Origin of the sequence: Nocardia cyriacigeorgica (assembly GCF_029868385.1) — a bacterium.
Classification (GTDB): domain Bacteria; phylum Actinomycetota; class Actinomycetes; order Mycobacteriales; family Mycobacteriaceae; genus Nocardia; species Nocardia cyriacigeorgica_F.
The window spans coordinates 1-57,671 of record NZ_JARWNX010000020.1; the positions used below are offsets into that span (position 1 = coordinate 1).

The 57,671-nt window shown below is 68.2% G+C and carries 52 protein-coding genes (1 of these 52 running past the window's edge); 24 read left to right on the forward strand and 28 right to left on the reverse strand.

Annotation, left to right across the window (positions count from 1 at the left end; translation table 11 throughout):
* Positions 1 to 302: 302 nt before the first annotated feature.
* Positions 303 to 1,049: a tyrosine-protein phosphatase gene (locus tag QH168_RS01940; protein WP_280232627.1), complete on the reverse strand. Its 747-nt coding sequence runs from the start codon at positions 1,047 to 1,049 to the stop codon at positions 303 to 305.
* Between the two features lie 414 nt (positions 1,050 to 1,463).
* Here QH168_RS01940 and QH168_RS01945 point away from each other — a divergent pair, with 414 nt between their 5' ends.
* Both QH168_RS01945 and QH168_RS01950 read left to right on the forward strand, forming a co-directional pair.
* The gene (locus QH168_RS01945; RefSeq protein ID WP_280232628.1) at positions 1,464 to 1,943 is read left to right on the forward strand and encodes a TetR family transcriptional regulator; all 480 of its coding nucleotides are present in this window, start codon (positions 1,464 to 1,466) and stop codon (positions 1,941 to 1,943) included.
* 45 nt (positions 1,944 to 1,988) lie between these two features.
* A complete protein-coding gene (locus QH168_RS01950) occupies positions 1,989 to 3,176 on the forward strand; it encodes an amino acid deaminase/aldolase (protein ID WP_280232629.1) in 1,188 nt (395 codons plus the stop codon).
* A gap of 222 nt (positions 3,177 to 3,398) precedes the next feature.
* Here QH168_RS01950 and QH168_RS01955 read toward each other — a convergent pair whose 3' ends face one another.
* Together QH168_RS01955 and QH168_RS01960 are read right to left on the reverse strand one after the other, a co-directional pair.
* The gene (locus tag QH168_RS01955) at positions 3,399 to 6,851 is read right to left on the reverse strand and encodes an AAA domain-containing protein (protein WP_280232732.1); all 3,453 of its coding nucleotides are present in this window, start codon (positions 6,849 to 6,851) and stop codon (positions 3,399 to 3,401) included.
* Between the two features lie 121 nt (positions 6,852 to 6,972).
* Positions 6,973 to 8,781, reverse strand: a complete 1,809-nt coding sequence (locus QH168_RS01960; protein ID WP_280232630.1) for a DEAD/DEAH box helicase — start codon at positions 8,779 to 8,781, stop codon at positions 6,973 to 6,975.
* Positions 8,782 to 8,843: 62 nt separating this feature from the next.
* Between QH168_RS01960 and QH168_RS01965 the strand changes: the two genes are divergently transcribed.
* On the forward strand, positions 8,844 to 9,698 hold the full coding sequence (locus tag QH168_RS01965) for a carbon-nitrogen hydrolase family protein (protein ID WP_280232631.1): 855 nt from the start codon (positions 8,844 to 8,846) through the stop codon (positions 9,696 to 9,698).
* A gap of 11 nt (positions 9,699 to 9,709) precedes the next feature.
* Complete coding sequence (locus QH168_RS01970) at positions 9,710 to 10,342, forward strand: phosphoribosyltransferase (protein ID WP_280232632.1); 633 nt, start codon at positions 9,710 to 9,712, stop codon at positions 10,340 to 10,342.
* 16 nt (positions 10,343 to 10,358) lie between these two features.
* Here QH168_RS01970 and QH168_RS01975 read toward each other — a convergent pair whose 3' ends face one another.
* The 5 genes from QH168_RS01975 to QH168_RS01995 form a co-directional block, all read right to left on the reverse strand.
* Entirely contained in the window at positions 10,359 to 11,105 is a 747-nt protein-coding gene (locus tag QH168_RS01975) for an ESX secretion-associated protein EspG (RefSeq protein ID WP_280232633.1), read from the reverse strand.
* 8 nt (positions 11,106 to 11,113) lie between these two features.
* Positions 11,114 to 12,430, reverse strand: coding sequence for a PPE domain-containing protein (locus QH168_RS01980; protein WP_280232634.1), 1,317 nt, complete (start codon positions 12,428 to 12,430; stop codon positions 11,114 to 11,116).
* Positions 12,423 to 12,794 (reverse strand): hypothetical protein, encoded by a 372-nt coding sequence (locus tag QH168_RS01985; protein ID WP_280232635.1) that lies wholly within the window; start codon positions 12,792 to 12,794, stop codon positions 12,423 to 12,425. Before QH168_RS01985 ends, QH168_RS01980 begins: the two co-directional genes overlap by 8 nt.
* 42 nt (positions 12,795 to 12,836) lie before the next feature.
* Positions 12,837 to 13,574 carry an alpha/beta hydrolase gene (locus QH168_RS01990; protein WP_280232636.1) on the reverse strand — a complete coding sequence of 246 codons (738 nt, stop codon included), beginning with the start codon at positions 13,572 to 13,574 and terminating at the stop codon, positions 12,837 to 12,839.
* 105 nt (positions 13,575 to 13,679) lie between these two features.
* Positions 13,680 to 14,639, reverse strand: a complete 960-nt coding sequence (locus QH168_RS01995) for a helix-turn-helix transcriptional regulator (RefSeq protein ID WP_280232637.1) — start codon at positions 14,637 to 14,639, stop codon at positions 13,680 to 13,682.
* Between the two features lie 92 nt (positions 14,640 to 14,731).
* Here QH168_RS01995 and QH168_RS02000 point away from each other — a divergent pair, with 92 nt between their 5' ends.
* Complete coding sequence (locus tag QH168_RS02000; RefSeq protein WP_280232638.1) at positions 14,732 to 15,886, forward strand: epoxide hydrolase family protein; 1,155 nt, start codon at positions 14,732 to 14,734, stop codon at positions 15,884 to 15,886.
* 16 nt (positions 15,887 to 15,902) lie between these two features.
* Here QH168_RS02000 and QH168_RS02005 read toward each other — a convergent pair whose 3' ends face one another.
* Complete coding sequence (locus tag QH168_RS02005) at positions 15,903 to 16,733, reverse strand: hypothetical protein (RefSeq protein ID WP_280232639.1); 831 nt, start codon at positions 16,731 to 16,733, stop codon at positions 15,903 to 15,905.
* A 216-nt stretch (positions 16,734 to 16,949) separates the two neighbouring features.
* On the opposite strand from QH168_RS02005, the gene QH168_RS02010 reads away from it, so the two are divergent.
* Positions 16,950 to 18,122 carry an acyl-CoA dehydrogenase family protein gene (locus QH168_RS02010; RefSeq protein WP_280232640.1) on the forward strand — a complete coding sequence of 391 codons (1,173 nt, stop codon included), beginning with the start codon at positions 16,950 to 16,952 and terminating at the stop codon, positions 18,120 to 18,122.
* 9 nt (positions 18,123 to 18,131) lie between these two features.
* Complete coding sequence (locus QH168_RS02015) at positions 18,132 to 19,259, forward strand: acyl-CoA dehydrogenase family protein (RefSeq protein ID WP_280232641.1); 1,128 nt, start codon at positions 18,132 to 18,134, stop codon at positions 19,257 to 19,259.
* Between the two features lie 123 nt (positions 19,260 to 19,382).
* Here QH168_RS02015 and QH168_RS02020 read toward each other — a convergent pair whose 3' ends face one another.
* Positions 19,383 to 19,997, reverse strand: coding sequence for a hypothetical protein (locus QH168_RS02020; RefSeq protein ID WP_280232642.1), 615 nt, complete (start codon positions 19,995 to 19,997; stop codon positions 19,383 to 19,385).
* A gap of 284 nt (positions 19,998 to 20,281) precedes the next feature.
* On the opposite strand from QH168_RS02020, the gene QH168_RS02025 reads away from it, so the two are divergent.
* From QH168_RS02025 to QH168_RS02045, 5 genes are all read left to right on the forward strand, one after another.
* A complete protein-coding gene (locus QH168_RS02025; RefSeq protein WP_280232643.1) occupies positions 20,282 to 20,557 on the forward strand; it encodes a hypothetical protein in 276 nt (91 codons plus the stop codon).
* Between the two features lie 59 nt (positions 20,558 to 20,616).
* Positions 20,617 to 21,456, forward strand: a complete 840-nt coding sequence (locus tag QH168_RS02030) for a GNAT family N-acetyltransferase (RefSeq protein ID WP_280232644.1) — start codon at positions 20,617 to 20,619, stop codon at positions 21,454 to 21,456.
* A 232-nt stretch (positions 21,457 to 21,688) separates the two neighbouring features.
* Positions 21,689 to 22,852 (forward strand): histidinol-phosphate transaminase, encoded by a 1,164-nt coding sequence (locus tag QH168_RS02035; protein ID WP_280232645.1) that lies wholly within the window; start codon positions 21,689 to 21,691, stop codon positions 22,850 to 22,852.
* 543 nt (positions 22,853 to 23,395) lie between these two features.
* Positions 23,396 to 24,481: an S-(hydroxymethyl)mycothiol dehydrogenase gene (locus tag QH168_RS02040; protein WP_280232646.1), complete on the forward strand. Its 1,086-nt coding sequence runs from the start codon at positions 23,396 to 23,398 to the stop codon at positions 24,479 to 24,481.
* The gene (locus QH168_RS02045) at positions 24,478 to 25,089 is read left to right on the forward strand and encodes an MBL fold metallo-hydrolase (protein WP_280232647.1); all 612 of its coding nucleotides are present in this window, start codon (positions 24,478 to 24,480) and stop codon (positions 25,087 to 25,089) included. Before QH168_RS02040 ends, QH168_RS02045 begins: the two co-directional genes overlap by 4 nt.
* A gap of 60 nt (positions 25,090 to 25,149) precedes the next feature.
* Here the strand turns inward: QH168_RS02045 and QH168_RS02050 are convergent, their stop codons facing one another.
* From QH168_RS02050 to QH168_RS02085, 8 genes are all read right to left on the reverse strand, one after another.
* Positions 25,150 to 27,360 (reverse strand): molybdopterin oxidoreductase family protein, encoded by a 2,211-nt coding sequence (locus QH168_RS02050; protein WP_280232648.1) that lies wholly within the window; start codon positions 27,358 to 27,360, stop codon positions 25,150 to 25,152.
* 97 nt (positions 27,361 to 27,457) lie between these two features.
* Positions 27,458 to 27,934, reverse strand: a complete 477-nt coding sequence (locus tag QH168_RS02055) for a nitroreductase family deazaflavin-dependent oxidoreductase (protein WP_432421016.1) — start codon at positions 27,932 to 27,934, stop codon at positions 27,458 to 27,460.
* 22 nt (positions 27,935 to 27,956) lie between these two features.
* Positions 27,957 to 28,535 (reverse strand): TetR/AcrR family transcriptional regulator, encoded by a 579-nt coding sequence (locus QH168_RS02060; RefSeq protein WP_280232649.1) that lies wholly within the window; start codon positions 28,533 to 28,535, stop codon positions 27,957 to 27,959.
* Positions 28,536 to 28,554: 19 nt separating this feature from the next.
* Entirely contained in the window at positions 28,555 to 30,027 is a 1,473-nt protein-coding gene (locus tag QH168_RS02065) for an FAD-dependent oxidoreductase (protein ID WP_280232650.1), read from the reverse strand.
* 201 nt (positions 30,028 to 30,228) lie between these two features.
* On the reverse strand, positions 30,229 to 30,657 hold the full coding sequence (locus QH168_RS02070) for a carboxymuconolactone decarboxylase family protein (RefSeq protein WP_280232651.1): 429 nt from the start codon (positions 30,655 to 30,657) through the stop codon (positions 30,229 to 30,231).
* A 43-nt stretch (positions 30,658 to 30,700) separates the two neighbouring features.
* Positions 30,701 to 31,603: an NAD(P)-dependent oxidoreductase gene (locus QH168_RS02075; RefSeq protein ID WP_280232652.1), complete on the reverse strand. Its 903-nt coding sequence runs from the start codon at positions 31,601 to 31,603 to the stop codon at positions 30,701 to 30,703.
* Positions 31,600 to 32,352, reverse strand: coding sequence for an SDR family oxidoreductase (locus QH168_RS02080; protein WP_280232653.1), 753 nt, complete (start codon positions 32,350 to 32,352; stop codon positions 31,600 to 31,602). Before QH168_RS02080 ends, QH168_RS02075 begins: the two co-directional genes overlap by 4 nt.
* Positions 32,353 to 32,381: 29 nt before the next feature.
* The gene (locus tag QH168_RS02085; protein WP_280232654.1) at positions 32,382 to 33,860 is read right to left on the reverse strand and encodes an aldehyde dehydrogenase; all 1,479 of its coding nucleotides are present in this window, start codon (positions 33,858 to 33,860) and stop codon (positions 32,382 to 32,384) included.
* A 300-nt stretch (positions 33,861 to 34,160) separates the two neighbouring features.
* On the opposite strand from QH168_RS02085, the gene QH168_RS02090 reads away from it, so the two are divergent.
* The 7 genes from QH168_RS02090 to QH168_RS02120 are packed head-to-tail and all read left to right on the forward strand — an operon-like array spanning position 34,161 to position 40,010.
* Entirely contained in the window at positions 34,161 to 35,366 is a 1,206-nt protein-coding gene (locus QH168_RS02090; protein ID WP_280232655.1) for a cytochrome P450, read from the forward strand.
* Positions 35,367 to 35,424: 58 nt separating this feature from the next.
* Complete coding sequence (locus QH168_RS02095) at positions 35,425 to 36,231, forward strand: SDR family oxidoreductase (protein WP_280232656.1); 807 nt, start codon at positions 35,425 to 35,427, stop codon at positions 36,229 to 36,231.
* Entirely contained in the window at positions 36,228 to 36,476 is a 249-nt protein-coding gene (locus QH168_RS02100; protein ID WP_280232657.1) for a ferredoxin, read from the forward strand. Before QH168_RS02095 ends, QH168_RS02100 begins: the two co-directional genes overlap by 4 nt.
* Complete coding sequence (locus QH168_RS02105; RefSeq protein WP_280232658.1) at positions 36,476 to 37,027, forward strand: YybH family protein; 552 nt, start codon at positions 36,476 to 36,478, stop codon at positions 37,025 to 37,027. Before QH168_RS02100 ends, QH168_RS02105 begins: the two co-directional genes overlap by 1 nt.
* 4 nt (positions 37,028 to 37,031) lie before the next feature.
* Complete coding sequence (locus QH168_RS02110; protein ID WP_280232659.1) at positions 37,032 to 38,282, forward strand: hypothetical protein; 1,251 nt, start codon at positions 37,032 to 37,034, stop codon at positions 38,280 to 38,282.
* A gap of 22 nt (positions 38,283 to 38,304) precedes the next feature.
* Positions 38,305 to 39,528, forward strand: coding sequence for a cytochrome P450 (locus QH168_RS02115; RefSeq protein ID WP_280232660.1), 1,224 nt, complete (start codon positions 38,305 to 38,307; stop codon positions 39,526 to 39,528).
* On the forward strand, positions 39,525 to 40,010 hold the full coding sequence (locus QH168_RS02120; RefSeq protein ID WP_280232661.1) for a glutathione peroxidase: 486 nt from the start codon (positions 39,525 to 39,527) through the stop codon (positions 40,008 to 40,010). Before QH168_RS02115 ends, QH168_RS02120 begins: the two co-directional genes overlap by 4 nt.
* A 43-nt stretch (positions 40,011 to 40,053) precedes the next feature.
* Here the strand turns inward: QH168_RS02120 and QH168_RS02125 are convergent, their stop codons facing one another.
* Positions 40,054 to 41,406 (reverse strand): cytochrome P450, encoded by a 1,353-nt coding sequence (locus tag QH168_RS02125; RefSeq protein WP_280232662.1) that lies wholly within the window; start codon positions 41,404 to 41,406, stop codon positions 40,054 to 40,056.
* A gap of 240 nt (positions 41,407 to 41,646) precedes the next feature.
* On the opposite strand from QH168_RS02125, the gene QH168_RS02130 reads away from it, so the two are divergent.
* Positions 41,647 to 42,780 carry an MCE family protein gene (locus QH168_RS02130; protein ID WP_280232734.1) on the forward strand — a complete coding sequence of 378 codons (1,134 nt, stop codon included), beginning with the start codon at positions 41,647 to 41,649 and terminating at the stop codon, positions 42,778 to 42,780.
* A 91-nt stretch (positions 42,781 to 42,871) separates the two neighbouring features.
* Here the strand turns inward: QH168_RS02130 and QH168_RS02135 are convergent, their stop codons facing one another.
* From QH168_RS02135 to QH168_RS02155, 5 genes are all read right to left on the reverse strand, one after another.
* Positions 42,872 to 43,801, reverse strand: coding sequence for a hydroxymethylglutaryl-CoA lyase (locus QH168_RS02135; protein WP_280232663.1), 930 nt, complete (start codon positions 43,799 to 43,801; stop codon positions 42,872 to 42,874).
* Positions 43,792 to 43,971, reverse strand: coding sequence for a hypothetical protein (locus QH168_RS02140; protein WP_280232664.1), 180 nt, complete (start codon positions 43,969 to 43,971; stop codon positions 43,792 to 43,794). The genes QH168_RS02135 and QH168_RS02140 overlap by 10 nt, the downstream gene beginning before the upstream one ends.
* Complete coding sequence (locus QH168_RS02145; RefSeq protein ID WP_280232665.1) at positions 43,968 to 45,200, reverse strand: CaiB/BaiF CoA transferase family protein; 1,233 nt, start codon at positions 45,198 to 45,200, stop codon at positions 43,968 to 43,970. Before QH168_RS02145 ends, QH168_RS02140 begins: the two co-directional genes overlap by 4 nt.
* 79 nt (positions 45,201 to 45,279) lie before the next feature.
* A complete protein-coding gene (locus QH168_RS02150) occupies positions 45,280 to 46,218 on the reverse strand; it encodes a TauD/TfdA dioxygenase family protein (RefSeq protein ID WP_280232666.1) in 939 nt (312 codons plus the stop codon).
* A gap of 116 nt (positions 46,219 to 46,334) precedes the next feature.
* Positions 46,335 to 47,105, reverse strand: coding sequence for a deoxyribonuclease IV (locus QH168_RS02155; RefSeq protein ID WP_280232667.1), 771 nt, complete (start codon positions 47,103 to 47,105; stop codon positions 46,335 to 46,337).
* A 109-nt stretch (positions 47,106 to 47,214) separates the two neighbouring features.
* On the opposite strand from QH168_RS02155, the gene QH168_RS02160 reads away from it, so the two are divergent.
* The 4 genes from QH168_RS02160 (at position 47,215) to QH168_RS02175 (ending at position 54,261) form a co-directional block, all read left to right on the forward strand.
* Complete coding sequence (locus tag QH168_RS02160) at positions 47,215 to 48,819, forward strand: serine/threonine-protein kinase (protein WP_280232668.1); 1,605 nt, start codon at positions 47,215 to 47,217, stop codon at positions 48,817 to 48,819.
* A gap of 141 nt (positions 48,820 to 48,960) precedes the next feature.
* Positions 48,961 to 50,826 (forward strand): serine/threonine-protein kinase, encoded by a 1,866-nt coding sequence (locus tag QH168_RS02165; RefSeq protein ID WP_280232669.1) that lies wholly within the window; start codon positions 48,961 to 48,963, stop codon positions 50,824 to 50,826.
* Positions 50,827 to 50,905: 79 nt separating this feature from the next.
* Positions 50,906 to 51,682: an ABC transporter ATP-binding protein gene (locus tag QH168_RS02170; RefSeq protein ID WP_280232670.1), complete on the forward strand. Its 777-nt coding sequence runs from the start codon at positions 50,906 to 50,908 to the stop codon at positions 51,680 to 51,682.
* A complete protein-coding gene (locus QH168_RS02175) occupies positions 51,682 to 54,261 on the forward strand; it encodes an ABC transporter permease (protein ID WP_280232671.1) in 2,580 nt (859 codons plus the stop codon). The genes QH168_RS02170 and QH168_RS02175 overlap by 1 nt, the downstream gene beginning before the upstream one ends.
* Before the next feature lie 106 nt (positions 54,262 to 54,367).
* On the opposite strand, the gene QH168_RS02180 is transcribed toward QH168_RS02175, so the two are convergent.
* The 4 genes from QH168_RS02180 to QH168_RS02195 all read right to left on the reverse strand — a co-directional run.
* On the reverse strand, positions 54,368 to 54,616 hold the full coding sequence (locus QH168_RS02180; protein WP_280232672.1) for a CopG family ribbon-helix-helix protein: 249 nt from the start codon (positions 54,614 to 54,616) through the stop codon (positions 54,368 to 54,370).
* Positions 54,617 to 54,690: 74 nt separating this feature from the next.
* Complete coding sequence (locus QH168_RS02185) at positions 54,691 to 55,008, reverse strand: hypothetical protein (protein WP_280232673.1); 318 nt, start codon at positions 55,006 to 55,008, stop codon at positions 54,691 to 54,693.
* Positions 55,009 to 55,134: 126 nt separating this feature from the next.
* A complete protein-coding gene (locus QH168_RS02190) occupies positions 55,135 to 56,319 on the reverse strand; it encodes a vWA domain-containing protein (RefSeq protein ID WP_280232674.1) in 1,185 nt (394 codons plus the stop codon).
* A protein-coding gene (locus QH168_RS02195) for a DUF5682 family protein (protein WP_280232675.1) crosses the window boundary here: on the reverse strand, positions 56,316 to 57,671 show its 3' portion. It continues 1,119 nt past the right edge of the window; the window shows 1,356 of its 2,475 coding nt (coding positions 1,120-2,475); its start codon lies beyond the right edge, outside the window; the stop codon is at positions 56,316 to 56,318. Before QH168_RS02195 ends, QH168_RS02190 begins: the two co-directional genes overlap by 4 nt.

Here is a 57,671-nt window from a genome sequence, read left to right on the forward strand (position 1 = left end):
CGACCACCACCCCCGCCGGCTGCCCGGGCAGGTTGTGCCCCCCGGTTTATCTGGACACCTGGGGGGCGGTGGGTGGGGGCCGCCGCCGGGGTTTGGGGGGGGGGGGGGGGGCGCGGGGGGGGGTGGGGGGGGGGGGGGGGCGGGGGGGGGGGGGCCCCCCACGACGAGCCGCAGTGCACGACGAGCCGCAGTGCACGACGGAGGCCGCTACACCCGACGCGGCCGCGGCGCGTCACGGAAACGGTGGTGCGGACGGCCGTCCTGGCGTGTGACTCGGCGGAGGTCGCGAACTACCGGGTGATTCAGCCGAGCAGACGTTCGCGCAGACGGGTACGCAGATCCACGGTGAGGCCGACAGCGGTCAGATGACGGTCGAAATCGCCGTGCAGTTCATGGGCTGCGGCGAGCGCGGTGCGCAGGTACTCCTCGCGGACGCCGAGCAGATCGTCGGAAAGGCCGTGGTCCGGGCCCAGCTCCTCGGCCAGCATGGCGCGCAGCATCGGCACGGCGGAATTGCTGAGCAGGTATTCGGTCAGCACGGCCTCCTCGCTCACCTCGACCGCGCGCAGCAGGGTCGCGATCGCCCAGCCGGTGCGGTCCTTGCCCGCCGCGCAGTGCACGAGCACCGCGCCGTCGTCGCGCACGATCGATTCGGCGATCGCGACGATGGCCGCGTGCGCCTCCGGTCGAGCGGGGAAGAGTCGGTAGACCTCGAGCATATGGGCCAGGGCCGAACCGGTGGCCGGGTCGTGCGGCGGGGCTTCGCCCATATCCGAGTCGAAGGGGGTGACGGTGAGCCGGATGCCTTCGGGCAGGTGGTCGGCGCCCTGTTTGGCGATCTCGGCCCGGCCGCGCAGATCGTGCACGGCGCTCACGCCGAGTTCACGCAATACGGCATGCCCGGCCTCGTCCAGCCTGCTGAGCTGAGCCGATCGCAGCAGCACTCCGGGACGGACGGTGCCGCCGCCGGTGGTGGGCAGACCGCCGAGATCGCGGAAGTTGAAGGTGCCGGTGATGCGGAGGTGGTCGGCCAGAGGCGAGAGAGTCACTTTCCCAGGCTAACGGTCGCCGAGGGCGCCGTGGTGCGGTCCGCGGAACCTCATGGCGACGGTCCGGTGTCCGTTTTGCGAGGTCCAGCTGTGTGTTCCGCCACAGCGGCGAGGCGCGATGTCGATCATGTCGTACGCTGATCGATGCTTTGTGCCGACGACGGGGGAGGTCGAGAGTGATGTTCGCGGAAGCGATTCCGGCGCAGCGCCTGGGGGGTTCTACATCGTTCCGGTTAGGTAACAAAACAATCTTTTAGTCTGAATTTACCCACCGAACTAGTTCTTAAACCCCGAAAACCTTCTACCATTGATGAACGCTGACTGGATGGACCGCACTTTCCCGACAAGTGTCCGCCCGGCTCAGCCAATCGCGGCCGACGAGGTGCGCGAGATCTGTCGCCGAGGGAGTCGTCGTTGATCGCACGTGGAGAATTGGTGGAGGCCCGATTGCGGCCGACCGTCTGCGAGGCAGTCGAGAATGCGGCTGCTTCGCTCGATATGACCGGTGTGCGCGCACTGCGGGTGCTGCTGCATGCCGGATTCAGCGCGTACTGGCCGTTGGTGAAGGCGACCCCGGCCAAACAGTTGCGGGCCTATGAGGAAGCCGTCCAGCGGTTGCGCGCGCACTGGGACGGCGATGCCGATACGGCGCCGGACGCGCCCGGTGCCGCGCTGTTCCAGGACACCGATGCCGAGGTCGGCGTCTTCCTGGAGTTGTGCGCGCGGCTCGCCGGCGCGCAGTGGCTGGAACCGGTCGACGCCATCGCGGCCTATGTGGTCTCGGTGCTCCAGGGCGCGGTATTGCGCTGGCTGGCCGACCGCGACGATGAGACGATCCTGGTGGTCCTCGACGATGTGGTATCGAGCCTGGCCACCCGCGCCGCGGACGCGTGAGCGGTATCCGCACAGTACTGGACGACTGACCAGTTGCATGGTTGAGTGGGTGGGGTGACTGAAACGTCGCCGATCGCGGGGCTGCACGCCGCCACCGCCGACCTCGAGCCGCCCCTCGCCGCCCTCGACCTGACCGCCCTCCGCGCCAATGCCGCCGATCTGGTGCGCCGCGCGGGTGGCGTCCCGATTCGCGTCGCCAGCAAATCCGTGCGGTGTCGCGCCGTGCTGGAAGAAGTGCTCGGCACCGGCCTGACAGCGGACGGCGGATTCGCGGGCATCATGTCGTATTCGCTGGCCGAAGCCATCTGGTTGGTCCGGCTCGGTGCCCGTGACGTGCTGCTCGGCTATCCGGTGACCGACCGAGCCGCCCTGGCCGAGCTGGGCTCCGATCAGCTCCTGCGTGATTCGATCACGCTGATGATCGACGATGTCGCCCAGCTGGAATTCATCCGTGCCGCGATCGGCACCGAGACCGTGCGGCCGCGGGTCTGCCTGGATGTGGACGCCTCGCTGCGGATCGGTCCTCTGCATCTCGGTGTGCGCCGCTCGCCGATACGAACGCCGGATGAGGCGGCACGGCTGGCCGCGGCGGCGCAGCGGGGCGGCTTCGAGGTGGTCGGCGTGATGACCTACGAGGCGCAGATCGCGGGCCTGCCCGACAGCAATATCGCTGTGCGGCTGGTGAAGAAGGTGTCGGCGGCCGAGATCGGCAAGCGTCGGGGCGAGGTGGTGGACGCGGTGCGGTCGGTGGCCGGGCCGCTCCAGATCGTCAACAGTGGCGGCACCGGGTCCATCGAGGTCAGCACCGGTGACGCCGCCGTCACCGAGGTGACCGCCGGGTCCGGTCTGTACGCCCCGACCCTGTTCGACGACTATCGCGCGTTCAGTGTGCAGCCATCGCTGTTCTTCGCGCTGTCCGTCGTGCGCAAACCCGCACCCGGCATCGCGACCCTGTTCGGTGGTGGCTATATCGCCTCCGGTCCAGCCGGGGCGTCGCGGGTGCCGAAACCGGTATGGCCCATCGGTTTACAGATGCTCGGCACCGAGGGTGCGGGTGAGGTGCAGACGCCGCTGACCGGCGCCGCTCACCTTCGCATCGGCGATCGGGTGTGGTTGCGACATGCCAAGGCCGGTGAGCTGTGCGAGCGGTTCGATCGGGTGCAGATGGTCGACGGCGAGGGTGTGCGCACCGCGGTGCCGACCTATCGCGGCGAAGGAAAATGTTTCGGCTGAGGCTGCGGCGAATCGGCGGAAATCGCGCCGAAAATGACCGGCTGTAGTAGTACTGAATTCGGACTATTCGAATACAAAACCGACTGGTTTGGTTAATCGGTGACGTGCTGGCGTGATTCGAAGAATCGGTTGATGACCGGGGAATCGGCGGCCATCAACGAATATACGGGTACTCCCAACCGGTATCGCAACGCGAATTGTGTCGCCACGTAACCGGTCGACTCAGCCCAACCGGAGCAACCGCGACAGCTCGGTCAATTCGGCCGCCGAGGCGGGCAGGTACTCGGTCAGCAGTGGCGAGCGGATGATGATCGCCTTCCACAGCGCCCGGCACACCGCACCCTGCACGATCGTGCGTGAGATCAGCCCCGGCACCCCGTGCGGCGCGTCGGCCGGGCTCGATGTCGTCATGGAGACGATGACGACCGCCGCCTCCCGGCCGCGGAACAGCTCGGGCGTACCCACCAGCACATCATCGATCTTGGCGCGGGCCAGCAGCGTCGAGATCCGTGCCACCTGGGCGCGATAGGGCGTCACCACGAAGATGTCGTGCGGATGCAGCCGCCGCGTCGTCGCGCCGATCGTCCACGACAGGCCGAGGAGGGCGCGCACCCGGCGCACCACCTCCCGTGCCTCGGCGACCGATTCGGTCGAATCGCCGTGATGATCCACCAGGACGGTGTCGACACCGGGGGCGATATCGGTGAGGCGGCGCGCCAGCGTGACGGTATCGCAGGCGCGTAGCCTGCCGTCGTAGTAGAGCCGCGACATCGGCTCGGCCACCTGCGCGGGCATCCGCCAGGTGCGGTCGAGGAAGTATCCGCGGTCGGCGGGCAGCGTATCGCCGCCCTCGGTCAGCCAGCCGAGGACCGATTCGCCCACCGGTTCGGGATGGGCGGCGGCGATATGCTCGTGCGGCGCGAACGGGGCCGTTGCCGCGGGAGCCGGGACCGGATCGCCGATCAGGAGCAGGTTGTGGGCGCTCACCGCCGCGGCCACGGCCTCGGCCAGCGCGAATCGTCCCGCATCCGCGATGACCAGCAGATCCAGACCCTGGTACGGAATCAGCGCCGGATCGGCGAAATCGGCCGGGGCGCCACCGACCACACAGCCGTTGATCGCGTTGTCCAGGAACCGCGGATAGCGCTCGGCATCGATGACGGCCCACTCCGGCGCCGGAATCGTGACGTCCTTCTTGGCCACCAACTCCGGCAGCACCCCCGCCTCGACCACCGCGTCCAGTACGTTCTCCACGATCGCCGGTGTCGGCGCGACCACGCCGACCCGCCAGCCGTACCGGGTGACCATGCGTTCGACGACCCGCGCGACGGTGGCCGTCTTCCCGGTACCCGGCGGCCCGTGCACCGCGACGTAGGAGTCGTCGAGCGACCGCACGGCCGCGGTGATCGCGGCGGCATGGTCGCCGTGCACCCTCGGCAGCGGACCACCCGCGGGCCGCAGCCGCGGCACCCGGCGCGCGAGGATGTCGAATACCGCGTTCGCCGGGATGTGCGGCAGCGTCATCAGCAGCAGTTGGGCACTGTGTTCCATCGCGGCGTCCACGCTGTCGTCATGTCCGGGCGGGCCCGGTGCGATGGCGGTGGGCAGATCGTCGAACGGTGCGCAGCCGGGCGGCAGCCGTTCCTCGAGTCGGACGGTGTCGTCGAATTCCGCGTCGACCGAACAGCCGAGCACCGTTGCCGTCGCGGTCGCTCGGGTGCCCGCTGTCGCCGCCATGGCCGCGCCGACCGGACGGTCGTAGAAGGTATGGACCGCGGTACCCGGCGCCAGCCCGCTGCCGGCGCCCATCCGGCCGGTCAGCGTGAGGAACCGCCGCATGGTGTCACCGCGCGGGCCGATATGCCATTTGGTGTCGACGGTGCCCCAATCCGCCACCAGCACCCCCGGCGCCTCCGGCCATTCGTCGACCGGATGGCTGAGCCGATCCGCGTGCGCCCACCACAGTGGCTGCCGTTCCCGGCGGCGATATCCCAGTGCCGCCGCCATCACCGCCGCCACGCGACGGGCGGGTGTGTCCACCTCGGACCGATGGTCCGGCGCGTCCGCCGGGTGCGCGGGTGCGTCCTGGTCGCTCGGTTCGATCGTCGGTGCGTCGGCGTGCGCGAATTCGGCGAGTGCGGCCTCGAGGGGGAGCGGACGGACCGTGGGTGCGGCGCCCGGCTGCATTCGGCGTGCGGTGCGCCGACTGTGAGTGCGTGGCTCTATGCCCTGTTCGGCGGCGCGGTCGAGCAGCCAGTCCCGTAATCCGAGGACGGTGACGCAGTCGTGGTCGGCGCCGGGGGCGGGTGGCGCGCCGGGAAGCAGGGACCGCAGCCGCGTGAGCCGATAGGAATCCGTGCCGATCAGCACGGCGTTGCGCACGATCGGATACAGGTCGACCAGCACGCCGCCGGTCAGCAGTTCATCGATCAGGTCCTCGCCGGTACCGAATCGGGCGCCCGCGCATACCAGGGCCGAGCGGACGGCGGAGGTGTAGTGGAAGATGTGCAGCTCGGGGTCATTGCTCCTGCGTTCGCAGATGAAGCGGAGCACCGCGTCGAGCGCGTCACGCCCTCGGGTGCGAACCCCATCGGGCCGGCCGTCGCGCGCCGCCGACAACGGCACCACCGCTGACAGCTGCACGGCACCGGAGCCGCCGAGTTCGATCCGCACCCAGCCGGGTTCCACCACATCGATGGTGAGGCCGAGGTCGCCGGGGGAGGTGGGTGGCAGCGCGCCGATCGCGGCGGGATCGATGAGAGTGTGCGCGGGACGTCCCGAATCATCACGGCGCAGCTGGATCTCGGCCTGCCTGCGCAGGCGGAGCAGAGTGCGCGGCGCAACCTCGGGCACCGTTGGCAGCGGGCCCGGTGCGGCGGCCAGTCGGTCGATGGTGCCGATCCCGGATTCCCGCAGTCGCGCCCGCGCGGTGCCGCTCATGCCCGCGACAAGCAGCAGATCGCGCGCCGCGGTGAGCGCCTCGACGCAGACCGGACAGTGTCCGCAGGCCAGATAGCGGGGGTCGCCCCATTGGGCGGGCAGCAGTTCGCCGAGTTTCTCCTCCACGATGCGCCGCACCCGTGCGCGTCGCGCGCGATACACCGGTAGCAGCTCGGCCAACGGCAGTGTGCGGATCCGGTCGCCGTGCGACTGCGCGATCAGCGGATCGGCGGGCACACCGGCGGCTTCGATCGCGGCGGCGCAGCCCGCGAGTTCCAAGGCTCCGGTGATCGAGAAGTCCGCGTCGGCGAGGCCGTGCACGCGGTAGCGCACCCGGTGCTCGGCACGCACCAGGAACTCGGCGCGGCAGGCGAATTCGCCGTCGAAGAACACCGCGCCCGCGATCACCGGAGCCCGGCTGTGCAGGGCGGCAAGGGTTTCGGAGTGTGCGGCGCGCAGCCGGGCGATGATGTCATCGCCGCCATCCTCGAGGTCGATGCGATCACGAAAGGCGCTGATCTCGACGAATCCCGCGCCGTGGCGTTCCCGCAATTTCGCCGCCATCCCGGCCCGTTCGGCATCCAGGTCGGCCCGCCCACCTCGTCCGGGAGCGACCTCGCCACCACCGGCGGGCACGGCACCCATCTCGGTATCGAGGGCGTGCAGCATCGCGAATTCGCACCGCGCGGCGCGGGTGAGGTCTGCGGCGGTGCTGACGACGCGATCACCGAACACGAACAAACGCGGCCCTCCTGTGCCCGGACGGGACACCGGTCAGCGCTTCCTTGCGCACCGGACGGCAACACCTTAGCCAGCGGATCCGGCCGCGATGAAGCCTGCCCGGCTCGGCGTGGCGTCAGGAACGAGGCTTGCGCCGCTCGAAACGTTTACCGGCGTCGCGGTCACGGCGCGGGCCCCGAGTGAACGACCGCTGTCCCGGCGGGCCCTGATCGAGTTGCAGCTGGATCAGCACACCGCTGATCCTGGTGCTGCGCAACGCATCCAGCGTTTCCTTCGGCAGATGCGCGGGCAGCTCGACCAGGCTGTGGTCGGGCCGGATGCTGATATGACCGAAGTCGCTGCGGCGCAGTCCGCCCTCGTTGGCGATCGCGCCGACGATCGCGCCCGGCACCACCCGATGCCGTTTACCGACGCTGATCCGGTAGGTGGCCAGCTCGGCGCCGGTGGCCCGATGCCGTCCGCCGCCGCCGGCTCCGCCGGGGCGTTCGTCGTCGAAGCGGCGCGGTGCCCGCTCGCGCTGCGGACGCTCGACCGGCTCCGGTTCGGGCTCCATGAAGAAGTTGTCGCCATCGTGCGAGCCGACGGCCAACGCGGCCGCGATATCGACGAGGGCGATATTGTGCTCGCGCTCGTACTCCTCGATCAGCTTGCGGAACAGCGCGATATTGGCCGAGTTGAGGTTCTCGGTGATGGCGTCACCGAACTTCGAGACGCGCTGGGCGTTGACATCGTCGACGCTCGGCAGCTGCATCTCGGTGAGCGGATGCCGGGTGGCGCGTTCGATCGCCTTGAGTAGATGCCGTTCCCGCGGCGCGACGAACAGCAGCGCCTCACCCGAGCGGCCCGCGCGACCGGTGCGGCCGATGCGGTGCACATAGGACTCGGTGTCGTGCGGGATGTCGTAGTTGACCACATGCGAGATGCGGTCGACGTCCAGACCGCGGGCGGCGACATCGGTGGCGACCAGGATGTCGAGGGTGCCCGCCTTGAGCTGACCGATGGTGCGTTCCCGCTGGGCCTGGGCGATATCGCCGTTGATGGCGGCGGCGGAGAAGCCACGCGCGCGCAGCTTCTCGGCCAGCTCCTCGGTGGCCTGTTTGGTGCGCACGAAGATGATCATCGCCTCGAACGACTCGACCTCGAGGATACGGGTCAACGCGTCGAGTTTGCGCTGATGCGACACCTGCACCCAGCGCTGGGTGATGTTGGTGTTGGTGGAGGTCTTGGCCTTGACGGTGATCTCGACCGGATCGTGCAGATACTGCTTGGAGATCTTGCGGATCGCCGCGGGCATGGTCGCGGAGAACAGCGCGACCTGCTTATCGGACGGGGTGTCGGCGAGGATGCGCTCGACGTCCTCCTGGAACCCCATCTTGAGCATCTCGTCGGCCTCGTCGAGCACCAGGTACTGGAGCTGCGACAGATCGAGCGTGCCCTTTTCCAGATGATCGATCACGCGGCCGGGCGTGCCGACCACGACATGTGCGCCGCGGCGCAGACCGGACAACTGCACGCCATAGCTCTGGCCGCCATAGATCGGCAGCACATGCAGACCGGGGATGTGCGCGGCGTAGCGGCCGAACGCCTCGGCGACCTGGATCGCCAGTTCACGGGTCGGTGCGAGCACCAGGGCGCGTGGCGCCTTACCGGTGACCTCGAGGCCCATCAGGATCGGAATGGCGAACGCGGCGGTCTTACCGGTGCCGGTCTGCGCGAGACCGACCACATCGGCGCCGGAGAGCAGCGGTGGAATCGTCGCCGCCTGGATGGGCGACGGCGTTTCGTAGCCGACATCGGCGATGGCCCGCAGCACGCGGTCATCGATGCCGAGATCGGCGAAGGTGGGGTCGACAGTGCTGGTATCGCCGCCCACAGCGGTGGTTTCGTCGTCGCCGGGAACGCTGTCGACCTGATTGGTGCTCATTGACCAGCAGTTTACCGCCTCGCGGTGGTCGTCCCGGCCACCGGGCCAATACGGTGAGACCTATGCAACCGCAGAACACGGCCGAGACCACGGCGTCGGGGGCCGGGCGAGTCGATCTCGCGGTGGTCCAGTTCGCGCCGTCGACCGAGCCGTCGGACAACCTGGCCGCGCTGGGTGAACAGGTGCGCGCGGCGGCACGGGCCGGGGCCGCTGTGGTGGTCGCGCCGGAGTATTCGATGTATGCGGTCGGCCGGCTCGATCAGCGTGTCGTCGCCGTCGCCGAGCCGTTGACCGGCCCGTTCGTCACCGGCCTGGCCGCGATCGCCGCCGAGCACGGGGTGCACCTGGTGGCCGGAGTGGTGGAGGCGACCGCTTCGGATGCGGACCGCATCCACAACACGCTCGTCGCGCTCGGTCCCGACGGAACACTGCTCACCCACTACCGCAAGGTGCACCTCTACGACGCGTTCGGTCATCGCGAATCCGAGGTGGTGCGGGCCGGCGCGGTGACCGAACCCGCCGTGTTCACCGTGGGCGAGGTCACCTTCGGGATGCAGACCTGTTTCGATCTGCGCTTCCCCGAGGGTTGCCGTCGCGTGGCGGCGGCGGGCGCCCAGGTGCTGCTGCTGCCCGCCCAGTGGATTCCCGGTCCGGGCAAGGTCGACCAGTGGACCACCCTGCTGCGGGCCCGCGCCATCGAGAACACCGTCTATGTGGCCGCCGCCGATCAGAGCGCGCGGCGCGGTGCGGGCGCGTCGATGATCATCGACCCGGCGGGTGTCGTGCTCGCCGAACTCGGCGACGAACCGGGTGTGCGGGTGGCGACGGTCGATCTCGCGCGGGTGGCCGAGGTCCGCCTGGCCAATCCCAGCCTGGACCTGCGGCGATTCGAGGTCGTCGAGCGCGTCGGGGAGTAGCGTTCGAGGTAATGGTCTACAGCGATCGTGCCGCAGCCGGTCGCGCGCTGGGTAAGAGATTGTCCTACCTGCACGCGTCGAATCCGCTGGTGCTCGGTCTGCCGCGCGGCGGGGTTCCGGTGGCGGCCGCGGTGCGCGCGGTGATCGGCGGCGATCTCGACATCCTGCTGGTCCGCAAACTCGGTGTGCCGTGGCAGCCCGAACTCGCGGTCGGTGCGATCGGTGAGGACGGCGGCCGGGTGATCAACGCCGATGTGCTCGCCCATACCGGGCTCTCGCGGGACCGTCTCGCCGAGATCGAGGCCGCCGAACGCATCGAACTCGAGCGTCGGCGGACGGCGTGGCGTGGCGATGCCGAGCCGATCCCGTTGGGTGGGCGCACCGTCGTCATCGTCGACGACGGTATGGCGACCGGCGCGACGGTGCTGGTGGCCTGCCGGGTGGCGCGGTTGAAGATGCCGAAACAGCTCATCGTCGCGGTCCCGGTGGCCTCCGCGGAGGCCATGGACCGGATCGCGTTGGAAGCCGACGAGGTGGTGTGCCCGCTGATCCCGCCCGACCTCGGCGGGGTCGGCAATGCCTACCGCGACTTCCATCAGCTCGTCGATCACGAGGTCACCGACCTGCTGGGCGCGGCGCCCTAGCGGCCGACCGGCTCGTTCACCACTGGTCGGCGAGCGCGGTGCGGCGCTGGGCCGCGGTGACCATCGGACGCAGATGGCCGGTGAACTGCTCGGCGTCCACCGCGACGATATCGACGCTGTTGCCGGTGCGCACGAGGTAGCGCCCGTCCTCGGTGAGGTCCACCCAGCACAGCACGCCGAACGGGTCCAGTTCGTCGTCGCGGCGCACCGACACCACGATCTGGCCGATACCGTCGCGGCGCTGACGTAGCAGTTTGCGGATACGGGTCGGCTCGGTCGGTCCGGCCACCGGCATCGTCACCAGATTCCTGCTGTCCTCGACCACCCGCGACAGCGGGGCATTGAGTCGTGGGCCCGTACCGGCGGGGCAGCCGGGCAGCATCGAGACCACCCGTCCCGGCAGTGATCTGGCGCCACCGGCCATCACCGTCAGCTCGGCGCCGCGATCGGGTTCGGCACCCGGACGCTGTGCGGCGACCACCGCGACATTGCCGCTGGCGGCGCCGAGGATACGAACCGGTGTGGTCGCGCCGTCCGAGTCGGTGCGTTCCCCGAACACCTCGACGCACACGTCGGGCCGGGCCAGTACGCGCAGCGCGGCTTCCAGGTCGGCATCGAGGGTGCGGTCACACCATTCGGTCAGGGCGGGCAGTTGTGCGGCGCGTTCGGCGGTATCGCGCGCCGACAACCGCACGGCCAGTGGATAGGGGATGCGATCTCCGTCGGTCCTCGACCAGGCCATGGCGAACTGGTCGGGGGTCATGCTCCAGTTCACTCGTGCTCGGTCCACTCACCGAGGACCGGCGGTGTGGTCGGGTCGAGTGAGCCGATCAGCTCGCCGCCCGGACCGGCCGGTTCGAGGAAGGTCAGCTCGTCGTCGACGTAGTGCAGATCGTCGTCCTCGTCATCGAATTCATCGGTGTTCGCCGGTGCGGGTTTCGGGGCGACCGGGGCCGGCCCGGAGCGGGTGGTGTCGGCGGCCGCCAGGGCTCCACCCATCAGGCCACCCATCGCGCCAGCGCTCATCCCGGCGATCGCATCGCCGCCGGACGCGGTCGAATCCTGGCGCTTCTCCTCCCGTTTGCGCTGATCGTCGGAGGTGCCGGTGTTCGAAGGGACCGCGCCGACGCCCGCGACCGACGCGGACGCGGCCACGGTGGACGCCGGTGCCGTGGCGGGTATCGCCGCCGGGCGGTCGGTGGACGGCACCGGTGCGGCACTCGCCGGGGCGGTGGTGGCCGCGGCGGGCGTGGTGGCCGGTGTCTGCGGAGTGGATTCCGCGGCCGCGGGGACGACCGGCGCGGCGGCCGCGGGGATCGTCGCCGGTGCCTGCGTCTCCGAGTCGGCGGGCTCCGGTGCCGCGGGCGGTTCCGGTGCGCCCGGCTCCTGGTCCACCGTCGCCGCGACGACGGTCACCGTCGGCGGCTGGGAAATCGGGCTGCCGACGTCGATATCGGGAACCACGATCGATACCGGACCGGGAGTCGCGGCTGCCGGGGCCGGAGCGGCGGCGCCCGCCGGTGCGTCCGGGAATGCGGGCACCGCCGCGCCGGTCGGGATGAACGCGGTGGTGTAGATGCTCTCCATCACCCGGACCACGTCCTGGCGTGAGTTCTCGACGGTCTTGGCCGCGGCGACATTGTCGGTGGCGCGCGCCGGATCCAGCAGGGCCGCCGCGAGATCGGGTTCGGCGTCCGACGGTCCGGGCACTGCACCGCGCAATGCCTCGGCGGCGTCGCCCGCCTGGCCCAACCGCTGCCCGACCACCGTCATCACATCGGCGAGCTGCCTGCCGAGCTGTTCGAAATCGCGTACGGCCGCGGCGGCCTGCTGGGCCGCGCCGCCACGCCAGCCGTCGGCGATGGCCGAACGGATCTCGGTGTGCGCCTGATCGAGTGCGTCGGTGAGCCCGGTGGCGGTGGTCTGCCAGGCCTGCTGGCCCGCGAGCAGTGTGGCGGGAGCGAGTTGCTGTACGGCGGTGTGGATCTGGTGATGGGTCAGACTGTCGAAGACCTCGACCGTGGACGCGTAATCGGGGTCGACGCGCTGATGGGCACCGCGTTCGGCGGTGCGCGGCATATCACGCATCGGCGGCCACCTTGCGGGTCGCGGCGGCGACGGCGTCGTCGGTAGCGCGGTAGGCCGCGGCGGCGGCGCGGAAGGTCTGGGCCAGGCTTCGTGCGGCGGCCGCGTAATCGCGCAACTGGGTGATCGCCTCGGTGGCCTTGCCCTCGAAACCGCGGCGCAGGGCGTCACCGGAGGCGAAGCCACCGAAACCCGGCAGGGTGGCGGCCGCGGCGAGCTGCTGGATCTGGATGTCGACCTGGTCGGCGAGCTGTTCATAACGCAGGGCGCACTGTTCGTGCGCACCCTCGGCCACCAGGACTCCGTCGATCCACAGATCGCCGTTGTCGACGGCGGTACCGAGTGCGGCGATATCGTTGCGCTGCACCTCGTCCCCCTTCTTCCCATCGGCTGCCTACGCAGCTGTCGGTCACGAGCGCCGTGCCAACCCCTTGACGACTCCCAGCGTCCACTCCGCGATGTCGGCACCGACCCGCGCGTGCACCGGCTCGTGCAGCAGATCGTGCCCGGCGTCGGCGTACTCCCGCAAATCTACCCATTTATGCCGCCCAGTCCATACCCGCACCGCATCGATGGGGGCCCGGCGATCGTCGAGACCGTGCACCGCCAGGACCGGAAGTGTGGCGGGCAGCGGTGTTCCGGCGGCGTCGGCCGCACCGCCGCCGAGCGCGCGGCCGGTGACACCGGACAGCACCAGGCCGGCCAGCGCGTCCACCGGGATGGAGGGGACCAGCGGATAGTCGGCGGCGAGGGCGCCGGTGCCGCGACCGGTGTCGGCCTCGGCCTCGGTCGCGGCCGGTAGGGCGGCGCCGAGCGCGCCGAGCGCGGTGACCGCGCCGAGGGAATGACCCATCAGGATCAGCGGTGTCTCGGGGACTTGCGCCCGGACCAGTTCCAGTAGCGCCGCCGCATCGTCCACCAGTTCCCGCAGTGTGCCCGGCTGTTCGGGATCACCCTCGCTGAGCCCGTGGCCCGCGGTGTCCAATGCCCACATCTCGATGCCCGCACCGCGCAGAACTCGCGCGAACCGGTGGTAATGCCCGCTGTGTTGACCGATACCGGGCAGTAGCACCAGCACCGCCACCCGATGCTCGTCCGGCCACCGCCGATAGTGCATCCGGCCGCGCGCGCCGTCGAAGTAACCCATCTCCGCATACTCGCAGAAATCATGCGGCAGTAGGGGACTCACGATTCTGGTACTGATGCGTAGTTTCTGATCGCTCGAATATGGGCTGTGTCACAGGCGGATGCGTCACCGCAGGGCACGCTGTGCGCGCTGTGCGATCTCGCGGATCCGATCGGTGAGTTCGACCGGTTCGTGCACCCGGAAATTCGCGCCGAGGGCGAGCAGGCGCTGCGCCAGCCATTCGGGGGAGTCGTCGCGGTCGCAGTCCATGCGGCAGGTGTCGGCATCGATCGCGGTGATATCGCCGGGTGCATCGCCGAGCCGGCCCACGACCCGGGCCATGGGCGCGTCGATGGTGACGCGGACCCGCAGCATCGGTGTACCCCAATCGGTGCGCCGTCCCGCGACGTAGGCGGCGGGATCGTCGGCGGGCAGGGCGCGCGGGACGAACCGGGCGCCGGTCGGTCGGGCCGCCTCGATCCGGTCCGCCCGGAACATCCGCCAGCCCGCGCGATCCAGGTCGTAGCCGACCAGGTACCAGCGCCGCCGTGACGGGACGAGTCCCGCCGGTTCGACGTGACGCGCGGTCGCCGCACCCGCTCCGTCGCGGTAGTCGAAACGCACCCGCTCGGTATTGGTCACCGCGACGGCCAGCGCGGTGAGTATCTCGGCATCCACCGCCGGATCGTCACCGGATGGCGGCACCAGCGCCGTTCCGAGCACCCGGACCCGCCGCCGCAGTTTCGCCGGGAGCACCTGCTCGAGTTTGGCCAGTGCCCGCACCGAGGCGTCCTCGATCCCGGTGATCGCCGAACCGGCGGCGGCGCGCAGCCCGACCGCGAGGGCGACGGCCTCCTCGTCGTCGACCAGTAGTGGCGGCATGGCGGTACCGGCGACCAGTCGATAGCCGCCCATCGCGCCCATGGTCGCCTCGACGGGATATCCCAGCTCGCGTAGCCGGTCGATATCGCGGCGCACGGTGCGTCCGGTGACGCCGAGTCGTTCGGCCAGTTCGCTGCCCGGCCATTCGCGTGGAGTCTGCAACAGCGACAGCAGCTGGAGCAGGCGTTCCGCAGTGTCGGTCATATTTCTCAGTGTTCCCCAAAAGTAGGACATAAACGGTCCTATATCCCTCCTAGAGTAGGTCATGGATCGACACCGAGCCCACAGGAGAACTGATGACCTTCCCGATTCGCCCCTTCCGGATCGACATTCCGCAGGCCGATCTCGATGATCTGCACGAGCGGCTCGCCCGTACCCGCTGGAGCGCGTACCAGCTGCCGGGGCAGGGATGGGAGCGCGGGGTTCCGCTGGACTATCTGAAGGAGCTGGCCGAGTACTGGCGCACCGGATTCGATTGGCGTGCCCAGGAATCGGCGCTGAACGAGTTTCCGCAGTTCCTTACCGAAATCGACGGTCTGGATGTGCATTTCGTGCATATCCGCTCGGCCGACCCGGAGGCGATCCCACTGATCCTGGCCCACGGCTGGCCGAATACCTTCGTGGAGTTCAGCAAGACCATCGGGCCGCTCACCGATCCGAAAGCGCACGGCCTCGGCGACGCGCAGGCGTTTCATGTCGTGGTGCCGTCGGCGCCCGGTTTCGCCTTCTCCGCCGCACCCACCGACACCGGGATGACCGCGGCGCGAGTGGCGGCCATGTGGGTGACGCTGATGGACCGGCTCGGCTACGAGAAGTACGGCGTCCAGGGCGGCGACCTCGGGGCCTACATCGCGCCGGAGATGGCACTCGCCGCGCCGGATCGGGTGATCGGGGTCCACGTCGACGGCGGCCTCGGCATGCCGACCGCCGCGGACGTTCCGGGAATGACCGAGGACGAGCGCGCCGAATGGGACATGATGCAGCAGTGGATGACCGGCGGTGTCGATCACCACACGTTGCTGCGGGCCGCCCCGCAGACCTTCGCGCACGCGTGGACGGATTCGCCGGTCGGACTACTGGCCTGGATGATGCAGAAGCTTCATGAGTTCACGCCGATGGCCGAGCGGGTCGAGGATGTCATCGACCGCGATCATCTGCTGGTCAATATCGCGCTGTACTGGTTCACCGACACCGCGGGCACCTCGTCCTGGCCGATGTACAACGGTCTCGGCGAGGACGGCTTCGACTGGCCGAAGGGGCAGCGGTTGGTGCCCACCGGGACCTATGGCGGTAGTTCTGCGCTGATGCGGCGGTTGGCGGAGAAGGACAACGACATCGTGCACTGGCCGGAGGGGAACCCGGGCAATCATTTCGTGGCAATGGAGGAGCCCGATATGCACGTCGCGGATATCCGCGAGTTCTTCGGCAAGATCACGGTGCCCAGCAGCTGAGGGACTCCGTAACCCCTCAGCGCCCGCCCTGGACCTGCGTGCCCGCGGGTACCTGCGGTTTGGCCGGAGCCGTGGTCGCGGCCGGGGCGGGCGCCGGAGCCGGTGCCGCCTCGGGCGCGGGCTGTGGAACCGCCGCACCGGATCCGGCATTGCCGGATTCGGCGGGCGCGGGAGCCGGAGCGGGCGCCGCAGTGGTGGTCTCGGCGGGCGGCGGCGGAAGCTGGACCGGCTGCTCGGCCACCGAGAACGTGCCGACGGTCGGCATCATGACGCAGCGCGCGCCCGGATAGTCGATGGTGCCCCACATCGATGCCAGCACGGTGCCCGGCCCGCTGTTCACGGTCTTGGCCAGCGCCGGCGTGCCGAGGTCGGTGCGATCGTCGAGCAGATCGATACCGCTGGCGCCGTTGTTGATGTTCACCCAGGCCACCACGAGTCCCGAGGACAGCGGGACACCGGAATGGGCGGGCGTGGCGTGGAACATGAGCGTGCCCGGCGCGCTGTTGACGCCGATATTGGAACTGGGGCCGTTCGCGGTTCCGGCACCGATGATCGTGGTGACCAGACCGTTCACCCCGCAGCCGAAGGTGGGCGCCGGGTAGGCGAAGGGGGCGAAGGCGCCATTGATATCGCGCAGCTTCGCCACATCGACCAGGTTGCTGTATTCGCGCAGGGCGCCGACGCCTGCGGTCACGGCTTTATCGCCCTCGGCTCGGTCGGCGAGCGCGGTCAGCCCCTTCTCGACGGGGGTCGGCGCCGGATCGGCGGTGGCCGTCGCGGTGAGCGTCAAGGCGGCTCCCAGAGCGGTCGCGGCCGCGGTCACGCGTGCGATGGTTCTGCCGTTCACTGACTCAACTCCCTCGATCCGAACCATGGGGCGGCCTGCGCCCCGTGCAGAACGTACCAGGGGCTCGGTCGATATGCGGGGCTTGCTCCGGCGCTCGCGCAGTTCAGGCCGCATGGTCGCGGGTTCGCGTGTCGCCCGGATGTGATCCACTCGACAATGCAGGATTACCGGGGGGTAGTTTGGTCTGGGAGATACGAGACACGCAGGGAGATGCGTATGAAACTAGCCCTTTCCCCCGACGACGTCGCCTTCCGCGACGAGCTGCGCAAGTTCTATCGGAACGAGATCCCCGCCGATATTCGTGACCGGGTCAAATACGGCCACGAGCTGTCACGCGAGGACATCGTCACCGCGCACAAAGCCCTCAACGACAACGGCCTGGCCGTCCCCAACTGGCCGGTGGCCTGGGGTGGCAAGGACTGGACGCCGATGCAGCGCCATATCTGGCAGGACGAGATGCAGCTGGCCTGTGTGCCCGAGCCGCTGACGTTCAACGCCCAGATGGTCGGACCGGTGATCGCCCACTTCGGTTCCGAAGAGCTCAAGCAGCGCTTCCTGCCGCCCACCGCCGCACTCGACATCTGGTGGTGCCAGGGCTTCTCCGAGCCCGACGCCGGCTCGGACCTGGCCTCACTGCGCACCACCGCGGTGCGCGACGGCGATTCCTACATCGTCAACGGCCAGAAGATCTGGACCACCCTGGCCCAGTACGCGGACTGGATCTTCTGCCTGGTCCGCACCGATCCGAACGCGCCGAAGAAGCAGGCCGGTATCTCGTTCCTGCTGTTCGACGTGAAATCGCCGGGTGTCACCATCCGCCCGATCAAGCTGATCGACGGCGGCTACGAGGTGAACGAGGTGTTCTTCGAGAATGTCCGGGTGCCCGCCGATCAGCTGGTCGGTGCGGAGAACATGGGCTGGACCTACGCGAAGTTCCTGCTCGGCAACGAGCGCACCGGTATCACCGGCGTCGGCCGCACCAAGGTCAAGATCGGTGTGGCCAAGGAGTACGCCGCCGCCACGCGCTCGGGTTCGGGCACGCTGCTCGACGATCCGCTGTTCGCGGCGCGGGTGGCCGAACTCGAGAACGAACTGCTGGCACTGGAGCTGACGCAGCTGCGGGTGGTCTCCAACTCCTCGGACGGTAAGCCCAACCCCGCGTCCTCGGTGCTGAAGCTGCGTGGTTCGGAACTCCAGCAGGCGGCCACCGAACTGCTGCTCGATATCGCCGGTCCCGACGCGCTGCCGGTCGGCGCGGACGATATCGCCTCACCCGGCTGGGCGCAGCGCAGCGGTCCCGGCTATCTGAACTATCGCAAGACAACCATCTATGGAGGTTCGAGCGAGGTGCAGCGCACCATCATCGCCTCCACGATCCTCGGATTGTGAGGCGACACCATGGATTTCGATCTCACCGATGAACAGGTCATGCTGCGCGACACCGTCCGCGAACTGCTGGCCCGCACCTACGACGCCGAAACCCGGCTGAAGGTCACCGAGACCGAGCTGGGCTGGAGCCGCGATGTATGGCGTCAGCTGGCCGAACTCGGCGTGCTCGGGCTGAGCTTCACCGAGGAAGACGGCGGAATGGGCGCGGGCCCGGTGGAAACCATGCTGGTGCTGGAGGAGGTCGGGCGCAGGCTGGCGCCCGAACCGATTCTGGACGCGGTGCTGGTGCCCGGCGGGCTGGTGGCGGCAGCGGGTACGGCCGATCAGCGTCAGCGGATCCTGCCCGCGCTGGCGGCGGGCGAGAAATTGCTCGCCTTCGCCCACGCCGAACCCGGTATCCGCTGGCCCTCGGCCGAGATCGCCACGCGCGCGGTGCCGCAGGGCAACGGCTATGTGCTCGCGGGCGTGAAGAACCCGGTCGCGCACGGTGATTGCGCGGACGAGTTCGTGGTCAGCGCGACCCTGCCGGACGGTGGCGTCGGATTGTTCCTGGTCGCGGCCGAGGCGAAGGGCGTGAACCGCACCTCCTACGCGACGGTCGACGGACAGCGCGGCGCCCAGCTCGAATTCGATTCCGCGCCGGGCGAGTTGCTCGGTGACAACGCCGATTCCTCCGCGGCCGTGCGTTCGGTGCTCGCGCAGGCACAGGCCGGTCTGTGCGCCGAATCCATCGGCGCCATGGAGGAAGCCCTGCGGCTGACCACCGAATACCTGAAGACGCGCAAGCAGTTCGGGGTCACCCTGTCGAAGTTCCAGACGCTGACCCAGCGGGCCGCGAACATGTATGTGTCGCTGGAGCTGGCTCGCAGTATGAGCCTGTACGCCACGGCGTCGCTGGCCGATGGCAAGGACGATGCGGTGACGGTGTCGCGGGCCCGGCTCCGGGTCGGCCGCTCGGCGCGTCACGTCGGCCAGGAGGCGATTCAGATGCACGGTGGTATCGGGGTCACGGCCGAATACCCGGTGGGTCATTATGTGGCCCGTCTGACCGCCATCGAGCGCACGCTCGGCGGTGGGCTCGAACATCTGAATGTGCTCGCGGCACAGGTGGGCGACTACGAGTTGCCGGAACTCTAGGGAGTTGTGGAGCGGCCCCGGCGGGAGATCCGCCGGGGCTGTTCGCTGTTCGGGGACCGTTCGCGGATGAGTTCAGGTGTTGCAGATCGGCCGTAGTGGGGTCGAGTTCGCCTCGACGGGTCGTCACTCGCCTTCGGCGGAAGGTGCCGGAACCGACTGCGGTCCACGCGGCGTCGGTTCCGGCAGCTGCGCAGACGGTTCCGGAAGTTCGGTGTAGGCGGACCGGGTGGTCGGCCGGACGTAGGTGGTGGCCTCCGCGTCGGCGGTCTCCTGATCGGCCGTGTCCGGTTCGTCGGTGGACAGCGGGCGTGTGGTGTGGGCCGGGCGGGTGGTGGGAGCGGTGGTCGGCTCCCAGTCCTCGGTGGTGGCGGGCGGTTCCGTCGTCGTGGTGCGCTGCGCCGGGCGGGGGCGGCGGGTCGTGGTCTCCTCGTCGGAGTCGGCGTCGTCGGTGGAATCCCCGTCGCGAGTCTCGGTGGTCCAGTGCGCGGGCAGGGTGCGCCGCGGCGCCGGTTCGGGCGCGATCCGCCAGGTGGGCGACGGCGGGATGACCACCTTCGACGCGGTGATGGTCGTGCCCTCGACGACCGGCGCCGGGGCGTGGGAGCCGGATCGGATCGGCGGCGGTGCGACATAGGTGTCATCGCTGCCGACGCCGCAGGCGCCGATGAGGACCAAGCCGAGGGATACGGCACCGGCGGCCGCTACCGGACCGACGATTTTCGCCCTGTTGCTCTCCATCGGTGATGCTCCTGGGTAAGTACGAGTCGCGCTCACATTAGACGAGGGCGGCGGTCTCGACCAGATGGCGGTCGATGGTCCCGCCAATTCTCAAACATCACCAGGTCAGATAACGAACGGATCTCCTCGGCGTGTCGTGCGCCCGGGTGCGGCACAATCCACGCGGTGTGGTCGTAGCGTGTGTGATGCAAGTTACGCGTGAGACGCCTGAAACCTGGATGAGAGCGCATCGAGCGGTTGGCGCGCACGGCAATACTCGGATCGGCGTCATCGAGGAGTAGATGATGGGAGCTTCTTCGACCACCCCCCTGTCCGCCGCGGCCGCCTCGGCCACGGCGTCGTCGCCGAATCTCGGCGATACGCGTTCACGTGCCGTACCCGCCGTCGTCTCGCGGGTGCTGGCCTGGGTGTTCTTCATCGGTGGGCTCGTCGGTGCGATTCTCGGCATCGCGGGTCTGCACGTCGAAATCACCGTCGCCGGACTCATTCTGGCCTGCACGACAGGTCTGATCCTGCTCAAACTGCGGGCCGATACCACCGGCTCCGCGGCCACGAGCTGACCGGCGACTCCGCCGAAAAGGGCGGGCGCGCAACGGGCTCGGCTGGCTAGCCTGTGGTGATGGACCTGAAGATCATCGACGATGCCGCCGAGTTCCGCGATCGCTGCGGTGCGCTGCTCGCCCGTGATCCGCTGCGACATACGGTCATCGCCACCACCGTCGACAACATCGTGACCGGGCTCGACAGCCCGCAGGTGCCGCCGATCTTCGTCGCGGTGCGGGACGGCTCCGAAGTCACCGGCATCGCCATGAAGGCCGGCTGTCGCGATATCTACCTCGGCGCGCTCTCGCCGGACATCATTCCCGCCGTTGTCGATCTCTTCGCCGCCGTCTCGCCGGATTCCGGCGGGGTGGAAGGTCCGGCCGAGGTGTCGGCCGCCTTCGCCGAACAATGGTGCGCGGTGTTCGGCGGCGACAGTCGGCCCGCCTTCCCCACCACGCTGTACCGGTTGGGTGAACTCATCGCGCCGACGGTGCCGGGGTCCGCCCGGCAAGCCGGGGAGGGCGACCTGGATCTGTGCCTGTCGTGGATGACGGCCATGCGCGCCGAGATCGGTTGGGACAGCGGCCCGCCGGTCGAGGCGATTCGCCGCCGGATCCTGGCCGGTTCCTGGTGGCTGTGGGAAGACCGGGGCGAGCCGGTCAGCCTTGTCGCGCGGCAGGTCCCGTCCTTCGGCTGGTCGCGTCTCGGTCCCGTGTTCACTCCGCCCATCGCCCGTGGCAACGGCTATGCGCGGGCCCTCACCGCCTATGTCGCACAGGTGATCCGGGGCGAGTCGGTCGAGGTGTGCCTGTTCGCGGATACCGACAACGCCGTCACCAACCGTCTCTACCGCGGTCTCGGGTTCCTGCCGGTCGGCGAATTCACCGCCTACGAATTCGCGAACCAGCCCGCGTAGACGCGAGTCGGTGAGGCCTGGCCGGGCGGGCGGTGTCCTCGTCTCCCGGACGTCTACCCGTCGCCCGAAGTTGGTCGATCGTTGGCCGGTCAGCAACCCTCCAGCCCCAGGGTGAAAGCCGGTTTCCCAATGGTGGTGGTGCCGCAGAATTAGGGCGGTTGTGCGACCGCTCGGACCTGTGATCATGGCATTGTCCACGGTGGCGGTCGCGCATGCTCGAGAGGCTTTCAGTATGGGATCGGTGGTTATCGGTAGCGATGGTGTTGCCGCGGACCCTGTGCTCGTACCGTCCGGTGCGACGGTCACCCTGGCCGATCTGCCATTGCGGGACAGTCTGCGGGGACACACCCCCTACGGTGCGCCGCAACCGGCCGTCGCGGTGCGGTTGAACACCAACGAGAGCCCGCATCCGCCGTCGGAGGCGATGATCGACGATCTGGTGGCCTCGATCCGCGCCGTCGCCACCGAACTGCACCGTTACCCCGACCGCGATGCGCTCGCACTGCGTACCGATCTGGCCGCCTACGTGACACGGCAGACCGGAATCGGTGTGGACGCGGCCAATGTATGGGCTGCCAACGGCTCCAACGAGATCCTGCAACAGCTCCTGCTCGCCTTCGGCGGTCCCGGCCGCCGTGCCCTCGGTGTGGCGCCGTCCTATTCGATGTACCGTATCGCCGCCGAATGCCTCGGCACGGAATGGATATCGGTGGCCTACGGGCCCGATTCCGCGCTCGATATCGAGCACATGCTGGACCGGATCGATGAACACCGTCCGGACATCGTGTTCGTGACCACACCGCACAATCCCTCCGGTGCGCTGCTCGCGCACGCCGACCTCGAGCGGCTGCTGCACCGCGCGCCCGGTCTCGTGGTCGTGGACGAGGCATACGGCGAGTTCGCCGCCGCGCCGAGTGCCGTGGCGCTCATCGAGAAGTATCCGGCGAAACTGGTGGTCACCAGGACATTGAGCAAGGCGCTCGCCTTCGCGGGCGCCCGCGTCGGGTATCTGGTCGCCACCCCCGCCGTCGTCGAGGCGGTGCTGCTGGTCCGGCTGCCCTACCATCTGTCGACCCTCACCCAGACCGCAGCGCGGGCGGCGCTTCGTCATACCGACGACACACTCGAGCGGGCCGCCGTCGTGCTCTCCGAACGGGAGCGGGTCGCGCAATCACTGCGGGACATGGGTTTCCGGGTGCGCGACAGTGAAGCCAATTTCCTGGTCTTCGGCCCATTCGCCGACGCATCGCGAACCTGGCAGCGCTATCTGGAACACGATGTCCTCATCCGTGATGTCGGCATCCCGCACAACCTGCGCGTCACGATCGGCTCCCCGGCCGAGAACCATCGATTCCTGGAGGTCAGTGCCCGCCTGCGGGCCACGGAATCGGCATGATCGACCGTCGCCGGTTCGCGGGGTATCGGCGGCGGTCGACGGGGTGCGGGCGGTGTGCGTGCGTCCTGTGATCGAGACGATGCGGGCGGCGACCGGCTATCGGCCCGCAGGCTCCCACCGGGCCGATCGCCCATCCACGGTGGCAGCGCCTGTGGCATAGATCTCCCCACCCCTGGGGCCCCGGCACATCATCCTCGCGTCGCCCCCCGATTCATCCGATAGACGGATGCCCCACGTTTCCGCTCTCGCTACGTTGGGTAGTAGGTCGGGCCATATGAGGAGGAAGAAAACGTGAACATCATCGATCTCGGATCGTCGGCATTGAACTTGGCGAACGTGGTCACCAACATCGCCGCCAACGTGACGTATCTGCTGCAAGCCTGGGGTGTGCTGTAATCCCCACCGCTGAATTCCTGGCGGGTCTCGGCCGCAGGGCCGCCGCGGTCGATCGATGCGCTCGTCGCTGTGGCCGCGTGCGCCGGGCGGCCCGGCTACGGTGAGACTGTCGGCCCACCGGCCGCACCGCTGTAGAGAGGAGAGATCGTGCCGCAGAACGTCCGAGGTGTCATCGCCCGTCGATCGGGTGCTCCGGTAGAACTCGTCACGATCGTGGTGCCGGATCCCGGGCCCAACGATGTGGTCGTGCGGGTGCAGGCCTGCGGGGTCTGCCATACCGACCTGACCTACCGCGATGGTGGGATCAACGACGAGTTCCCGTTCCTGCTCGGCCATGAGGCGGCGGGGATCGTGGAGACGGTGGGCGCGGCGGTCACGCATGTCGAGCCCGGCGATTTCGTGGTGCTGAACTGGCGGGCGGTGTGTGGGCAGTGCCGTGCGTGTCAGCGCGGTAGGCCCTGGTACTGCTTCGACACCTTCAACGCCAGCACACCGATGACGCTCGAGGACGGCACCGCGCTCACCCCGGCGCTCGGCATCGGCGCGTTCGCGGACAAGACCCTGGTGCACGAGGGGCAGTGCACGAAGGTCGACCCGGACACCGACCCGGCGGTGGCGGGACTGCTCGGCTGCGGTGTGATGGCCGGGCTCGGGGCGGCGATGAACACCGGCAATGTCGGTCGGGGTGATTCGGTGGCGGTGATCGGCTGCGGCGGTGTCGGCGATGCGGCGATTGCGGGTGCGCGGCTGGCCGGTGCGACGACGATCATCGCCGTCGACCGTGATCCGAGCAAACTCGCATGGGCGCGCGAACTGGGCGCCACCCACACCGTCGATGCCTCCTCCGCGGATGCCGTGGCCGAGATCCAGGAACTCACCGGCGGTTTCGGTGCGGACGTGGTGATCGATGCGGTCGGGCGGCCGGAGACCTGGAAGCAGGCCTTCTATGCCCGCGACCTGGCGGGAACGGTGGTCCTGGTCGGTGTGCCCACCCCGGATATGACACTCGAGATGCCGCTGATCGATTTCTTCAGCCGCGGCGGCGCGCTGAAATCCTCCTGGTACGGCGACTGTCTGCCCGAGCGCGATTTCCCCACTGTGATCGAGCTGTACCGGCAGGGCCGGTTGCCGCTGGACAAGTTCGTCACCGAGCGGATCGGGCTCGACGCCGTGGAGGACGCCTTCCACACCATGCACGGCGGCAAGGTGCTGCGTTCGGTGGTCGTGCTGTGACCCGCGTGGACCGGGTCGTCACCTCGGGCCAGTTCTGCCTGGACGGCGGTTGCTGGGATGTGGACAACAATATCTGGCTGGTCGGCGACGATACCGAGGTGCTGATCATCGACGCCGCCCACGATGCGCGCCCGATCCTGGACGCGGTGGCGGGCAGGCGGGTGACCGCGATCGTCTGCACCCACGCGCACAACGACCACATCACCGTCGCACCGCAACTGTCGGCGGCCACCGGCGCCCCGCTGTATCTGCACCCCGACGACGATGTGCTCTGGCAGCAGACCCATCCCGGAATCGACTACTCCGCCCTCGGCGATGGCCAGCACCTCACCGTCGGCGACACCCGCCTCGACGTGATCCACACACCGGGCCATTCCCCGGGCTCCTGCTGCCTCCACCTCCCCGACCTCGGCGAATTATTCAGCGGCGACACTCTTTTCGAAGGTGGCCCGGGCGCCACCGGCCGCTCGTATTCGGACTACCCCACCATCCTGGCCTCCATCAACAACCGGCTGTTCCCCCTTCCGGGCGAAACAGTGGTGCACACCGGCCACGGTCCCGACACCACATTGGCAGCCGAACGAGCCAACGTCCCCGACTCGGCCTGAATCGTCCGCACCTCGTGTGGGCTTGCCGAGCGCGGTGGTGTGCAGCGACAGCGCCCGGACTCACCGAGGAGTGCTGGCGGCCTCCGCATCTGCGACCGGGCGATCCGCCGCGGTGGAAACCCGGCTCACCCGTACCCAGGTGCTGTTCACCGCCGCCGCGCCCGAGAAGGGGTCGGTGTGGGAGGGATCGTGGAGCAGGTTCACGTTGACGCCGGGTCGGGCGGCGGCGACGGTCCAGCCGACGCCTGGTTCGGCGTGGCCCCAGCCGTGGGGGATGGCGACCACGCCGGGGCGGATGTCGTCGCTGACCTCGACCGGTAGCGTGATCGCGCCGATGGGTGAGGCGACGGTGGCCGAATCTCCGTCGGCGAGACCGCGTTCGGTGGCGTCGTCGGGGTGTAGCAGGACGGTGCAGCGGTCGCGGCCCTTCACCATCGACGGGATGTTGTGCAGCCAGGAGTTGTTGCTGCGCAGGTGGCGGCGGCCGATGAGTTTGAGATCGAAGCCTTCGCCGGGTGCGGTGAGCGCGCGCCCGGTTTCGGCGTCGGCGAGGATCCGCCGGATCGCGGTGAGGAAGTCGGGTGGCGCCAGTTGCACCTTGTGATCGCGTGTGCCGATGAGTTCACGCAGACGTGGACGCAGTGGGCCCAGATCGATACCACCGACCGTATCGCGAATCTTTTTGATCGTCAGCCCTTTTCGCCCCTTGCGTAGGACGCCGTACGGTCCGGTGGCCACTCCCGCCGCCGTCAACCGCAATGGACTCAGTCGCCTGAACGTCCCGTTCACGGCCCGCGCCGTGAAGCGCCGTGCGGGCAGTGGCACCACCTCGGTGACCAACCGCGCCAGGATCTCCCAATCGTCGAGCCCATCGGCGGGCGGGTCGAACACCTTGGCGTCGTAGCGGGCATTGTTGCGCACGCTGAACACCGGGAACAGGATATCGAGTTCCTCGCGTTCCAGCGGTGAGACCGGTGGCAGGATGAAGTCGGCGTGCCGGGTGGTCTCGGTGATGTACATGTCGACGGCGACGTAGCAGTCGAGCGAGGACAGTGCCGCGTCGAGACGCCCTCCCTGTGGCGTCGACAGCACCGGGTTGCCCGCGTAGGTGATCATCGCCTTGATCCGGCCGGGCCCCTCGGTGAGGATCTCGTCGGCCAGCACACCGACGGGCAGCTCGCTGCGGAACGATTTGTGCGCGCCGGTGCGGTCGGTCCACGCGCCGTAACCCATCGGCAGATATTTCGTATACCGGGCCGCGTCGATCGGCGGGGTGGCGAACATCTGCCCACCCGCCCGATCGAGGTTGCCGGTGACGGCGTTGATCGTGTTCACCAGCCAATGCGTCAGCGTGCCCGTCACCTGCTGGCACACGCCGATGCGGGCGTAGAGCACCGCCGACGGCGCGGCCGCGTGCGCACGGGCCAGCCGCCGGATGGTGTCGGCGTCGACTCCCGAATAGGCAGCCATCTGCTCCGGTGTCAGATCGGCAACCAAGTGGCGCAATGGCTCCCAGCCGGTGCACTGCGCGCGCACCGCCGATTCATCACACAGCCCCTCGGCGACCAGTACATGCAGCATCCCCAGCAGCAGGTACACATCGCCGCCCGGCGCCACCGCGACGTGCTCATCGGCCAGCCGCGCGGTCTCCGTGCGCCGCGGATCGATCACCACCACGATGCCACCGCGCTCGCGGACGTCCCGGATCCGTTGTTTGGCACCCGGCATGGTGGTGATGGAGCCGTTGGAGACGGCCGGGTTCGCGCCGAGTATCACCAGCCGGTCGGTGCGGTCGATATCGGTCACCGGCATGAGCACATTGGAGCCGAACATCCGCCAGGCCGCGAACTCCTGCGGGAACTGGTCGATCGAGGAGGCGGAGAAGAAGTTCCTGGTCGACAACGCGGCCCGCAGCAGCACACCGTAGAGCACCGAGGAACTGTGCGCGGCCGGATTGCCCATGTACATGCCGATGGCGCTCGGCCCGTGTTCGGCGCGGATCGCCCGCAGCCGCTGCCCGATCTCGTGGAAGGCCTCATCCCATCCGACCGGTTCGAAGCCGTCGCCGACGCGCCGCATCGGGGTGCGCAGCCGGTCTGGGTCGTGATGCAATCCGCCCATCGCCGTGGCCTTCGGGCAGATATAGCCCTTCGACAGCACATCCTCGCGATTGCCTTCGATCCGGGTGACGCGCTCGTCGCGCACCGTCACCAGAATCCCGCAGTGCGCCTCGCACAGCGTGCACTGCCGTGCGACCGTCCTCGTGCTCATCGTCCCCACCCCTTCCGTTCGGCTACCCGCTCCACGCTAGCGGGCCGAGCCCCGCGGCAGATCCGACCACGGTCGGATTTCTCGACCGTTGCGGCTGCTATCGCGGTGTGAGCACCACGACCGGAATCCGGCGTTCGGTCCAGGACTGATAGCTGTCGAAATCGGCGTACAACTCCAGCAGCATCGGCCACAACCTCGCCCGCTGCGCATCATCGGCGACATGGGCACGCACCGGCCTGCGCTCGGTGCCGATCTGGACGGTGGCCTCGGGTTCGGCGACCAGATTGTGGTACCACTGCGGATGTTTCGGCAGCCCGCCCTGCGATGCGACGACCACGAGGTCGGCGCCGTCGACCAGGAACACCAGCGGTGTGGTGAACAGCTTGCCGGACTTGCGGCCACGATGTTCGAGCAGCAGATTCGGCGCGGGCTTGCGGAATGCGGCCCCGATCCGCCAGTTCTTCCCGATCCGCCCACCGCTGCGTTTGTACAGCCAGACATGCGCGCGCGACATGATTTTCATGACCTTCGGCACCAGCGGCGAATCCATATTGGGCGGGCGTTTCGTCGGCACGGTGATATCCGTTCGTGAGGTGTCAGCGCAGGATGAGCAGTGCGGAGGTTTCGATGCGGTCGGCGATCTCGGAGTACGAGCCGTAGCCCATACCCGCGCGCACCAGCGCACCCGCGTACAGCAACTCCAGCGATTCGACGACATCGTCGTCGGCGTCGGGGCCGAGCGCGCGCACGATCCGTTTGCGGATCTCACCGCCGATCCGGGCCCGCAGATGCGCCACATCGGGGTCGCGGCCGAGCAACGCGCTGGTCACCGCGCCCGACACCTGCTGTTCGTCGGCGACCAGCATGGCGATAGTGCGGAGTTCGGCGACCACCCGGACCTTGGGGTCCGGGTCGTCGCTGACCGGTGACGGTGAGGCCGCCAGCCGCCGCCAGAAGATCTCGGCGACCAGATGTTCCTTCGAGGAGAAGTAGGTGTAGGCGGTGGCGGTGCCGACGCCGGCCGCCGCCGCGACCATCCTGATCGTCATCCCGGCGAAACCCTCGCGCGCGAGCACCTCCACCGCCGCCTTGGTCAGCTTATCGACGGTGTCGGCCTGCTTCTCGGTGAGGCGACGCCTGGTCGCCTCGAGGATGATGGAATCGCCTTCGGACATGTGTCTGGATACTACATTCTCAGTTCTTCGCCGCGGCGATGCCCGCGCGGCGGCCGTAGAAGCTGCCGTCGCCGAGCGAGGCCCCGCTGACGTAGCCGCCCGCGCAGATACCGGAGGTGCAGCGGCCCGCGGCATACAGTCCCGCGATCGGCGCACCGTCCACGTGCAGTACCCGGCTGTCGAGATCGGTCCGCAGCCCACCGAGGGTGAATCCCGCGGTGCCTCCCCGCATATCGAAGCCAGCCACCGGACCGTCGATCGGCCGCACCCACTCCGGTTTCTTACCGAGCAGCGGATCGGCGTGCTCGGCGGCATGGCGGTTGTACACCTGCACCGTCGAGGTCAACGCCCCCGCGGGCAGACCCATATCGGATTCGAGTTCGCCGACCGATTCGGCGGCCCAGGTGGGCGGCTGCCGGAAGAACGGCGTCGAGGTCTCGGTGGTCAGCGCCTGTTCGTAGGCCGCCTCACCGATGATCAGATACGCCTGATTGTCCTGCTGGATCAGGGTGGCCTGACCGATGCGGCCCGGATAGGTGTCCTCGGCGATGAAACGCTGACCGCGTCCGTTGACGAGAATGCCGCGCGCCAGCATCTGCGGATCGCCGAAGAAGGCCACCTCGGTGGCGTCCATATGGGCCAGTTCGGCGCCGAGGGCCTGCGCCACCCGGATACCGATGCCGTCATGTTCCTCGATGGCGGCGCCGGGCCGTCCGATCAACCGCGGTGCGTACCCCGCGATCATCTGCTGCTGATAGGCGAAGCTACCGGTGGCAAGCACCACACCGCGGTCGGCGCGGATCGCGACCTGATGTCCGTATCGTTTGGCGATCACGCCGACCACCCGGTCGCCGTCGACGATCAGCCGCTGGATACGCATGTCGTATTCGACCCCGACACCGAGCTTTTCGGCCGTCTCGGCCAGTGGCTTCATGAGCATGTAGCCACCGCCCCTCTCCCCGGTGCGCTTATCGGCCATCTGCGGGACGTGGCCGCGCGGCGCGGGGTCGGCGATGGTGTTGAACGGCGCGGAGTTCTCACCGCCGGTGTACATCAGGCCCTCGTCGTGCGGTGGCTCCCAACCGGGTTCGGCCCAGAACGCCTCCCGGAACGGCACCCCACACGAGACCAGCCATTGGTAATGGTCGACGCTGCCCTCGCAGTAGTCGACGATTTTGTCCCGGTCGGCCCCCGGTCCGAGCGCGGCGAGCAGGAACTTCGCCATGTTCTCCGGGGTGTCGTCGAAGCCGAGGGCCCGCTGCAACGGGGTGCCGCCGCCGAGATAGACGAATCCGCCCGCCAGCGCCGCCGCACCGCCCCAACCGCCGGTGCGTTCCAGGATCAGCACGCTCGCATCCGCGCGGGCGGCTTCGATGGCGGCGCAGACACCCGCGATGCCGTATCCGGCGACGACGACGTCGGCGGTGTGATCCCAGTGCGTCACCTCGCTCACCGGGAGCGGCCGGACCGTTGTCGGTGTGCTATCAGCCATGGTGTGTACTCCTCGCAAACATCGTGTGACGCGCGGGACAGCGCTCGCGGCCAGCGGTTGCCGTCGGTAGCCGGTGGAACGTGCGGTGGTTGTTGCCGATTCGAGCCATGGTGTGGTCTGCGCTCGACCCTGTCCAGCGGTTGTCCCACTCTGCGGTAACGCCGGCGGATATCGGAGCCCGCCATACGGAGGTAGCGGGGCTCATTGCTGCTCGGCGTCCGAGGTCTGCGCACCCTTCTTCTCGGCGGCCTTGCGCTGCTGCCCGGCGATAGTGCTGACCGAGATGTCGAGCTTGCTGCCGTTCGGCCAGCCGATGTAATGGCACAGGAACAGGGCGATCTCGTGCAGTTGTTCTTCGGTCAGCTCACCGTTGCGTAGCGCGGCGCCGATCTGGATGGCGGCGGTGTCCATCAGGCCCTGGGCGGTGAGGGCGCCGAGCAGCACGAGTCTGCGGTCGCGGATGCTCAGGCCGGGCCGGGACCAGACGTCGGCGAACAGGTGATCGGCGGTCATCGCGAAATGATCGCCGGGGTACTCCTGGAACGGGGTGCCATACACTTCCGCCATCTTCGCCAGGCCGCGTTCGCGCACCGTGCGGTCGGCGCCATTACCGGAATTCGCCTCGCTCATGCCCGCACCTCGTATCTGTTCCGCGCGTGGATCGATCGCTCGCTCATGGTTTCTCGCTCTCTGTGCTGCTCGTAGCGGATTCCGAAGGCGCAACACCGAGGCCCGGCCCCAGATGTTCACGCGCCAATTCGGCCAGCGGTAGATCGACGCCGAGCCGTTTACCCAGCTCCACCGCCAGTGCCAGATCCTTGTCGCCGAGATCGCGCACATGCCGCATGATCGGCAGCCAGAAATCGCCGTCGTCGATGGGACCGGTGCGCTCGCGCAGCATGATCGCACCGGGTCCGCCGGTCACGGCGTCGGAATGGCGGACCACCTTGCCGAGGGTGGTGATATCGAGCCCGGCGGCCTCGGCCAGCCGCTGCGCCTCGGTGGTCGCGGTGAACGCGACGAAATGCAGCAGGTTGCGGGCCAGTTTCATCCGGGTGCCCGCACCGACCGGGCCCGCGTGCACGATGAGATCGGCGAAGCAGCCGAATGGTTCGCGGACCCGCGCGAATGCCGTATCGCTGCCGCCGACCATCACCGCCAGCGCTCCACGCCCGGCGCCCGGCGCGCCACCGCTGACGGGCGCGTCCACCAGTTCCACCCCGTGTTCGGCGCAGCGTGCGGCCAGCTCCACCGCCGTCGCATCACTGATCGTCGAATGGACGGCGATGATCAGGCCGGGCGCCGCCGTTTCCAGTAGGCCGCCCGGACCGGCCACCACCTGACGGACCTGCGCGTCGTCCACCACGGTCACCGAGACCACCGCGCATTTCCCGGCCAGTTCGGCGGCCGACATCGCCGATTCCGCGCCCGCGTCGACGAACGGCACGACCGCTTCGGCACGGGTATCGCACACCGTGAGCCCACCCGGCCATTCGAGCAACCGCTGCGCCATCGGCGCGCCCATACTGCCCAGTCCGATGAAGCCGATCCGAGAACCGGCGGCCGCTGTGCTCACGACCGGAACACCTGCCCGCCATCGATATTGAAGATCTGCCCGGTCACCCAGCTCGCCTCGTCCGACAGCAGATACAGGCAGGCGCCGATCAGATCCTCCGGTGTGCCCATCCGCTTGAGCGGCAGCCGTTTGATCATGTCTTCCACGATGACGCCCGGCGTCACGGTCTTGGTGGCCTCGGTATCGATCGGGCCCGGTGCGATGGCATTGATCCTGATCTTGGAACCGCCCAGCTCGAACGCCAGCTGCTGGGTCAAACCATTGACGCCGACCTTGGCCAGACCATAGAAACCCGAGTACACCCAGGCGGCGGTGGAGGATTGGTTGACGATCGACCCGCCGCCGCGCGCGGCCATATGCTGCCAGACCGCCCGCGTCATGATCAGCGCCCCATTGAGATTGACGTTCATGAACCGCTGGTAGTAATCCCACGGCACGGTGAGCAGCAGATCCAGTTTCATATCGCCGTAGATGGCGGCATTGTTGACCAGATGGTCGATGCCGCCGAACTCCGCGACGGTGAATTCGGCCAGTGCCGTGGCGGATTCGGGATCGGCGACATCGACCTCGGCGAAGACCGCCGAGCCGCCGTCGGCGACGATCTTCTCCGCGACGGCGGTGCCGAGTTCGGTATTACGGTCGGCGACCACGACATTCGCGCCTTCGGCGGCCAGCGCGGTGGCGTAGGCGGCGCCGATACCGCGTGCGGCGCCGGTGACGATGGCCGACTTTCCGGTGAAACGGACCATGATGGGAACTCCTGGGGGATTGGTGGCGATCAGCTGGGGTGGGCGGTGGCGACGAGCTTGGTCTCCAGGTACTCCTCGAATCCGGCGACACCCATTTCCCGGCCGATACCGGACTGCTTGTATCCGCCGAACGGCGCATCGGCCGCGTACCAGAGGCCGCCGTTGACGCTCAACGTCCCGGTGCGCACCCCGTCGGTGACGCGCCGGATCCGGTCGGGATCGGTGCCCCATACCGCGCCGGACAGGCCGTAGGGGGAGTCGTTGGCGAGGCGGATGGCGTCGTCGTCGCCGTCGTGCGCGATCACCACGAGCACCGGGCCGAAGATCTCCTCGGTGGCGACCGTGGCATCGGGTGCCACATCGGCGATGAGCGTCGGTTCGATGAAATAGCCGCGCTCACGTCCGGCGGGGCGTTCGCCGCCGACCACGATGCGGCCGCCCTCGTCGCGGGCGATGGCGAGATAGCGTTCGACCCGATCACGTTGTCGGGCCGAGATGAGCGGACCGCAGACGGTGCCGGCGGCGGTCGGATCGCCGGGGACGATACCGCCCATCGTCGCCGCCGCGACCTGGACGGCCTGGTCGTAGGCGGCGCGCGGTACCAGCAGCCGGGTCGTCAGCGCGCAGCCCTGGCCCGCGTGCACACAGACCGAGAACGCCGCCATGCCGACGGCCGCGCCGATATCGGCGTCATCGAGCACGATGAACGCCGATTTACCGCCGAGTTCGAGGAAGGTCTTCTTGATGGTGGCCGCGGCCGCCGTCATCACCGCACGGCCGGTGGCGGTGGAGCCGGTGAAGCTGATCATGTCCACGCGGGGATCGGTGCTCAGCTGTGCGCCGAGGCGGTGATCGTCGGAGGTCACGATGTTGACCACACCGGCGGGGATATCGGTGTGTTCGGCGATGATCCGGCCGACCGCCGCCGCGCACCAGGGGGTGTCGGGCGCGGGTTTGAGCACGACAGTATTTCCGGCCGCCAGTGCCGGGCCGAGCTTGGCGAAGTTGATCTGATGCGGGAAATTCCACGGCGTGATCGCGCCGACCACGCCGGTGGCCTCGCGTCGCAGCACCCGATGGCTGCTCACACCCATCGGCGCGGCCACACCGAGATCGGTGTCCCAGCTGTAGGTCTCGGCCAGTTTCGCCGCGAAATCCAGATCCGCGATCGGGCCTTCCAATTGGGGGCCGCGGGTGAACATGATCGGCGCGCCCGCCTCCGCGACGGTGATCTCGCGCAGCTGCTCCACCTGGTCCTGCAATGCGGTGCGCAGCTGGGTGAGGCAGTGCGCGCGGAAGGCGTGATCACGCGACCAGTCGGTGTCGTCGAAGGCGCGCCGGGCCGCGGCGATGGCAGCGTCCATATCGTCGGCGTCGGCGTTCGCGGCGGGTCCGAGCACCTCTTCGGTCGCCGGGTTCACCGTGTCGAAGTGGCCTGCGCCGCCCGTATCGACCAGCGTGCCGCCGATCAGCGCGGGCGCGCCGTCCGCGGACAGCAGACTGTTCATAGCTGACTCCGTAAGTGTCTGGACAGGTGTACGGAATATAGTCCGGGCTCTTTTGATTAGGCAATAACTTGTTCTAGGTCGACCGGTGATGGTGCGGGTGTCCGCAGGGGCGGCTATGTCGGGGCGGCGATGTGGAAAGTTCGCGTCGAAGTGGCAACTGTGCTGGATAAACAGCGGAAATCATTGTCGGCGCGCGCGCTCGCTGGTACCGTCCAGACACATGTCCAGCTATGTGTCTCTACCGGGTGGTGGCGACCGGATTTCTGATAAGAACTGGTTATCGAATGCGAGGTGGGCGCGATGACGGCCGCATCGGTGGAACCACTGATCTTCGATCCCTATGACTACGGCTTCCACGAGGATCCCTATCCGGTCTATCAGCGGCTGCGCACCGAGGCGCCGCTGTACTACAACCCCGATCTGGATTTCTGGGCATTGTCCCGGCACGCCGACGTCTTCGCGGGCTTCCGCGACGCCACCCGCCTGTCCAGCGCCAACGGCGTATCCCTCGATCCCGCCGCCTGGGGGCCGCACGCCCATCATGTGATGTCGTTCCTGGCCATGGACGATCCACGGCATATGCGGATGCGCAGGCTGGTGTTCAAAGGGTTCACACCGAAACGGGTCGCCGAGATGACCGACCGTATCCGCGAACTCACCCTCGAACACCTGGAACCGGCCTTCGCGGGCGAGAAGTTCGACTGGATCGAGGATTTCGCGGGCAAACTGCCGATGGACGTCATCTCCGAGATGCTCGGCGTGCCGGCCCCCGATCGCGCCGAGATCCGCAGGCTCGCCGATCTGGTGGTACACCGCGAGGACGGCGTGCTGGATGTGCCGATGGGCGCGGTGGAAGCCTCGATCACGCTCATCGGCTACTACACCGAGATGGTCGCGCAGCGGCGCAGACAGCCCGTCGACGATCTCACCTCCGCCCTGCTCGACGCCGAGATCGACGGCGATCGGCTGACCGATCAGGAGATCATCGGCTTCATGTTCCTGATGGTCGTGGCCGGGAACGAGACCACCACCAAACTGCTCGGCAACGCGCTGTACTGGGGCGCGCACAATCCGGGGGAGTACGCCAAGGTCGCCGCCGATCCGGCGCTGGTCACCGATTGGGTCGAGGAGACGCTGCGCTACGACACCTCCAGCCAGATCGTCGCGCGCACCGCGACCGTCGACATCCCGCAGCACGGCGACGTGATCCCGGCCGGTGCGAAGGTGCTGCTGGTGATCGGTTCGGCCAACCGCGATTCCGCGGTCTTCGACGACGGCGACCGCTACCGCATCGACCGCACCGACAAGGGTTCGCTGGTGAGTTTCGGTGCGGGCGTGCACTTCTGCCTCGGCGCACACCTGGCGCGGCTGGAGGCCTGTGTCGCACTGGAGGAGTTCGCTGCGCGGACCAGCGCCTACGAGGTGCACGCCGCCGGTGTGGAGCGGGTGCATTCGACGAATGTGCGCGGGTTCGCCCGCTTGCCGATCTCGGTGCGGGCCCGATGAGGCGGCACTGTCCGGCATCGGCCCGATGTGATCAGCCCATGAGACAGGAGGTGCGCTGATGCCGCGCTTCGAACCCCACCCCGCCCGACGACCGGCGCTGATCGCGGGCGCGTCCTCTGGAATCGGCGCCGCCACCGCGATCGCGCTGGCCGAACTCGGCCATCCGGTGACGCTCGGCGCCCGGCGCGTCGAACTGTGCGAAGAACTTGCCGGCAAGATCAGAGCCGACGGTGGTGAGGCCATCGCGCAACGGCTCGACGTCACCGATACGGCATCGGTGGACGAGTTCGTCACGGCCGGCGAACATGCGCACGGACCGGCCGAGATCCTGGTCTCCGGTGCGGGTGACATCGACTTCGCGCTGGTGGAGGAGATGGACCCGGAACGGTTCGCCCAGCAGGTGCAGGTACACCTGATCGGTGCACATCGGCTGGTGCACCGGGTGCTGCCCGGCATGGTCGAGCGGCAACGAGGCGATCTGGTGGTGATCACCTCCGACTGTGCGCCCGCGCCGCGGCCGCGCACCGGCGCCTACAGCGCCGCCAAAGCGGGGTTGGAGAACATGGTCACCCAGTTGCGGATGGAATTGGAGGGCAGCGGCGTCCGCGCCTGCATGGTGCGGCCGGGACCGACGCTCACCGGTATGGGCATGAACTCGACGCCCGAGGTGGTCGGCCCACTGCTCGAGGATTGGAAGGACTGGGGTTTCGCCCGGCACCCGTACATGCTGCGGCCCTCGGATCTGGCGGCCGCGGTGCTGGCGGTGGTGTGCACACCACGCGGATCGCATCTGGTGTCGGTCGAGGTCCAACCCGAGGCGCCGCTGCGGCAGCGGCGGATCGCGCCGGAGGGAGACCGGCGGTGAGGATTCGGGTGGATCTGGAACTGTGCCAGGGGCATGCGGTCTGCCAGGACGAAGCCCCCGAGGTGTTCACGGTGCCCAAACGCGGGCAGGTCGAGATCCTGGACGAATCCCCGGATGCCGCCGCCCACCCCGATATCGAACGGGCAGTGCGCTACTGCCCGACCCAGGCGTTGTCGATCATCGACGACGCGGACACCGATTCCGCGCCGAGCGGGGCCGGGAAATCGCAGGAAGGTGGACGGTGATGGCAGATTTCGACCGCGCGGAACTCGACGAGATGGTGCGCCGCTGGGTGCAGGCGAACCGGGACTGCGAGGCCGAGGGCGATTGGGCGCCGCTGGCCGAGATGTACACCGAGGACGCCACCTACGGCTGGAACTACGGCCCCACCCAGGAATTCATGGCGGTGGGCCGCGAGGAGATCCGGGATCTGGCGCTGGTGCAGGAAATGCAGGGGTTGGAGGGGTGGACCTATCCGTATCAGGAATTCGTCATCGACGAACGCTCCGGCACGGTCATCGGACTGTGGAAACAGCTCGCCGAGGCCACGAGGGCCGATGGGCGGCACTACAGCCCGGAAGGCATCGGCGGCAGCTGGTTTCGCTACGGTGGCGATTTCCGATGGTCGTGGCAGCGTGACTTCTTCGATTTCGGCAATGTGTCGAACCTGTTCGTGGAGATGATCCAGCAGAACGCGCTGACCGAAGGCATGCAGAAACGCATTCAGCGTTCGGTCTCGGGTCAGCCGCTGCCCGGCTGGTACCGGGTCGGCGAATCCCCCGTCCCACTGTGGTGATTCGATGTCGGAATCAGTGAGCAATTACGCCGGGCTGTCCAGGAACGAGCTGGCGATACTGCTGCCAGAGCTGTTGCTGTGCGGGCATCTGATCGACCGCTCCGGTATGGCCCACACCATCGGCGCTTTCGGCCGCGAGGGCATGACCGAAGTGGCGATCACCGAATGGCAGCTTGCCAGCCCCGTCTACACCCGCCGGATGCAGCGTGCTCTCGGTTTCACCGGCGACGATGTGGAGACCATCTTCAAGGGTTTGCAGTTCGATATCGGCGCACCACCGCAATTCATGGATTTCCGATACCGCCTGCACGATGCGCGCCATGGTGAATTCTGGCTGGATCATTGCGGTGCGCTCGCCGATGTGGAGCCGCTCGGCCGCGATTTCGTGGTCGCCATGTGCCACGACATCGAAGATCCCACCTTCGATGCCACCGCCCTCGCCACCAATCCGCACGCACAGGTCCGGCCGGTGCATCGTCCGCCCCGCGAGCCCGCCGATCGGACACCGGTGTGCGCGTGGACGGTCACCATCGATGCGGCCAATACGCCGCCACCCATTCCCGACGGTGCGGAGCTGGTGGCGCGATCGGCGGCCGCACGTATCGAATTGACCACGATCGCTTCCGGCGAGGACGGCCGCGGCGACTATTCGGGCCCGCTGCTCAGCGATATCCGATTCGCCGATTTCTCCCGTTCGGCGCTGAACCGCCTGGCCGACGAAGTGTGTCTGCAACATCATCTGCTCACCCTCGCCTTCGGGATCGCGGTGCGCAGGCGGACCGATCGGGAGTCCGCGCGCACCATCATGCGCAAACAGTTCGCGGGCATCGCCGGGCTCACTTCCGAGCGGCTGCGCAACGCGCTCGGGCTAGGCACCGATCTCGCGGCGCTGGCCGAGGTGCTGCGGCGGCATCCGGCCTTCAATCCGCTGCCGTACACCGGCATCCGGGTGGAGGCGAAAGAGACCACGGTGCGGCTGCGTTTCCCCCGCGGCAGCGACGCCGTCGACGATGGCGCGTGGCCCGCACTGATCGATCCCGAGCACACCCAGCCGCTGGATGCGATGGTGCGCGGGGTCGACCCGCGCTTCCACGTGGACGAGATCACCACCACCGACGACGAATGGACCGTGACGATCGCGCGGGCGGACGAGCCGTTCCTGGAGGCGATCGAGGTGGCGATCGCGAAGGTCAGTACCGGTGCGGGCTTCGTATTCGCCGATCGCGGCATTCCGCTGCCACTCACGGTCGTGTGAGCGATTCCAGAAAGGACACCCGATGACATCGACACTGCCTCCGGGATTCGATTTCACCGATCCCGCACTGTGGGCCGAACGCAGTCCGGTCGAGGAGTTCGCGCTCCTGCGCCGGACCGCGCCGGTGTGGTGGAACGCCCAATCCGACGACACCTCCGGCGGTTTCCGCGACGGCGGCTTCTGGGTGGTCAGCAAACTATCCGATATCAAGGAGATCTCCCGGCATCCCGAGCTGTTCTCCTCACAGGAGAAAGGCGCCATCATCCGGTTGCCCGGTGACATCACCCCGGAACAGATGTCGGTGACCGGCGCGCTGCTGGTGAACATGGACCCGCCGAAACATTCCAAGATCCGCCGGATCATCTCCAAAGGATTCACCCCGCGCGCGGTGGAAGGTCTGCGAGCCGCGCTGACCGAACGCGCCGCGAAGATCGTGCACGAGGCCAAGAAATCCGGCGGCGGCGATTTCGTCACCCAGGTCGCGTGTGAGCTGCCTTTGCAGGCGATCGCCGAACTGCTCGGCGTACCGCAGCAGGACCGGCGCAAACTCTTCGACTGGTCGAACCAGATGCTCAACTACGACGATCCCGAATACGGCGATGCCACCATGGCCTCGGCGGAGATCCTCGGCTACGCCTGGAATATGGCCGAGCAGCGCCGGGCGAACCCGGTCGACGATATCGTCACCCAGCTGGTCGACGCCGATATCGACGGGGAAGGGCTCGGCTCCGACGAATTCGGATTCTTCGTCATCCTGCTGGCCGTCGCGGGCAACGAAACCACCCGCAATGCCATCACCCACGGTATGAAGGCGTTCGTGGACAACCCGGACCAATGGGAGCTGTACCAGCAACAGCGTCCACGCACCGCACCCGATGAGATCGTGCGCTGGGCGACTCCGGTGACCGCCTTCCAACGCACCGCCACCGAAGACCTCACCCTGGGTGGACAGCATATAACCAAAGGTCAGCGGCTCGGGCTGTTCTACAGTTCGGCCAATTTCGACGATGAGGGTTTCACCGACCCGTTCACCTTCGACATCCTGCGCGATCCCAATCCGCACGTCGGCTTCGGCGGTACCGGCGCCCACTATTGCGTCGGGGCCAACCTGGCCAAACTGGAAATCGACCTGATGTTCAATGCCATCGCCGACGCGATGCCCGGCCTGCGATCGCTGGCCGATCCGGTACGGTTGCGCTCGGGGTGGATCAACGGAATCAAGAATTGGCAGGTGCGATACGAGTGAACGTTCGAGACATTCCGGTGCGCACGCTGTCCGGTGAGCAGTCCACGCTCGCCGGACTGGTCGGGGACCGGGTCGTGCTGCTGGTGAACGTGGCCTCCAAATGCGGTTTGACCCCGCAATATTCGGGCCTGGTCGAACTACAGAAGAGCTACGGTGAGCGCGGATTCAGCGTCGTCGGTGTGCCGTGCAATCAGTTCATGGGCCAGGAGCCGGGTACCGCGGAGGAGATCCATCAGTTCTGCTCGATGACCTACGGCGTGGATTTTCCGCTGCTGGACAAGACCGACGTCAACGGTGCCGACCGGCACCCGCTCTACCAGAACCTGGTCGACACCGCCGACGCCGAGGGTGCGGCGGGCGATATCCAGTGGAACTTCGAGAAGTTCCTGATCGGCCGCGACGGTGCGGTGGCCGGCCGGTTCCGGCCACGCACCACCCCGGACGACGCGGCCTTGGTCGCCGCCGTCGAAGCGCTGCTCTGACACTGCGCCGCATGGGGGCCACTCATCGAGCGGCCCCCATGCCTCATCGCTGACGCCTGCGGTAACGCACCGTGCACGGCTGCTGCATCTGCACCACCATTTTGCTGTGGTCGTTGCGGTAATCCTGCGACGGCTGTGCCATCTCGAATTCCCAATCCCGCAGCAGGATCGAGAAGATCGCTTTCAACTGCATCAGCGCGAAGGCGGCGCCCACACAGCGGTGGCGCCCGGCGCCGAACGGAATCCAGGTCCAGCGGTTGATGATGTCTTCCTGGTTCGGATCGATATAGCGGCCGGGATCGAAGGTATCCGGGTCCGGGAAATCCTCGGCGATCCGATTGGAAACGGCGGGCGTCGCGGCGACCATATCGCCGGGTTCGATCCGGCTACCGCACACATCGAATTCATCGCGCGCCACCCGCATCAGGATGATCAGCGGCGGATGCAGGCGCAGCGTCTCCTTCAGCACCGCCTCGAGCTGCGGAATCCGGCGCAACGCACCGAAACTGATATCGGAGCCGTCGCTGTAGAGTTCGTCCAGCTCGGCCACCACCTTGTGTAGTTGCTCCGGATGACGCAGCAATTCGATGACGCTCCACGCCGCGGTGCCCGAGGTGGTGTGATGTCCGGCGAACATCATCGAGATGAAGATGCCGGTGATCTCGCTGGCACTGAATCGCGGTTCGCCGTTATCGCCGGGCACCGAGACCAGCACATCGAGCATGTCGCGATCGGCGGAACCAGCGGGCGGATTCGCCGCGCGGGTGTCCATGATCTGCTGCACCAGCGCCACCAGCTCACTGCGGGCGGCATCACGACGGCGGAAACTCTCGATCGGCGCGTACGGATCGACATAGGCGAGGGCATCGGTGCCGCGCTCGAGATCGTGGTACAGCCGGGCGAAACGGCCGTCGAGCTGGTTGCGGAACTTCACCCCGATCAGACAGGCCGATGAGGTGTAGATGGTCAGCTCGGCGAAGAAATCGAGCAGATCTATGTCCCCCGAATCGCCCCAGTTCGCCACCATCCGGTCGACCTCGGCGGCGATGGTCGCGGCGTGCCCGCGCATCTGATCGCCGCGTAATGCCTGATTGTGCAGCATTTCTTTGCGGCGTTCGGGGCTGGCGTCGAAGACCACACCGTCACCGAAGATCGGTGTCATGAACGGATAGGCCGCGCCCTGATCCAGATCCTCGTCACCGGCGCGGAAGAAGAACTCGTTGGCTTCGGCGCCGGTCAGCAGGATCACCCGCCTGCCAGCGAGTTCGAAGGCGCCGACATCGCCGCATTCGGCCCTGACCCGCCGCATCAGCGCGATCGGGTCGACCCGGAACTCGTCGAGATGGCCGTGTTCGGAGTCGCCGCCGGAGACTCGTCGCGGCTGCACCAGAGTCATCGAAAACCTCCCGGTGATCACTGTCCAGACATATGATGGACACGTGTCTGGACAGTACTACGACACAACTGGGCCGAGCAAGCGATCGGTGCTCGTGCCCAATTCGCCAGACGGCAGTGCCGTACCGGTTCGTCGGTAAGCGGGTGAGCGGTGGAATCGAGACAACACACCGGGACCGAACAATTCGTGCTGCTGCGCGCGACATGGCGGCTGCTGCGATGGAAGATCGCCGGCGCCGCAATGATTCTCGGCCTCGTCGCGGTACTGGTGCTCACCTGGTCGATGTTCACCGGACGGTTCGTGCCGACGGCGACGGTGACCGTCGAGACAGCGCGTAGCGGGCTGGTACTCGATCCGGAGGCCGCGGTGCGCTTCCGCGGCGCGGAAATCGGGCGGGTCGGCGGTATCGAACGGGTGGGGCAGCGGGTGCGGCTGCGGTTGGATCTCGATCCGGATCTGCTCGCGCTGGTACCGGCGAACGTGCGTATCGATATTCGCTCGACCACGGTGTTCGGCGCCAAATACGTCGACTTCGTTGCGCCAGCGCGGCCGGTGGCCGAGCCGCTGCGGCCGGGAGCGGTGGTGCGCGCGGAATCGGTGACCGTCGAGTTCGATACGCTGTTCCAGCGGCTCACCGATGTACTGGCGCAGATCGACCCCGCTCGGCTCAACGCCACTCTCACCGCGATCGGGACCGCACTGCACGGTCGCGGTGCGACCCTGGGCGATCTATTGACCCGTGCCGACGGCTATCTGCGCGAGATCAACCCGCATCTGCCCGCACTGCGCCACGATATGGCGAGCACGGCAGCGGTGACCGGGATCTACGCCGAGACCGCGCCCGATCTGCTGCGCACCCTCGGCAATGCCACGGTGACCAGCGCGACCGTCGCTGAGCAGGCCATCGATATGGATGCACTGCTGCTCGATCTGATCGGTATGGCCGATACCTCCGGTGCCGTGCTCGGTGAGAACGAGCAGCCGTTGGTGGCGGGGCTCGAGCTGCTGGCGCCCACCGCGGAGCTGCTGTTCGAGTACCGCCCCGTGCTCGAGTGCGTGATCGTCGGCCTGGTCCGCGCACTGCCGTTGGCCGAAGCCATGATCGGCGGTCGGCAGCCGGGCGCCATCTTCAATGCGAGTTTCATGTACGGCGGTGAGGCGTACAAATATCCGGAGGACGCCCCGAAGGTCAATGCGACGGGCGGGCCGCGGTGCGATGGGGTGCTGGACCGGGTGCCGGGATCGCACGCGCCGTACGTGGTGACCGATACCGCCGAATCCGATCCCTACGCACCCACCACGACGCTGCGCCTGAACGAGCCCACGGTATTCCAGGTGCTGTTCGCCGGGCTTCCCGGTCTCGCCCCGCGTTGAGAGCCGCTCCGAGCCGAGACCGGCGATCCGCCGAATCAGGTGTCTACCGAGGGCGTTCGGCACGGTGGCACCAGCGGTGACTCCGCGGTGGTCAGCGCGCCCGGATCACCCAGTCGAACGCCTCGGCCTCCGAGCGCGCACCCTGGGTGGTGCGTGAGCGATTGGGTTCGCCGAGTTCGGTGAGGATCTCGTCGGTGAGACCGACCAGCGCGGCCAGTGTGTCCGGGGTGAACCACTCCGGGCGGGTGGCGAAGAGCAGATCCTCGGTCGCGGTATTGCCGCTGGCGCCGGGCGCGAACGGGCAGCCGCCGAGACCACCGAGCGAGCCGTCCACCATGGTGGCGCCCGCACCGATCGCGGCCAGCGAATTGGCCACACCCATACCCCAGGTGTCGTGGCCGTGGAAGACGATGCGGCGCCGCGGGGTTCGCGCACGCACGGCCGAGACCAGTGCGGCGACCTCGGCCGGGTACGCCTGGCCGAGGGTGTCGGCCAATACGATGTCGGTGGCGCCTTCGGTGCGCGGGTCGGCCGCGATGGCCAGCACCCGCTCCGGATCGACCGGGCCGTCGAACGGACAGGTGAATGCCGTGGCCAAGCACAGTTGAATGGCGCCGCCCGCCTCCGCGGCGATCCGCACCGCATCCGGCATGGCGGCCACGCTGGCCTCGGTGTCGCGGCCGATATTGGCCCGATTGTGCGCATCCGACACCGAGAAGCAGTACTGGAAATTGCGCACCCCCGCGGCGGCGGCCTTCTCCACATGGCGGGGCGTGGCGACCCACAGCCAGCAGCGCTCGAGTTCCTCGGGGGTCAGTGCCGCGACCAGCTCCATGCTGTTGGCCATCGGCGGCACCAGATCCGGGCGTGCCATCGAACCGATCTCCAACGCGGGCACACCCAGTGCGAGCAGCCGGCGCACCACATCGACCTTCTGCTCCACCGGCAGCGGCTTCCCGGTCAATTGCAGGCCGTCGCGCAGGGTCACATCGCGCAGCAGCGGTGCGGCGATCACAGCCATCGCGGTGCCCGTTTGTCCTGCGCCTGCGGCGGCACACACATGACCCCGCCGCACGGCTTCTCGTTCATCCCGGCCGGATTCGGATGCACGGTCGGACGACGATGCTCCGGGGCGCGCAACTCCCAGCGGCCGCGCGCCGGTGGACGACGCGGAGTGCGCCGCCGCCTCATGACGCCGCCCCTTGCGTCCGCGCACCGGTGAGCGCATCGATCTCGGCCGCGCTCATACCGAGCACCTCCGTCAGCACCTGTCTGGTGTGTGCGCCCAGATCGGGACCCACCGAACGGATCGGCAACGAGCGGTCGCCGATGACGGGAACGATGCCGGTGAAGCCCACCTGTTTCGGCTCGGGTTCACCGACGTCCACCGGAAAGTGCTGGATCATATCGCGCGCCGCGTACTGCGGGTCGGCGACGATATCGGCGGCGGTGTAGATCGGTCCGCAGGGGATGGCGGCGTCCTCCAGAATGCGCAGTGCCTCGTCACGGGTATGGCGGATGGTCCACTCGCCGATGGCGGCGTCGAGGCGGTCCCGGTGGCGCCAGCGGCCCGCGTTGTCCTGTAGTTCGGGGTCCGCGGCCAGGTCGGTGCGATCGATCACAGCCATATACCGCTGGAAGATGGCGTCACCGTTACCGCCGATGATGATGCTTGCCCCATCCGAACACGGATAGGCATTGCTCGGTGCGATGCCCTCCATCCGGCCGCCGACCCGTTCGCGGTTGATGCCGTAGGCGAGATAGTCCGGGACCAGCGATTCCATGACCGACAGAATCGCCTCGTTGAGCGCCACATCGATGATCCGCTGCTCCAGCGGCACCGCGGTGCTGCTGCGCTCACGCTGGAACAACGCCATCACCGTGCCGAACGCGGCGTAGATGCCCGCGATGGAATCACCGATCGACACACCGACCCGCACCGGTGGACGATCCGGGTCGCCGACCAGTTCACGCAGCCCGCCCACCGCCTCGGCCACCGCGGCGAAACCGGGGCGTGCGGCCAGCGGCCCGGTCTGGCCGTAGGCGGAGATGCGGGTGATCACCAGATTCGGATTGGCCGCTTCGAGGACCTCGGGGCCGAGGCCCCATTTCTCTAGCATGCCGGGCCGGAAATTCTCCAGCAGCACATCGCAGTGCCGGAGCAGATCGAGCACCACCGCGCGTCCGGCCTCGGTGCGCAGATCGAGGGTGATCGACTTCTTGTTGCGATTGATGGTGCGGTAGAGCATCGAGGTATCGCCGCCGTACAGACGCCAGTTGCGTAGTTCGTCTCCGGTTCCGGGGCGTTCGACCTTGATCACCTCGGCACCGAAATCGCCGAGGATTCGTCCGGCGGTCGGAGCGGCCACATAATTCCCGAGTTCCAGGACGCGCACACCGTCCAGGGGCCTGATACTCATGGTCAACAGTGTGAACCATCGGTGTGCCCGCCCGGCGTTCGCCTCCGCCGGGCGGGCAGGTGGGGTCCGACCCGACCGGTCAGGCAGCGACGGCCCGCGGTACGTCGATGATCGAGTAGTGCTCGGCGTCGCCGGTGCGCACGGTGCTGAGGGAGCCGTCGACGCCGACCGGGATATCACCGGCGAGGGTGATCCTGGTCAGCCTGCGCGGCTGGTCGTCGTAATCGTCGATGGCGTAGTGCTGGGTGGCGCGGTTGTCCCAGATCGCCACGTCACCATCGGACCAGTTCCAGCGCACGGTGTGCTCGAGTTTGGTGACCCGGTCCTGGAACAGTCGGAACAACGCCTGCGATTCGGTCGAGGACAGGCCGACGAAGTTCTTGACGAAATGGCCGAGCAGTAGCGCCCGCTCACCGGTCTCCGGGTGCACCCGGACCACCGGATGTTCCGTCTCGTACAGCGTCGACTCGAACTCGGCGCGGTACTCGCGCTGATGATCGGTGGGCTCGGTCCCGGTGCGGGTGGCGTAGTCGTAGGCGTTGGTGTGCACCGCACGCAGATTCTCGGCCAGCAGTTTGAGCGGATCGGGCAGCGAATCGTAGGCGGCGACGGTCGAGGCCCAGGTGGTGGAACCGCCGTAGGTCGGCAGATGCACAGCGCGCAGGATCGAGGCCTTCGGAATCCGGTCGACGAAGGTGACATCGGTGTGCCAGCTGTTGGCGCGGCCGCGTTCGGAATCGATGGCCAGCGACTTGACGCCCTGCGAGGTGACGGTCGGATGCGGGGTGGTCGGGCTACCGAGTAGCTGCGCGAACTCGTGCTGGCCGTCCTCGTCGAGATGCTGCTGGCCGCGGAAGAAGATCACCTTGTGCTCGAGCAGCGCCCGGTTGATGGTGGCGACGGTAGCGGCGTCCAGGTCGGCGCCGAGCCGGACGCCGTCGATCCTGGCACCGATACGGGAACCGAGCTTGACCACCGAGACGGTGGCGGAGGCGGGGGTGGCGTTGTCGACGGTCATGGATCACCTTCGCGGGGAGAGCGGATGTTGATGTGATGAGCACACCACCGGGCCGCCGCCGTCGACAGGTTTACGGTCGGCCTGATCCCAACGCGATCACCACGACCCGCCCCGGATCAGCCCACGTGTTCGCGCAGATAGGCCATATCGTCGGCCACCCCTTCGGCCGGGGTCTCCAAGATCACCGGAGCCTCGGCGGTGCGGCACACCTCGGCCAGCAGCTGCGGATCGATGGTGCCGTCGGCGAAATTGGCGTGCCGGTCGGCGCCGGAATCGAACTCGTCGCGTGAGGAATTCAGATGCACCAGATCGATGCGGCCGGTGATCGCGCGAATCCGTTCGACCACACCGACCAGATCCTCACCACCGGCCCAGGCATGGCAGGTGTCGAGGCAGAAACCCGCACCGAAATCGCCCACCGCGTCCCAGAGCCGGGCGATGGCATCGAAATGCCGTGCCATGGCGTGGTTTCCGCCGGCGGTGTTCTCGATCAGGATCGGCACGGCGAACCCGCCCTTGTCCTGCTGGCGTTCGAACAGCTTGCGCCAGTTGACGATCCCGGCCTCGCGCTCGTCGTCGGATCGGACGTGACCGCCGTGCACCACGAGACCGAAGGCGCCGATATCGGCGGCGGCCTTCGCCTGCTGGGCGACCGCGTTGCGCGAGGGCATGCGCAGCCGATTGTTCAGACTGGCCACATTGATCTGATAGGAGGAGTGCACGACGACATCGATCGGGCTGGCCAGGATCTGCTCGGCCCGCGGATGCGGTTGTGGTTTGTCCCAGCTCTGCGGGTCGACGACGAACAGCTGGATGAGATCGGCGCCGAGTTTCTCACCCCAGCCGATCGGATCGCTGTCGAGCCGGACATGTGCTCCAATGCGCATGCAGTCACCATAACGACCGCCACCGACAGCTTTGGGGTGTTGCACCCGGGCGGGTCGGGGATATTACATCGGTAGGATTGAATTCGACCCGAAGAGGGGGGTGTGCACGGTGCTGGCGGCTGGCGACGAGTTCGTGGGTTACACCATCCGGAAAGTGCTCGGCCGCGGCGGTATGGGCACCGTCTATCTGGCCAAACATCCCCGGCTACCCCGGCTGACGGCGTTGAAGCTGCTGAACCGGGAGCTGTACACCGACAACGAGATCCGCCGTCGCTTCGAACGTGAAGCCGATCTGGCCGCCCAGCTGGACCATCCCAATATCGTCACCGTCTACGACCGCGGCGCCGAGGACCGGCAGCTGTGGATCTCCATGCAGTTCGTCCCCGGCGCCGACGCCTCCATCGCCGATGTGAACGTGCTCGCGCCGGGGCGTGCGGTGCAGATCGTCGCCGAGACCGCGGCCGCGCTGGATTTCGCACACGCCAACCGGGTGCTGCACCGCGATGTGAAACCGGCGAACATCCTGCTGGCCAAGGCGCCCATCGGCCAGCCGGAACGGGTGCTGCTCACCGATTTCGGCATCGCCGGGATGCGCGACAGCGACACCACGCTGAGTTCGGCCGACACCATCACCGCGACCCTCGCCTTCGCGGCCCCCGAACAGCTCACCGGCGCCAAACTCGACCATCGCGGCGACCAGTATTCGCTGGCCTGCACGCTGTACTGGCTGCTGACCGGTGACTCGCCGTATTCGGCCGCCACGCCCGCCGCGGTCATCAACGGCCATCTGTCCGCGCCGGTGCCCCGGTTGAGCCGAGCGCGCCCCGGCCTGCCACCCGGCCTCGATGATGTGCTCGCCCGCGCGCTGGCCAAGGATCCGGTCGATCGCTTCGCCAGCTGTACCGATTTCGCGGCCGCGGCCCGCAGGGCGCTCGGCACCTCGGGAGCGCAGCCGCGATACGCGGGGTGGCTGCCCACCCAGGGCCCGTACCCGCCGAACCCGCATCCGGGACCGGCCACACCCCACCGCGGCCACGCCGGGCCGCGGCATCCGCATGCCACCCCGCCGCCGCATCCGCTGGCCCCGCCGCCGTCACGCGGGGTTCCGCTGCACCGGTACCCGCAACGGCCGGTGCCGGGCCCGCACGCGGCGCCGCGTCCGGGGGTCCCGCCGCGCCCCGGCCCGGCGCCGTCCACCGCGTATCCCGTGGCGCACGGCCATCCCGGTCCCGACGCGCCGCACGATCACCGGTTCCCGCTCGGTTCGATGCCGCCGCAGCAGGGTGGTCCGATACCGCCGCACGCTCGCCCGCCGGGACAGATCGGTGGGCCGCAGGCGCCGATGGGCGCGCCGCCGGGACATGCGGGTGGGCCACCGGTTGGCGGCGGTCCTGGTCATCCCGGCGCGGACGGCGGCGCAGGTCATGGGCGCGGCCGGAACCTGCCGCCCGCGAACGAGGGCGGCCGATCCGCCGAACACGGCGTCGTCGAGCCGACACCCGCCGCTGGTCCCGGCGGCCATCCGGCACCGGGCCGCGAGGGAGGCGACCCGTCGGCCGCGGACGGCAACGAATCCCGGCCCACACCACCGCGACGCCCGCCTGCCGCGGTGATCGACCTGCCCGGCGCACCGCGCCGAACCGGTCGGGCGCCGTTCGGCGGGCAGTTCGGACCGCGTAGGCCACCACCGTCCGGCCCTGGACCCTCGCCCTGATGGAAACTGTCGAGTAGCCGACTGCTGCTATGGTTTCGGTGCTTTCCGTGGCCGGGCCGGGACAGGTTCGACCATGTGTTCTTTTTGCCTGTACGCCTGTTCATCGGTGGGTCCCGGTGAGCGGCGGGAAGTGGAGCAGAAATGCTGGCCAACGGCGACGTTTTCGCCGGCTATGTCATCGACCGTGAACTGGGTCGCGGTGGCATGGGCTCGGTGTACCTCGCGAAGCATCCGCGGTTGCCGCGGATGACAGCGTTGAAGCTGCTGAACCGCGAGATGTTCTTCGACAAGGAGGTGCGGGCGCGGTTCGAACGGGAGGCGGATCTGGTCGCCCGGCTCGACCACCCCAGCATCGTCACCGTCTACGACCGCGGCCTCGAGGACGAGCAGCTGTGGATCTCGATGCACTACATCGACGGCGTCGACGCCGCGTCGGTGGATCCGCGCAGGTTGCCGCCCGAGCGCGCGGTGCAGATCATCAAGGAGACCGCCGAAGCCCTCGATTACGCCCACGGCATGGGCGTACTGCACCGCGACGTCAAACCGGCCAATATCCTGCTGGCCCGCGCCACCAGCGGCCGCGGTGAACGCGTGTACCTGACCGACTTCGGCATCGCCAGACTGCGCGACGACACCGGCCACCTCACCCAGACCGGCACCTTCACCGCGACGCTGGCCTACGCCTCTCCCGAGCAACTCACCGGCGCCACGCTGGATCACCGCTCCGACCAGTATTCGCTGGCCTGCACCCTGTTCTGGCTGTTCACCGGGCACGGCCCGTTCCAGGCCACCAATCCGGCCGCCGTCATCCAGGGGCATCTGCAATCGCCGCCGCCCGCGCTGAGTTCGGTGCGGCCCGGTCTGCCGCCCGCGCTGGACGGCGTGCTGGCCAAGGCGATGGCCAAGCGGCCCGACGACCGCTTTGCCTCCTGCTCGGATTTCGCGGCCGCCGCGGGTCAGGCCCTCAACGCTCCGAGCGCGCCGTCGGTGCCGATCGCCGGACCGACCGCCCAGGGCATGCCGCTGCAAGGCGGTCCGCGCACGGCGATGGGGCAGATGCCGACCCAGACGCCCTATCCGACCGCCAACGCGCAGTACACCAGCGGTGCCACGGCGCAGCCGCACGGCAGCGGAACCCATCAGCAGCCGTTCGCCAGTGGAACGCATCAGCAACCGCACGGCAGCGGCACCCATCAACAGCCGTTCGCCAGCGGCACCCAGCAGCAACCGCACAACAGCGGCACCCAACAGCAGCCGTTCGCCAGTAGCCCGAACGTGCCCGCACCGCCGCCGATGGCGAATCAGAACCCGTACGCGCAGCAGTCCGGCTTCAACCAGTCGCCGCCGCCCATGTCGCCGGTGTACACCGGACAGCAGGGGCCGAAGAAGAACACCGGCCTGATCATCGGCATCTGCGCCGGACTCGTGGTGCTGCTCGTGGTGATCATCGGCATCATCGCCGCGGTCGCGGGCGGCGATTCGAATTCGTCGAGCGGATCGACCTCGTCGTCGACGACCACCACCACGAGCGTCGCACCGGTGCCGGCCACCGCCGAGTCGATCAGCAAGGAATTCCCGGAGATGGTGCCCGCCTCCGCCTCCGGTGATGTCGGTTACCACAACGCCAAATGCTGGGAGACCGAACCGCAATACGCGCCCGACCGCGATACGGGCGAACCCGATTTCGGCAATTACAGCTGGCAGTGGCGTTGCTACGGCGGCAGCGACAACGACGATCCGTTCTACCGGTTCTACGTCTACGACAGCGCCGCCGATGTGCAGTCGGTGATCGATGGACTGCCGTCGAGCGCGACCAAGTCCTCCGACGTCAACGGCGGACAGACCTACACCAACTACAAGATCGATTCCGACGGCCCCAAGATGGTCACCGTTTTCACCGGTGAACCCGAGCGCGGCCAGTTCCTGATGTACACCGACGGCATCGTCGGCACCATCGACGAGGTGCTGACGTGGTGGAAGTCGGCGCCGTTGAACGCACCGAACTGACCGAGCCCGCGGGTCATCCCCGCGGTCTGGGTGGATTCCCCGATGGCGCGGCGGCGCGAACGCCGACAGACTGGTCACCATGACACCGCACGCCGTTGGCATCGAATCCGCCCAGACGCAGGCCCCGGCCGTCGTCGCGGCCACCGCCGAGAACCTGACCAAGGTGTACGGCACCGGAGACACCCAGGTCACCGCGCTGGATTCGGTATCGGCCGAATTCGTCAAGGGCGAATTCACCGCGATCATGGGACCCTCCGGCTCCGGTAAATCCACCCTGATGCACTGCCTGGCCGGCCTCGACAGCGCCAGCTCGGGCACGGTGCGCCTCGGTGACACCGCATTGAGCGAACTGTCCGATAAACAGATGACCAGGCTGCGGCGCGACCGGATCGGATTCGTGTTCCAAGCGTTCAACCTGGTGCCGACGCTGACGGCACTGGAGAACATCACCCTGCCGCTGGACATCGCGGGTCGCGCACCCGATCAGCAGTGGCTCGATACCGTGCTCGACCGGCTCGGGCTCACCGATCGGCTCACCCACCGGCCCAGCGAACTGTCCGGCGGCCAGCAACAGCGCGTGGCGTGCGCGCGGGCGTTGGCGGGTAAACCGGAGATCATCTTCGGCGACGAACCGACCGGCAACCTGGACTCGCGGTCCTCCGGTGAGGTGCTCTCGATCCTGCGCGCGGCGGTCGACGAATTCGGCCAGACGGTCGTCATCGTCACCCATGAACCGCATGCCGCCGCCTACGCCGACCGGGTCGTCTTCCTGGCCGACGGCCGCATCGTCGACGAATTACGTGAGCCGACCGCCGATTCGGTGCTGGACCGGATGAAGGCGCTGGAGACGAAGTGATGGCGGGCAATCCGATGCGCAAGGTGGCCTTGCGCAATCTGGCCGCGCACAAGGTGCGGTTGGTGCTCACCCTGCTGTCGGTGGTGCTCGGCACCGCCTTCATCGCCGGGTCGTTCGTCTTCACCGACACCTTGCAGCGCACCTTCGACGGGATCTTCGCCGATGAGGCCAGGGGCGTCGACGTACGCGTCAGCCCGGAGGAACGGCAGTCGCTGGGTGTTCCGCAGGATGTGGTGGACGAGATCGCCGCCATGGACGGGGTGCGCGCGGTCGCGCCGAGCGTCGGTGGCTCGGTGGTCCTGCTCGACCCGGAGGGCAAAAAGGCCGTGCAGACCGGCGGTGCGCCGAGCTGGGGCGAGTCCTATCTGCCGCCCGAGCAGGCGATCGCCGAACCCGAGCAGTTCCTCGCGGGCGCACCGCCCGCCCGCGCCGGTGAGATCGCGCTGAACAGCGGCGGCGCCGAGCGGGCCGGGCTCTCGGTGGGCGACCGCACCAAGGTGCTCATCCCCTCACAGGGCACCTTCGACGTCACGCTCACCGGCATCTACGACGTCGCCACCGACACCGGCGGATTCATCGGGGTGCTGTTCGAGGACGGCCAGGCGCGCGACCTGTTCACCGATGGCGACCATGTCGCCCACGTCGACGTCGCGGCGCAGGGCATACCCGGTGACGAACTGCGCGACAGGATCGACACGGCCTTCCCCGACCTGAAAGTGCAGAACGGCGAGCAGGTGCGCGCCGAGATGAAGGCCGAGGTCTCCGAGGCGCTCAACTTCATCAACTACTTCCTGCTCGCCTTCGGTGCGATCGCGCTGATCGTCGGCACCTTCATCATCTACAACACCTTCTCCATGATCGTGGCCCAGCGGCTGCGCGAGCTGGCGCTGTTGCGTGCCATCGGGGCCAGCAGACAGCAGGTCGGACGGTCGGTGGTGGCGGAGGCTTTCGTGATCGGCGTGATCGGCAGCGTCATCGGATTGGCGGCCGGGGTCGCCTTGGCCTTCGGGCTGTCGGCGATGCTGAACGCTTTCGATCTCGGGCTGCCGACCGGTTCGATGACGGTGCTGCCGCGCACGATCCTGGTCGGCCTGCTCGTCGGTCTGCTCGTCACCATGGCCAGCGCGTATGCACCGGCGCGGCGGGCGGCGAAGATCCCGCCGGTGCAGGCGATGCGCGAGGAATTCGCCTCGGCCGGTGAATCGCTGCGGGTGCGGACCTGGCTCGGACTCGGGCTCGCGGTGGTCGGCGTGGTGCTCGTGGTGGTCGGCGCGCAGTCGACCGGTGGTACGGCGGCGGCGATCGTCGGTGTCGGCGCACTGGCCTTGATCTTCGCGGTGCTGCTGGCCTCGCCCGCACTGTCGCGGCCGGTGGTGGGTGGGCTCGGCGTGCTGCTGCGCCCGTTCGGCCCGATCGGGCGGATGGCCCGCAACAATGCCGTGCGTAACCCGCGCCGTACCGCGGCGACGGCGTTCGCGCTCACGCTCGGGTTGATGTTGGTCTCGGCCATCGGCATGCTCGGCGCCTCCGCCAAGGCGAGTGTCGGGGTGCTGGTCGACAAGGGTGTGGCAGCCGATTACGTCCTGGCCGGACCGCAAGGGGCCGGAGTTCCCGGGCCCGCCGTGGCGGCGGCGCGCGGCGTGACCGGGGTGGCCGAAGTGGTCGCGATCCGTGGTGTGGGGGTGAAGATCAACGATGACGAGGAGTTCGGCACCTCGCCCGACGGACCGTTGGATCGGGTGCTGAACTACGACATGCTCAGCGGCACCGGCACCCTGGGCGACCACGACATCCTCGTCGCCGAAGACGAAGCGGCCGAACACGATCTGAGCGCGGGCCAGCAGATCACGCTCACCAGCATGGACAAGAAGGAGATACCCGTCACTGTCGCCGGTGTGTACCGGAAGTCGCCGCTGATGGGCCCGCTGGTCGTGCCGCCCGCGGTATTCGACCAGGTGATACCGCAGAATATGCGGATCAACCTGCTGGCCCTCGTCGCGGCCGAACCCGGCGCCGACCTCACCGCCATGCGCGCCGATCTGGAGCAGGCCACCGTGCAGTCGGTATTCGGCGCCGACCAGCCGGGTGCGGCGACCGGCCAGGACCGGTCGACGGAGGCGTCGCTGGTCCAGGTACAGGACCGTGAGGAGTTCAAGGGCGCCCAGGGCAGGCAGATCAACACCATGCTGGCGATCCTGTACGGACTGCTCGCTCTCGCGGTGGTGATCGCCATCCTCGGCATCGTCAACACCCTCGCCCTGTCGGTGGTGGAGCGCCGCCGCGAGATCGGCATGCTCCGCGCCGTCGGTACCCAACGTGCCCAGGTGCGGCGCACCATCTACCTGGAATCCATGCTCATCGCGGTCTTCGGTGCCATCGTCGGCGCGATCCTCGGCCTCGGCCTGGGCGTCGGATTCCTGCGCACCCTGCGCGATCTCGGACTCGACCAGATCGCCGTCCCCTGGGGCCAGGTGGTGCTGATGCTCGTCGGTTCGGCAGTGGTCGGCGTGCTCGCGGCGCTGTGGCCCGCCATCCGCGCGGCCCGCACCCCACCGCTGGCGGCCATCGCGGACCTGTAGCGGATGCGGTCGCGGTGCGCTCCCGACCGAGCGCCCGCGACCGCAATCACCTCAGCTGTGGAAGCGCGGCGGCATCGCTGTCGCCGCAATGATCGACCGCGGCGATTTATGCGGAATGCCGGTCCAGGTACTCCGAGACGGCTCGCCGGATGACTTCGCTCGGGGTTGCTTCTTCACGTTCGGCCTGGGCGGCCAGGCGTTCACGCAAAGCATCGGGCAGTCGTACCGACTGTCCGGGCGTGTTTCCCTTCCTGATGCCCGCAGGGCGGCCTTTTCGCAGCACAGTCGTGCCGATCTCCACCGGCCCGACGATCTCGGTGTCCCGGACCGGGTTTGCCGCGTAGTCGTCGGCCATTCGTTCATAGTCGGCGACGGTGAGCTGCCTCCGGTCGCCGCCTCCTACGGGTTCACGACTCGAGCCTTTCGTGCTCATAGGTTGTCTCTCCTCTCCGGTCGTTGCCGGGCAAGGTCGCTGTCCCCGAGTAGCGCCTCCAGCTGGAGCTGCCTGACCGTCTGGGGTCGCAACATCATCGCGTGGAAGACAACCCATTCGGCGGGATCGACGAGGTCGGCAATGACCTCGAGTAGCGGCTCGTCGTCATCGAAGTTTCCGATGAAGAGGTGCGGCGCAGCGCCGGGTAGTCGCGGGGTCACTTGCACGCGTAGCAGTGGATACGACACCACCGCCCGAATCTCCTGTTCAGTTATCCCGTGCTTTCTCGCGCATTCGAGGATGGTGATCCGCACGCCAGAAGTGTATTACATTTTCTGGAGATGGTCGATCTGCTCTGACTGTGGCGAATCGGGGTGCCGCTCCAGTCGTAGGCCGACGTCAGTTTTTCGGTTGGCGACCCGCTGCCGGGTCCCTGTCGGTCATGGTCGTCCTGTTGTGGTGTTGGCCCAGGTGCGGAGGTCGCCGCGGGCGAGGGCCAGGGCGAGGAGGTCGGGGAAGTGGTCGGGGGTGCAGGCGAAGGTGGGGATGTCGAGTGCGGCGAGGGCGGCGGCGTTGTCGTGGTCGTAGGCGGGGGCGCCCTCGTCGGAGAGGGCGAGCAGGACGACGGTTTGTACGCCGGATTCCTTCAGCGCGTTGATCCGGCGCAGCATTTCGTCGCGGATACCGCCCTCGTAGAGGTCGGAGATCAGTACGAACAGCGTTTCCTCGGGGCGGGTGACGAGGGTCTGGCAGTAGGCGAGTGCGCGGTTGATATCGGTGCCGCCGCCGAGTTGGGTGCCGAACAGGACATCGACCGGATCGGCGAGATGTTCGGTCAGATCCACCACTTCGGTGTCGAAGACGACCAGCGATGTGCGCAGTGAACGGATGGAGGCGAGCACCGCACCGAATACCGACGCGTACACCACACTCGCGGCCATGGACCCGGATTGGTCGATGGCAAGCACCACATCCCGGCGCACCGCGGTGGCGCGGCGGCCGTAACCGACGAGGCGTTCGGGTACCACGGTGCGCTGCTCGGGCAGATAGTTGGCCAGGTTCTTGCGAATGGTGCGGTCCCAGTCGATGTCGCGCGGACGTGGCCTGCGCACCCGCGCCGCGCGATCGAGCGCTCCGGTGACCGCGGTGATGGTCCGCGTGGCGATCCGCCGTTCGATATCGCGCACCACCCGCTCGACCACGGTGCGTGCGGTGGCCCGTGTGGTTTCCGGCATCACCCGGTTCAAGCCGAGCAGGGTGCCGACCAGATGCACATCCGGTTCCACCGCCTCGAGCAGTTCCGGTTCCAACAGCAGCTGGGTGAGGTTCAGCCGTTCGATGGCGTCGCGCTGCATCACCTCGACCACCGATGACGGGAAATAGGTGCGGATATCGCCGAGCCAGCGGGCCACGCGCGGCGCCGAACCCTGCAAACCCGCCGACCGCGGCCCCGACTCGGGTCGATCGCTGTCGTAGAGCGTGGACAGCGCACCGTCCATCGCGGCATCGTCACCGGATTCGAGGCCGCCGAGTTCGGGTTCGGCAGCGGTGCCGAGCACCAGACGCCAACGGCGGGTCTGCGATTCGCCGGATTCGTCGGCTGGTTCGTCGCGCGTATCGTTCATGCACCCACCCCGAGGATGTCGGCGACCACGCGCATCGCGCGGGCACCGCGATCGACGTCCAGTGGCCGCTGGTTGCTGTCGTCGGTGGTCGTCGACACACCGTCGCGTACGGCCGCGCCGATGGCACGGCGTTCACCGGATTCGAAGGCGCCGAAGGTACGGCGCAGCAGCGGGAGGGTCCGGACGAACTGGTCGTCGTCGAGTGTGCCGAGCCAATCGTCGACCAGCCGCAGGAGTTCGCGATCGTGCACCAGCAGCAGCCCACGCCCGCCGAGGAACCCGTCGATCCACTCCGCTGTGGCGGTGGCGGTGTTACCGATCGACAATGCCGCGGCGAGCCTGCGCGCCGATTCGGCCGCATCCATGCGACCGGCATCGCACAGCAGCCGCACCGTGCGCCCGACGATGGCGCCGTGCACATCGTCGCGGTCGGCGATGCGATGCAGGGTGGTCAGCCAGGATTCGCGGGCCTCGGCGTCGTCGCGGATATGGATGGCGGTGTGCCCGGCATCGATCAGGGCGCGCAGTTCCTGGGCCGCATCGGTGTCCAGGCCGGTGACCGCGCCGGGTAGGCCAGCGCAGATGCGGATGAGCATGCCGTCGGCGACATGGGTCAGGGCCGCGGTATCGGTGCCGCGCACATCGCCGTAGCGCAGGGTGCGCACCAGGGCGGGCAGGGCGGCGAGCAGATGCGTGACGTCGTGGTCCACTGCCGCGACCGATTCCAGCCTGTGAATGAGTTCGGTGGTGGCGCCACCGAGATCGGCCAGCAGCGCCAGGCCGAGTGCGTCGGTGAGATCCCCGACGGTGCGGTGATCACCTGCGGCCGTATCCAGGAGTTTCGTCGCGGCGGCGGAGCGGACCGTGGTGCCCCAGCGGGCGGCCTCGATCACCGCCACCGCGAATTCCGGCTCCCACCGCAGGGCCCAGGTTTCCCGGAAGGTGCCGGTGGCGCGCACCTCGCTGTCGGTCGGTGTGCCCCACTCCAGTTCCAGGATCCGCAACTGGTGCAGCAGCCGGGATTTCAGCCGATCGCGTTCCTTGCGCAGATCGAGTTCCACGACGGTGGTCTGTGGCTGCTGTTTCAGTCGCAGGGTGCGGATCTGCGCCCGCAGATCGGCGTCGAGCGGGACCATCGGGGTCGTCGCCGGGACGGTGCCGAGCGCCTCGCCGACCACCAGTTCGGCGCCGATCAGTCGCAGCATGGTCTCGTCGCCGTCGCACAGCACCGCCCTGGTGGCCTCGGTGACCTCGGCGAGTCCGGCCAGCGGTCGATCACGCAGTGCGGCGAGGGTTTCGGCGAGTCGCACGGCCTCGATGATGTGCGCGCTGGACACCGGTAGATCGTGGGT

Bases quoted from the DNA above. Each gene is read 5' to 3' on its own strand.
- QH168_RS01960 (WP_280232630.1), bottom strand. From the start codon at position 8,781: ATGAGCACCAATCAGGTCGACAGCGTTCCCGGCGACGACGAAACCACC.
- QH168_RS02130 (WP_280232734.1), top strand. From the start codon at position 41,647: ATGATTCTCGGCCTCGTCGCGGTACTGGTGCTCACCTGGTCGATGTTC.
- QH168_RS01965 (WP_280232631.1), top strand. From the start codon at position 8,844: ATGCAACCGCAGAACACGGCCGAGACCACGGCGTCGGGGGCCGGGCGA.
- QH168_RS02015 (WP_280232641.1), top strand. From the start codon at position 18,132: ATGGATTTCGATCTCACCGATGAACAGGTCATGCTGCGCGACACCGTC.
- QH168_RS02030 (WP_280232644.1), top strand. From the start codon at position 20,617: ATGGACCTGAAGATCATCGACGATGCCGCCGAGTTCCGCGATCGCTGC.
- QH168_RS02165 (WP_280232669.1), top strand. From the start codon at position 48,961: ATGCTGGCCAACGGCGACGTTTTCGCCGGCTATGTCATCGACCGTGAA.
- QH168_RS02140 (WP_280232664.1), bottom strand. From the start codon at position 43,971: ATGAGGCGGCGGCGCACTCCGCGTCGTCCACCGGCGCGCGGCCGCTGG.
- QH168_RS02000 (WP_280232638.1), top strand. From the start codon at position 14,732: ATGACCTTCCCGATTCGCCCCTTCCGGATCGACATTCCGCAGGCCGAT.
- QH168_RS02070 (WP_280232651.1), bottom strand. From the start codon at position 30,657: ATGAGCGAGGCGAATTCCGGTAATGGCGCCGACCGCACGGTGCGCGAA.
- QH168_RS02170 (WP_280232670.1), top strand. From the start codon at position 50,906: ATGACACCGCACGCCGTTGGCATCGAATCCGCCCAGACGCAGGCCCCG.
- QH168_RS02150 (WP_280232666.1), bottom strand. From the start codon at position 46,218: ATGACCGTCGACAACGCCACCCCCGCCTCCGCCACCGTCTCGGTGGTC.
- QH168_RS02085 (WP_280232654.1), bottom strand. From the start codon at position 33,860: ATGAACAGTCTGCTGTCCGCGGACGGCGCGCCCGCGCTGATCGGCGGC.
- QH168_RS02050 (WP_280232648.1), bottom strand. From the start codon at position 27,360: ATGAGCACGAGGACGGTCGCACGGCAGTGCACGCTGTGCGAGGCGCAC.
- QH168_RS02180 (WP_280232672.1), bottom strand. From the start codon at position 54,616: ATGGCCGACGACTACGCGGCAAACCCGGTCCGGGACACCGAGATCGTC.
- QH168_RS02010 (WP_280232640.1), top strand. From the start codon at position 16,950: ATGAAACTAGCCCTTTCCCCCGACGACGTCGCCTTCCGCGACGAGCTG.
- QH168_RS02145 (WP_280232665.1), bottom strand. From the start codon at position 45,200: ATGAGTATCAGGCCCCTGGACGGTGTGCGCGTCCTGGAACTCGGGAAT.
- QH168_RS02135 (WP_280232663.1), bottom strand. From the start codon at position 43,801: ATGGCTGTGATCGCCGCACCGCTGCTGCGCGATGTGACCCTGCGCGAC.
- QH168_RS02025 (WP_280232643.1), top strand. From the start codon at position 20,282: ATGGGAGCTTCTTCGACCACCCCCCTGTCCGCCGCGGCCGCCTCGGCC.
- QH168_RS02110 (WP_280232659.1), top strand. From the start codon at position 37,032: ATGTCGGAATCAGTGAGCAATTACGCCGGGCTGTCCAGGAACGAGCTG.
- QH168_RS01975 (WP_280232633.1), bottom strand. From the start codon at position 11,105: ATGACCCCCGACCAGTTCGCCATGGCCTGGTCGAGGACCGACGGAGAT.
- QH168_RS02090 (WP_280232655.1), top strand. From the start codon at position 34,161: ATGACGGCCGCATCGGTGGAACCACTGATCTTCGATCCCTATGACTAC.
- QH168_RS02095 (WP_280232656.1), top strand. From the start codon at position 35,425: ATGCCGCGCTTCGAACCCCACCCCGCCCGACGACCGGCGCTGATCGCG.
- QH168_RS02065 (WP_280232650.1), bottom strand. From the start codon at position 30,027: ATGGCTGATAGCACACCGACAACGGTCCGGCCGCTCCCGGTGAGCGAG.
- QH168_RS02175 (WP_280232671.1), top strand. From the start codon at position 51,682: ATGGCGGGCAATCCGATGCGCAAGGTGGCCTTGCGCAATCTGGCCGCG.
- QH168_RS02155 (WP_280232667.1), bottom strand. From the start codon at position 47,105: ATGCGCATTGGAGCACATGTCCGGCTCGACAGCGATCCGATCGGCTGG.
- QH168_RS02105 (WP_280232658.1), top strand. From the start codon at position 36,476: ATGGCAGATTTCGACCGCGCGGAACTCGACGAGATGGTGCGCCGCTGG.
- QH168_RS01980 (WP_280232634.1), bottom strand. From the start codon at position 12,430: ATGCGTGATATGCCGCGCACCGCCGAACGCGGTGCCCATCAGCGCGTC.
- QH168_RS01970 (WP_280232632.1), top strand. From the start codon at position 9,710: ATGGTCTACAGCGATCGTGCCGCAGCCGGTCGCGCGCTGGGTAAGAGA.
- QH168_RS02020 (WP_280232642.1), bottom strand. From the start codon at position 19,997: ATGGAGAGCAACAGGGCGAAAATCGTCGGTCCGGTAGCGGCCGCCGGT.
- QH168_RS01990 (WP_280232636.1), bottom strand. From the start codon at position 13,574: ATGGGTTACTTCGACGGCGCGCGCGGCCGGATGCACTATCGGCGGTGG.
- QH168_RS02035 (WP_280232645.1), top strand. From the start codon at position 21,689: ATGGGATCGGTGGTTATCGGTAGCGATGGTGTTGCCGCGGACCCTGTG.
- QH168_RS02060 (WP_280232649.1), bottom strand. From the start codon at position 28,535: ATGTCCGAAGGCGATTCCATCATCCTCGAGGCGACCAGGCGTCGCCTC.
- QH168_RS01995 (WP_280232637.1), bottom strand. From the start codon at position 14,639: ATGACCGACACTGCGGAACGCCTGCTCCAGCTGCTGTCGCTGTTGCAG.
- QH168_RS02125 (WP_280232662.1), bottom strand. From the start codon at position 41,406: ATGACTCTGGTGCAGCCGCGACGAGTCTCCGGCGGCGACTCCGAACAC.
- QH168_RS02080 (WP_280232653.1), bottom strand. From the start codon at position 32,352: ATGGTCCGTTTCACCGGAAAGTCGGCCATCGTCACCGGCGCCGCACGC.
- QH168_RS02190 (WP_280232674.1), bottom strand. From the start codon at position 56,319: ATGAACGATACGCGCGACGAACCAGCCGACGAATCCGGCGAATCGCAG.
- QH168_RS02115 (WP_280232660.1), top strand. From the start codon at position 38,305: ATGACATCGACACTGCCTCCGGGATTCGATTTCACCGATCCCGCACTG.